The organism is Psychrosphaera sp. (genome assembly GCF_982872775.1).
In genome coordinates, this window is the sequence record NZ_CEYNSH010000028.1 from 1 (window position 1) to 41,133 (window position 41,133).

35 protein-coding genes are annotated in these 41,133 nt (G+C 40.8%); 17 read left to right on the forward strand and 18 right to left on the reverse strand.

Annotated features, from left to right (window positions below):
• Positions 1-211, reverse strand: a 211-nt coding sequence (locus AC4E96_RS09480) for a nitroreductase family protein (protein WP_490255643.1), incomplete at its 3' end; no start/stop codon positions are given.
• A gap of 183 nt (positions 212-394) precedes the next feature.
• The gene (locus AC4E96_RS09485) at positions 395-1,015 is read right to left on the reverse strand and encodes an HvfX family Cu-binding RiPP maturation protein (protein ID WP_488032265.1); all 621 of its coding nucleotides are present in this window, start codon (positions 1,013-1,015) and stop codon (positions 395-397) included.
• Positions 1,016-1,214: 199 nt separating this feature from the next.
• Here AC4E96_RS09485 and AC4E96_RS09490 point away from each other — a divergent pair, with 199 nt between their 5' ends.
• Entirely contained in the window at positions 1,215-2,399 is a 1,185-nt protein-coding gene (locus tag AC4E96_RS09490; protein WP_488032264.1) for a class I SAM-dependent methyltransferase, read from the forward strand.
• A gap of 143 nt (positions 2,400-2,542) precedes the next feature.
• On the opposite strand, the gene AC4E96_RS09495 is transcribed toward AC4E96_RS09490, so the two are convergent.
• Complete coding sequence (locus tag AC4E96_RS09495) at positions 2,543-4,531, reverse strand: metallophosphoesterase family protein (RefSeq protein WP_490255644.1); 1,989 nt, start codon at positions 4,529-4,531, stop codon at positions 2,543-2,545.
• Positions 4,532-4,628: 97 nt separating this feature from the next.
• Positions 4,629-5,651, reverse strand: coding sequence for a pirin family protein (locus tag AC4E96_RS09500; protein ID WP_490255645.1), 1,023 nt, complete (start codon positions 5,649-5,651; stop codon positions 4,629-4,631).
• 292 nt (positions 5,652-5,943) lie between these two features.
• Between AC4E96_RS09500 and AC4E96_RS09505 the strand changes: the two genes are divergently transcribed.
• Positions 5,944-6,921, forward strand: coding sequence for a pentapeptide repeat-containing protein (locus AC4E96_RS09505; RefSeq protein ID WP_490255646.1), 978 nt, complete (start codon positions 5,944-5,946; stop codon positions 6,919-6,921).
• 256 nt (positions 6,922-7,177) lie between these two features.
• On the opposite strand, the gene recD is transcribed toward AC4E96_RS09505, so the two are convergent.
• The 5 genes from recD to AC4E96_RS09530 all read right to left on the reverse strand — a co-directional run bounded on the left by recD (position 7,178) and on the right by AC4E96_RS09530 (position 18,059).
• Positions 7,178-9,322: an exodeoxyribonuclease V subunit alpha gene (recD, locus tag AC4E96_RS09510; RefSeq protein WP_490255647.1), complete on the reverse strand. Its 2,145-nt coding sequence runs from the start codon at positions 9,320-9,322 to the stop codon at positions 7,178-7,180.
• Positions 9,312-13,460: a UvrD-helicase domain-containing protein gene (locus AC4E96_RS09515; protein WP_490255648.1), complete on the reverse strand. Its 4,149-nt coding sequence runs from the start codon at positions 13,458-13,460 to the stop codon at positions 9,312-9,314. Before AC4E96_RS09515 ends, recD begins: the two co-directional genes overlap by 11 nt.
• On the reverse strand, positions 13,461-17,138 hold the full coding sequence (gene recC, locus AC4E96_RS09520; protein ID WP_490255649.1) for an exodeoxyribonuclease V subunit gamma: 3,678 nt from the start codon (positions 17,136-17,138) through the stop codon (positions 13,461-13,463).
• A 78-nt stretch (positions 17,139-17,216) separates the two neighbouring features.
• Complete coding sequence (locus tag AC4E96_RS09525) at positions 17,217-17,537, reverse strand: hypothetical protein (RefSeq protein WP_488032258.1); 321 nt, start codon at positions 17,535-17,537, stop codon at positions 17,217-17,219.
• A 192-nt stretch (positions 17,538-17,729) separates the two neighbouring features.
• A complete protein-coding gene (locus AC4E96_RS09530; RefSeq protein ID WP_490255650.1) occupies positions 17,730-18,059 on the reverse strand; it encodes a DUF6122 family protein in 330 nt (109 codons plus the stop codon).
• Between the two features lie 136 nt (positions 18,060-18,195).
• Between AC4E96_RS09530 and xthA the strand changes: the two genes are divergently transcribed.
• Positions 18,196-19,014 (forward strand): exodeoxyribonuclease III, encoded by an 819-nt coding sequence (xthA, locus tag AC4E96_RS09535; RefSeq protein WP_488032256.1) that lies wholly within the window; start codon positions 18,196-18,198, stop codon positions 19,012-19,014.
• A gap of 168 nt (positions 19,015-19,182) precedes the next feature.
• Here the strand turns inward: xthA and AC4E96_RS09540 are convergent, their stop codons facing one another.
• Entirely contained in the window at positions 19,183-19,680 is a 498-nt protein-coding gene (locus AC4E96_RS09540) for a DUF412 family protein (RefSeq protein WP_490255651.1), read from the reverse strand.
• Between the two features lie 108 nt (positions 19,681-19,788).
• On the opposite strand from AC4E96_RS09540, the gene AC4E96_RS09545 reads away from it, so the two are divergent.
• The 8 genes from AC4E96_RS09545 (at position 19,789) to AC4E96_RS09580 (ending at position 26,986) form a co-directional block, all read left to right on the forward strand.
• Positions 19,789-21,069, forward strand: coding sequence for an acetate kinase (locus tag AC4E96_RS09545; RefSeq protein WP_488032254.1), 1,281 nt, complete (start codon positions 19,789-19,791; stop codon positions 21,067-21,069).
• A 3-nt stretch (positions 21,070-21,072) separates the two neighbouring features.
• Positions 21,073-23,211, forward strand: coding sequence for a phosphate acetyltransferase (gene pta, locus AC4E96_RS09550; RefSeq protein ID WP_488032253.1), 2,139 nt, complete (start codon positions 21,073-21,075; stop codon positions 23,209-23,211).
• A 219-nt stretch (positions 23,212-23,430) separates the two neighbouring features.
• Positions 23,431-23,823, forward strand: a complete 393-nt coding sequence (locus AC4E96_RS09555; protein ID WP_488032252.1) for an ACT domain-containing protein — start codon at positions 23,431-23,433, stop codon at positions 23,821-23,823.
• Positions 23,824-23,851: 28 nt separating this feature from the next.
• Complete coding sequence (locus AC4E96_RS09560; protein ID WP_488032251.1) at positions 23,852-24,367, forward strand: PTS glucose transporter subunit IIA; 516 nt, start codon at positions 23,852-23,854, stop codon at positions 24,365-24,367.
• Between the two features lie 59 nt (positions 24,368-24,426).
• Positions 24,427-24,780 carry an ArsC family reductase gene (locus AC4E96_RS09565; RefSeq protein WP_490255652.1) on the forward strand — a complete coding sequence of 118 codons (354 nt, stop codon included), beginning with the start codon at positions 24,427-24,429 and terminating at the stop codon, positions 24,778-24,780.
• A gap of 1 nt (position 24,781) precedes the next feature.
• The gene (gene dapE, locus AC4E96_RS09570; protein ID WP_490255653.1) at positions 24,782-25,930 is read left to right on the forward strand and encodes a succinyl-diaminopimelate desuccinylase; all 1,149 of its coding nucleotides are present in this window, start codon (positions 24,782-24,784) and stop codon (positions 25,928-25,930) included.
• Between the two features lies 1 nt (position 25,931).
• Positions 25,932-26,777 carry a M15 family metallopeptidase gene (locus AC4E96_RS09575; protein ID WP_490255654.1) on the forward strand — a complete coding sequence of 282 codons (846 nt, stop codon included), beginning with the start codon at positions 25,932-25,934 and terminating at the stop codon, positions 26,775-26,777.
• 41 nt (positions 26,778-26,818) lie between these two features.
• Positions 26,819-26,986: a DUF2897 family protein gene (locus AC4E96_RS09580; RefSeq protein WP_488032247.1), complete on the forward strand. Its 168-nt coding sequence runs from the start codon at positions 26,819-26,821 to the stop codon at positions 26,984-26,986.
• Here AC4E96_RS09580 and AC4E96_RS09585 read toward each other — a convergent pair.
• From AC4E96_RS09585 to bioB, 5 genes are all read right to left on the reverse strand, one after another.
• The gene (locus tag AC4E96_RS09585; protein ID WP_490255655.1) at positions 26,983-27,642 is read right to left on the reverse strand and encodes an RraA family protein; all 660 of its coding nucleotides are present in this window, start codon (positions 27,640-27,642) and stop codon (positions 26,983-26,985) included. The two genes, AC4E96_RS09580 and AC4E96_RS09585, sit on opposite strands and share 4 nt — an antisense overlap.
• 36 nt (positions 27,643-27,678) lie before the next feature.
• On the reverse strand, positions 27,679-28,416 hold the full coding sequence (gene bioD, locus AC4E96_RS09590; protein WP_490255656.1) for a dethiobiotin synthase: 738 nt from the start codon (positions 28,414-28,416) through the stop codon (positions 27,679-27,681).
• Positions 28,417-28,481: 65 nt separating this feature from the next.
• Entirely contained in the window at positions 28,482-29,246 is a 765-nt protein-coding gene (bioC, locus tag AC4E96_RS09595; protein ID WP_490255657.1) for a malonyl-ACP O-methyltransferase BioC, read from the reverse strand.
• Positions 29,230-30,729: an aminotransferase class I/II-fold pyridoxal phosphate-dependent enzyme gene (locus AC4E96_RS09600; RefSeq protein ID WP_490255658.1), complete on the reverse strand. Its 1,500-nt coding sequence runs from the start codon at positions 30,727-30,729 to the stop codon at positions 29,230-29,232. Before AC4E96_RS09600 ends, bioC begins: the two co-directional genes overlap by 17 nt.
• Positions 30,719-31,765 (reverse strand): biotin synthase BioB, encoded by a 1,047-nt coding sequence (bioB, locus tag AC4E96_RS09605; protein WP_488032243.1) that lies wholly within the window; start codon positions 31,763-31,765, stop codon positions 30,719-30,721. Before bioB ends, AC4E96_RS09600 begins: the two co-directional genes overlap by 11 nt.
• 144 nt (positions 31,766-31,909) lie before the next feature.
• Here bioB and bioA point away from each other — a divergent pair, with 144 nt between their 5' ends.
• The gene (gene bioA / locus AC4E96_RS09610; protein ID WP_490255659.1) at positions 31,910-33,271 is read left to right on the forward strand and encodes an adenosylmethionine--8-amino-7-oxononanoate transaminase; all 1,362 of its coding nucleotides are present in this window, start codon (positions 31,910-31,912) and stop codon (positions 33,269-33,271) included.
• Here the strand turns inward: bioA and AC4E96_RS09615 are convergent.
• A complete protein-coding gene (locus tag AC4E96_RS09615) occupies positions 33,258-33,656 on the reverse strand; it encodes a hypothetical protein (RefSeq protein ID WP_490255660.1) in 399 nt (132 codons plus the stop codon). The two genes, bioA and AC4E96_RS09615, sit on opposite strands and share 14 nt — an antisense overlap.
• A 158-nt stretch (positions 33,657-33,814) precedes the next feature.
• Here AC4E96_RS09615 and asnS point away from each other — a divergent pair, with 158 nt between their 5' ends.
• From asnS to pssA, 5 genes are read left to right on the forward strand one after another with little or no spacing between them, the layout of a single operon-like run.
• A complete protein-coding gene (gene asnS, locus AC4E96_RS09620) occupies positions 33,815-35,212 on the forward strand; it encodes an asparagine--tRNA ligase (RefSeq protein ID WP_488032240.1) in 1,398 nt (465 codons plus the stop codon).
• 14 nt (positions 35,213-35,226) lie between these two features.
• Positions 35,227-35,655, forward strand: coding sequence for a DUF3010 family protein (locus AC4E96_RS09625; protein ID WP_488032239.1), 429 nt, complete (start codon positions 35,227-35,229; stop codon positions 35,653-35,655).
• 16 nt (positions 35,656-35,671) lie between these two features.
• Complete coding sequence (locus AC4E96_RS09630) at positions 35,672-36,040, forward strand: response regulator (protein WP_488032238.1); 369 nt, start codon at positions 35,672-35,674, stop codon at positions 36,038-36,040.
• The gene (pepE, locus tag AC4E96_RS09635; RefSeq protein WP_490255661.1) at positions 36,037-36,780 is read left to right on the forward strand and encodes a dipeptidase PepE; all 744 of its coding nucleotides are present in this window, start codon (positions 36,037-36,039) and stop codon (positions 36,778-36,780) included. The genes AC4E96_RS09630 and pepE overlap by 4 nt, the downstream gene beginning before the upstream one ends.
• Before the next feature lies 1 nt (position 36,781).
• Positions 36,782-38,131 carry a CDP-diacylglycerol--serine O-phosphatidyltransferase gene (pssA, locus tag AC4E96_RS09640; protein ID WP_490255662.1) on the forward strand — a complete coding sequence of 450 codons (1,350 nt, stop codon included), beginning with the start codon at positions 36,782-36,784 and terminating at the stop codon, positions 38,129-38,131.
• Here the strand turns inward: pssA and AC4E96_RS09645 are convergent.
• Together AC4E96_RS09645 and AC4E96_RS09650 are read right to left on the reverse strand one after the other, a co-directional pair.
• Entirely contained in the window at positions 38,128-38,634 is a 507-nt protein-coding gene (locus AC4E96_RS09645) for an RNA methyltransferase (protein ID WP_490255663.1), read from the reverse strand. The genes pssA and AC4E96_RS09645 overlap by 4 nt on opposite strands.
• A gap of 78 nt (positions 38,635-38,712) precedes the next feature.
• A complete protein-coding gene (locus tag AC4E96_RS09650; protein WP_490255664.1) occupies positions 38,713-40,728 on the reverse strand; it encodes an oxidoreductase in 2,016 nt (671 codons plus the stop codon).
• Between the last annotated feature and the right edge of the window lie 405 nt (positions 40,729-41,133).

The window sequence follows — 41,133 nt, forward strand, 5'->3', positions numbered from 1 at the left end:
AGTCATATTTTATTGCAGTTTCGACAAATAGTTTTTCTAAGGTTTGTAATCCATCACCTTGGTAAATAATAAATTCGTATGGACTTAAATGGGCGTGATCTGGGGCGCGCAGCCCTGCTTTAATTATGTTTTCTAGAACCTGTCCTTCCGGCGCGGGGGCTTTTAACTTGCTAAACGAAGAACGACTTAGCAATAATTCTAACGCGTCCATATATCCTCTAATGTGGTTGTATTCTCGCGAAATGGAGTAATAGTAAAAAGTTTCAATTATCTACGATTGATAGTATCACAGCCTTAAAGCCATTCTCTACAATGCATACGAATACAGAAAATAACTTCAACGACTGCTATTTTACCCACAGAGTAGTATTGAATATGTTGCCAAAAAGGAAGGTCAAGTACGTATGAGCTTTGAGGCCCAGCCATCGACACTGGTCCATTTGCCGCCTCCATAAACCAGTAATACTAATGTCATGATGAGGTAAGTTACGGCGAATTCGACCCCGTTATTTAAAATCGTAAAAGCGCCACTACTCGTCAGCCATTCATAATTACCATACTCTTGCAGTATCGATACTGCCATCTGTTTCTTTTCCGCCGAGGCCATCACGTTTTCATTAAAGAATATGGTGCCATCAGCTAACCAACTTGTACTATCTGCAATAGCCAACCAGCCATTTTTGGCATGAACAGACAATGCCGCAACGGCCATGGTAACGATAAGTGGTATCGCGGTAATTCGCGTAAGTAATCCGAATAATATGAACCAACCGCCAATAAACTCAGCCCCGGCTGCTAAACTCACCATTATTTCTGGTATTGGCAACCCTAGTCCCCACTCAGTATTTCCAAACCACTGCACCGTATCTTGAAAATTTACTAACTTTGTCCATCCAGCTTGGATAAACACTGGGGCAAGGTAGAGCCTTATTAACAACAATGGAATATCTTCCAATAAATTTAAATGTCCAACGATATAACGATACGTTTCCTGTATTTTTGTAAAACTACCCATGTTTTTGCCCTAACTTATTTATGACCACCAATACAAAAATAGACAGGTTGAGCTAATCTTTTATTTCACGTAGTCGACCTTAGTTCGCAGAAATATCAACAAATCTTCTCCATCGTTAGGTCGTATTCTCAAAATTAGGTGACGAAGCTAGGACATTAGACTAGAATTCGCCTCCCCCAAGCTAAAGAGTAATAAAACAATGCCAGCTATTATTTTACGCGGCGATCGCGTCAAAGCGATGAATCGCAAACACCCATGGATTTTTTCAAAAGCAATTAAAAAAGTCGTCGACAATCCTCAACTTGGTGAAACGATTGACGTCTTAGATCCAGATGGGAATTGGCTGGCGCGAGCGGCTTATTCTCCGCACTCTCAAATCAGAGCACGTGTTTGGACGTTTGACCAATCTCAAGACGTGGACCAGGCGTTTTTCGAAGCAAAAATTGAACGTGCGAATACAATACGTGACCGCATTATCAAAAACGGTAATCTAACCGGGTATCGACTGTTCGCAGCAGAGTCTGATGGACTACCTGGCGTAACCGTTGATGTATTTGACACTACGATTGTTATACAACTTGTGAGTGCAGGTGCAGAATATCAAAGAGACAACCTTATCGCTGCGCTAAGAGTTAAGTTTCCGTCGCACAACATCTATGAACGCTCTGATGCAGATGCACGTGGTAAAGAAGGGATTAAAAAGGCTCGTGGTATTATCCATGGAGAATTACCAAGCGAAGTTGTCATCGAAGAAAATGGGATCAAAGCTTATGTTGATGTAGAAAAAGGCCACAAAACAGGTTTTTACTTAGATCAACGTGACAACCGCCAAATTTTAGAACAGTTTGTAGCGGACAAGAAGGTTTTGAATTGCTTTAGCTATACGGGTACGTTTGGCCTTTACGCCCTTCGCGGTGGTGCAAGCCATGTCACAAATGTTGACATGTCTCAAGATGCATTAGACATTGCCAAGCGAAACGTAGAATTAAACGCGTTTGACATGAGCAAAGTCGACTTTGAGAAAAGCGATGTATTTAAGCTTTTACGTAAATATAAAGAAGATGGTGTTACTTTTGATGTTATCGTCATGGACCCACCTAAGTTTGCTGAATCAAAAGCACAGCTTACAGGGGCATGTCGCGGCTATAAGGACATCAACCGCATTGCTATGGAGCTATTAAACCCAGGTGGCTACTTATTGACGTTCTCTTGTAGTGGTTTGATGGAAAGTAATTTGTTCCAAAAAGTGGTTGCAGATGCGGCCCTTGATGCGAATCGTGACGCTGTCTTTGTACAAAAGTTACATCAAGCACAAGACCATGTTATTTCGAGTACTTACCCAGAAGGCTACTATTTGAAAGGGTTTGTTTGCCAAGTCTTCTAAGAACCTGTCTTGTATCGTTAGCGCCTGAACGGGCGCTAACTTTTTCGCTAATTTTAATACGTAATTAATACCTGCAAGTTTGTCTTTAATTTAGTGTTTAATACCAATTGATAAACCCTAAATAAAATCCCCCTAAAGTCGTCCTAACTCTCTTCTAAATCAAAATACAATTGTCGATTATCAGCTGTAATTAGACTAAAACCTGAAAGCATCCCTTTTTCATCGAGTTCCACTAATCCAGCGGATGATTGTGTGTGAAGATTTCGGTAGCGAAAGCGACTTTGTTTGGCCTTAAGTGGATGGTGTTCAATTTCCAATCTTCGACGCTTGGTAAAGATATTCAAAATACTATGAGGGGAATATAAAAACCTATCTACATAGTCAAAGAACTTTAATAGTTTAGGCGGGAACTGGTTTTTGAAACCACTGCACGTTAACTGCCAAATTCTATCGTCAACATCACTAAAGCGTCGTTCTGCAGAGAAGCAAAATGAATAATGAACGTCACCTGACATAATAATGACTTCATCTGGTGCATTTTCATGTCTCAACATATTCATTAATTTTTTCGCCGAACCTTGATGCGCCATCCAGTTTTCGACGTCGACTAACAACTCTTTACCAACCATCGAACATAGTTTTTGAACCACTTCGATAGACTTAACGCCAAAAACGGGTGCTGGTGATACGACTAAAATGGAGCCATCTGCTTTGAATAAATGGCGTTCAAATTCTTCTAAATGCGGAAAGTCCATTAGACCGCTTGGGTTTTTCGGATTAGTTTCACTTCTCCACCGGTGCGTTCGGGTATCGAGTACGACAATTTGTGGCGTTGAGTTGACTTCATAATTCCAATCAGAAAAATCAAATATTTGTTTTGCTAATGCTTTATTACTAAAGTCCGTTGCGCCGGATTGCATTTTAATGGCCTCTATCAACCCTTTGTTTTTCTCTGGCGCATTGCCCCAACTTTGAAATACTGCATAGGATAACAACGCATTTTTGATCATGTTACGCGTTAACTCATGCCCATAGATGTGCTCCTCCCAGTCGGCACTTAAATTCCAATCATCGGTCACATCGTGATCATCAAAGATCATTAACGTAGGAACGTTGGCCAATACCAATTCAAAATCAGGTAACGTTGCTATAAAGCCACGTAAGTTTTGCCAATCTTTATCAAACGCATACTGATTCTTTTGAGCAACAAAATCTTGAGCGTCATAGACAGCGTCTTCGACTAACTTCCAAGCTTTACTGGACCAGGTTAATAAATAACAGGCAAAAAACTCGTTTAGGCCGATTAGATGATTATCGTGATAACGCGCCGATATTATTTCGCTGCCATACCAAAAGTTTTTCCAGCGGCTTTGCATGTCTTTCTTTGGTAATAACGTGCTTCTTTCATTAATTGAATTAGTCCAACTTAACTCAGCCGGTGTCAAATCACCTAAGTCATCTAATGCCGTATAGAGCCCTAATCTTTTTGCCAGTGTCTGTACCGCAACCAACATAGGTGCAGCGACATCATCCGCATAAATTTGATCACCCGTCATTAAAAGGTAGTCGGCACGCTGACTAGGGTTGTCGTTAAACGACTCTGCAATGCCATTAAACGCATCTACGCTGGGGTGATCAGGTTTTCTGCACGAGCCTTGAATAACACTTCTAATTTGCGAACGGATATGGAATGAATAGCGACAAAAACCTGTAATCAAACTGTGGGGCTCAATAACCACATCATTGTCTATTGCAATATCGTAACCGTATTCTACATTGTTTTGCCAATTAATCGGTTTAGCTACGTCATATTCGTTTTCAGTACAGGCGGGTGATAACGGCTTAACCGTTACTAAATAAACAAAACAGTGTTTTCCTAACTCGACACAATCGACAGATTGTTGGACCAACAATTGAGCGGCGTCTTGGTCAGTGGGATTTTCATATACATTAACCGCTACTTCTAGCTGTTTTGTTGATACAAACCAAACATTTATCTGTGAGGAATCAACTAGCCTAAGAAAAGGCCCACAAATAACTGGGCCGTCTAAATCTTCCAAGCTTACACTGCTTGTCTCAGGACTATTAGTCTCCACCTTTGAAAATGTGGAGTCGTCTTTTTGCTCCTGCATTAGTCACTTCTTTTTTTGTAATTGACGTAATTAATGCTAATACTATCCCGTGTAATCTCTTAATATTCAAGATTATTGATGTAACAAATGGTTTGGATCAAACAAAATTTCCCGATTGATAATCCTTCAAAGCGACATCGATTTCTTTCATCGTATTCATAACAAAAGGTCCATATTGAACAATAGGTTCGTTGATTGGGTTGCCCATCAGAACTAAGAGCCCAACCTCATCATCAGCCTTAATTTTAGATAAGAGGACAGATTCCTTTACCTCATTCCCAACTGGATCCAAACCAGTTGTATCGCTTGGCCTTAAGCCGACTATTTGTTTTTCATTAATTACTTTGCCGTTTATTTCAACCGCTCCTTGATATACGTAGATAAATCCCTGACTCAATTTATCAAAAGATAGGGTTAGGGCTTCAGAGCCCACCAAAGAGACGTCATACATTTGCATATTAATGTCCTCTCTTTTCACTGGCCCTGCTTTGGAACTAAGCTTTCTCACATCACTAAGAGCATAATTCGTTGATGACTGACTAGACGCGAGGTTTTCTTTGATTCGACCTTCATCGTTCACGTCTGCAAAGGTTAACTGTTGGGCATCAAGTTGACCTGCAATGACTTTAACCCGTGCTCCCCTATCTTTCACAACTTCAATTTGTTCAGGCGGTATGTCTACGTAGTTAGGCTCTTGTAATTTATCTTTTGCCGCCAAATTTATCCACAACTGAAATCCAAACATCAATCCGCTATCTTGTTTGGGGGTTTCAGAATGAATAATGCCTTTACCAGCAGTCATATACTGCACACCACCTGAGCTAATAAGCCCACTTCCTCCTGTAGAGTCGTTGTGTTCCATACTTCCTTGGATCATATAGGTAAGCGTTTCAAAACCCTTATGTGGATGTGGCGGGAAACCTGCTATGTAATCATCGGCTACATCAGAGCGTATTTCATCTAACATTAAAAACGGGTCTATATTCTTTAGCCCGCCCTGACCTAATGCTCTCGTTAGTTTAACGCCTGCACCATCAGATGTTGGCATGCCAGGTAAAACCTTAAACACTTCTTTTAAGGGGCCGTTGACGTTTAATTTCTTGTTTTTAGTCGCGTTCATTGTAAAAGCGCCTTCTTTTTAATTAAGTTCTTACGAGTATACATTCTATAATGCTAATGAATATTGCTGTATTTAGACTATTACTTTCGAAATAATAGAACGAATAAAATCAACACAGCGCACTGCGCGTCATTCTGCAACCCTATTTCAAATCATGTTTGGCATGGCATTAATCGTTAACTATGCTTTAAAAATGTATACGAATTTAAACGCTACGTTTATTGATTATATGACCGTTTTTACTGAGTTTTACGATGCTGACTTGGTTTTCATTATTTGAGTATGAATTTTTATGGCAATAAAGAAGTGCAAATATAAGTCTTATGACGGACAGTGTTGCGAAGAAGAAGATCTGGGGTCTGGGTTTTGTTTTTGGCACGACCCAGATATTGACAAGTCTAATATGGATTTGTCTCAACGATTAGAAGAACACGCCAAATCCGGTGCACTTTTACAAGGCTTAAAATTAGCAAGGGCCAACCTTTCGAATGTGAACTTAGTCAAGCATGGCCACAAAACCGGTTATGATTTAAAACACAGCGACTTCTATCGCGCAAACATGTCGAATGCTCACCTTTTTAACGCCGATTTAGAAGGCGCATCTTTAATGAAGGCTAAGTTAAGTGAAGCTAACTTGCACTGTGCGAATTTACATAACTGTAATTTACTTGGCGTCAAGTTAACAAATGCGCGAATGGATAATGTAAAACTAGGCCAATATGTCCAACAAGAAGCCGTCGCCAAACGCGCTGAGCTTCGCGGTGAGCGTGAAAAAGCAGTCGATTTTTATGAACAATCTGAAGAGATCTATCGAGCATTGAGAAAAGCAGCAGATGACGATGGCTTAACAAAATTAGCAGGTAAACTCGCGTATAAAGAATTAACGATGCAACGAAAACAAAGGAAAAAGTTTTCCATGGAGCGGATCATGCTCAAATTGGTAGATTTGTTCTGTGGATATGGTGAAAAGCCAATGAATGTCATCATATTTTCGATGGGTCTCATATTGATATCAGCGTTAATGTTTTTCTTTTTAGGCGTCGACTCGGCAGATGGGATAATTAAATTCGATCCGAATCACAGTACTTTCAAAAATTTACAAGATTTGGGCAGTGCCATTTATTTTAGCGTCGTAACCTTCACCACATTGGGATATGGTGATATTCATCCACATGGTTTTGCACGGCTCGTTGCCACAATTGAAGCGTTTATTGGTAGCTTTGCTTTAGCACTGTATGTCGTTGTTTTTGTCAAAAAGTCCAGTCGTTAGTCCAGTTTTTTCCACATTTTGAGCAAAAAACAATCACTTGACAAAAAATAACTTTTTTTGAAACTTTTTTTCCTTTATAAGGTCTATTGTGTTGGATGGTATTGAACATCTTGAGACCGTGTTTAATATCATTTCTTCATTATTTAAGTTCCAGTATTTGGACGGGCCAGCACCCTGCTGGCCTTTTTTTGCACCTCAACCCTTTTGAAAAGCCATCTATAAAGGCTTATAGAGTGACGAACGCTTCTCGTCGTGGTTAGGTATTTTCCTGGGCGATTTCCTTTTCCATTAACATCCGGAGTCCAGAAACCCGACTGGTTTTCGTTGTGACCATTTGTTTTACCACATTTGAATGACCAAATAATGAAAATCGTGAACGAGCACGTGTAATGGCTGTGTACAGAAGCTCGCGAGATAAGAGGCGACTCCCTTTTCCTTCTTCAGGCAATACCAACAGCGTGTGATTAAACTCAGAGCCTTGGCTCTTATGGACGGTCATTGCATAAACACTTTCGTGCTGCGGAAGGCGTTGATTAAACATTTTCTTTACGTTGCCTTTAGCATCGATAAAGTAACTCACGACTTTATTCGTTTCGGGGTCAACCGCTTGAATACCAATATCACCATTAAATAGACCAAGGTGGTAAGCATTTTCTGTAATTAGAATAGGCCTTCCCGGAAAGTGTCTATCCCCTATAGAGCGTAATCCCCGATAGGCTAACATCGCTTCAAATTTAGCGTTGATTCCATCCACCCCTTGATCGCCATCTCTTACACAAGCCAATATTTGGAACAAACTCAGTTGTTTAAACAAACGCTTTATCGCCATGTGTTCTCGCATAACGGCATCGCTGCCATTATTGGTATTGTCATGGTTTAAGTCATGTAACGTGTTCTTATCCAAATCAATAGCTGTGGATGTTTTATTTTCTGTTTCATCGACAATAAGATTACTTGCCCGCTCACAAATGCCAGCAAAATGGTCAACAAGGCTACTTATCAATTGTTCAATAGAAATGGTTTTACTTGGCAGCATACTAAGGACGGGGTTTTCATCATCGCTAAAACTTTTTTCGAACGCTTCACGTGTTATTACCGCGTCGATCAGAATTTTTATCACATTGCTAATATCGCTATTTATTACCGCGTTAGATAACTGCCCGATGCCTCCATGAATATCAAAACGATAGCTTTTTTTAAGTTTCGTTAAGTTTAGGACTTGTGATTGTTGATGAAGAGTCAGATTCGTAAGTGGAGAACACAATTCTGCCAATATATTACCGGCTTCAACTGAGGCTAACTGTTGCTCATCACCAAGTAAAACCAGCTGCGTGGTTGGGGACAGCGCACTCACTAAATGGCTCATCATGGTGATATCGACCATAGAGGCTTCATCTAAAATCAATACATCTAGTGGTAGCGTATTCGTTTCATTAAAGAAGAACCCAGACCCTCTCGGCTTTAATAGACGATGAATCGTCGTTGCTTCCGTTGGTATCTTAGTTTTGATGTTAGAGTCCAAAGGTAGCCTTTCCAACCCATTGAGCAATGATTCGGTTAGCCTTAACGCGGCTTTACCTGTTGGCGCCGCTAACGCAATTTTTATTGGGTTTGCTGAGGTTACTGCTGGAGGTAGAGCTAAGTAATGTTCAATTATTTTGGCTAACAAATTGATAACAGTGGTTGTTTTACCCGTACCTGGCCCACCTGTAATGATGCTGAAACGATGTAGCAAGCTATTGTGAACCGCATGAAGTTGCCAATCAAAGTTGTCTGGGCTTTCGCACTCTTCAGTTAATGTATTCTGTAACGAGGCGTTCACAAGGTCTGCGTTTATAAAACCAAGTGCAGGACTAATTTGCCCTTGGCGCTTAAAGTATCTTGCTAGCTTTTCTTCATGACGGTAATTTCTGGTTAAAAATAATAATTGGCCATCTAGTAACAAAGGCCCTTGTGAATGACATGCAGTAAAGTTTAAAAGAAGCTTTTTCCATTCCGCCTGCAAAGGTAACTCTATACTTTTTGGATTTTCAAAACGTTCTGACCATTCCTTTAACAAGCTTGTTTCTGTAAGGTCCAAACAAGTACTTTGCTCGTTAATTCTTTTGATTAAAAGCGTTGCCAAGAAGCCAAGTAAGTTGAAGTTTTCCTCCTTAGGACTTGTCTTATCTTTTGTTGCTTTCGCCTCTTCGAAAATAACAAAACACGCAAACTGATATTCTAATTCGGTGATCATCCCAACCATTTTGTTGTGGTTTAGCCAACCGACTATGCCTTTTATTGGGGGCGTATATTCGGTACCTGAATATTTAACTAACTCTTCTTCTGCAGTGCTATCAGTGTCTATTTTACGTATAGCCTCTACTGATAAACTAAAGACTGATGGTGTTTCAAACTCCATTTTGTCCCTCCAATTCCTTATCATTTAGTAACGCGTTATCTAAATATTCTAACGCCTCTAATGGTACTCGATGATTAAAAATACCGTCATTTAGACCAGACCTATTGCTACCTGCACCGCGCAAGTACATATAAATGCCACCACCAAAATGAGCTTCATAATTATAATTTGGCATTTTGGCTAACAACCATTTATGTAATGCGTAACTGTAAATAAGTAACTGTAAATAGTAATTGTGATCGGACATGCTAATTTTTAATTGCTCGAGCTGATAGTCTTCTTGTTTTGACCCTAAGTAATTAGATTTATAGTCAAGAACATAAAACTTACCGTCGACGTAACAAGTTAAATCTATATACCCCTTAATCAAACCTCGCAAGCCATCACCGGACAACAACTCATTGTTATAATGTACATTTTCGAAACCGGATAATTGTAACGCGTTACTAATATCAACACTGGTTAATCGTTTTACCTCAAAATAAAACTCCATTTCATCGAGTCGCATCTCTTGGCTCAGGTCAGATAATGACCACGCACCACCTGCCGAATAATTGGGGTCAGGCGTCGCTGTTGTGTCTGCCAACATTGGGGTTTCTATTATTTTTTGCAGCCACGAACACAACGCATTTAGACTTGACCTAAACGCTAATTTATCGTCACCTGAGAGGCTTGATAAACGCTCGTTTATTTCATTGTCGATGTCGTTAAATTCAAATCCCTGTTCACTAGTTCCTGATGATTTAGCAATTTCTATAAGCGATTGGGCTAAGCCATATTTTGTTATGGCGTCTATTAATACCGTTGCTTGATTGAGTACGGGCTGTTGAAAATCCAAGTGCTCAAACATTTGGTGCAAGCAACTGCCTGCATTCGCTCCTTTTGGGAATAAGAACCTAAAAGACATCATAAAGTCTTCTCGCTTATCCTCTTCCATCACAGAGGCCGACGTCTTTAATAAAGACATCTCGCCATCGGCCAATGGTTCATCAGACACACCTGGAAGCCAATGCTCGGTGTTTTTGTTAGCTTGATCATTGTGGCTTGAATGATGATTTGACGTTTCTGAATGTGCGAGTGCTGAGAAGCTCAAAATCGACCATGTATTGTCTATCTTTCCATTAAACTCGCTTGTCGCTAATAAACTAGAATCATTATTAGCTCGACCGTCTAACTCAGTTGTATGGTTTGCCTGATTAAGTTGTTTGGCGTAATCATTATTTACATCAAACGAATTAAAAACATTAAACCGCGCGTGATCACTTTCAATCAACGGCTGAATATAATCAATCACGGCTTGTTGCCATTCAATGTCGGACAGCGAGTCTAGGTTATCGCCTAATACCAGACGCCCAAATGCGGAGAGGAAAACGCTGGATTTATTCATGCCTTTCTTGTCAATACGATTAAACAAGCCAAGGTGCAACTGATATTTAGCACGTGTCAACGCCACATACAGCAAGCGAATATCCTCTGCTAATCGTTCCTTTTCTGCCTTTTGGAGCTCTGAGTCCCGTTTGTCGACTCGATAGCAAAGTTTTTCATCCTCCGCAGAGTAATAAAGTGCATTCGCTTCTTTTTTAAACTCGGTCACAAAGGGTACGAACACAATGGGATATTCGAGGCCCTTTGAGCTATGCATAGTGACGATCTTTACCAAGTCGCTATCAGACTCAAGTCGCAGCGTTAGCGCTTCATTTTTGTCATTTTCGTTGATTGCGTTACGCGCCCAAATTAACAATTTTTCATGACCCGCCAATACTGCAGATTGCGCTTGTAGTAACTGTACGAGGTGACGGTAATCTGTAATGGTTCGTTCAAAATCGGCGTCGCTTTTTTGCCAGACCATCATAGAGTTAGCAAACCGTAAAATGCAGTCTAAAGCTGCGGTGACATTGCCTTCTTGCCAGTGTTCATTTGCGTTAAAGAACGCAACAATATGACGATACCAAATTTGCTCATTTGCTTGTATTGACAACAGTTCTTCAGGCGCATAACCAAAAAACAAGGTTGCAGTGGCCGCTTTTATCTTTTTATCGCTACTAGGTAAATTTATCGCTTCAAGGACCCTGACAAGATCTCTGGCCAATTCAGAGTCGAAAACATTGTCCTGACTTAAATAAACCGATTTAACATTTAACGCTGCTAAAGATTTTTTCACCATGGCAGCTTGATTACGGTTTCTTACTAAAACAGCAATATCTTTGCCTTGTATAGGCTTGATTTGGTTACCTGCTGATTTAAAAACATAACTAGATTGTTCTGCTGGTAACAACATTTTTTTGATGTCTAAGGCGGTTTGCCGAGCGAGTGTCAATACGGTTTCACTAAACGCCAACCCCACCAAATCGTCGCCTTCTTCTTGGTTTGGTGTTATGTGATTAACTAACAGTACGGGGGCGACTTGCTCAGGCTTATTCAAACAAACAAGTGTACGGTCAGATTCTCTGCCTGCATCAACCGGAATAAATGGGATTTGTTCGCTTTCGAACTCGTTTTTTGATTGACTAAATAAGTGATTAACCGAATGTATCAAACGTGGGTCTGAGCGATAATTCTTTGCCAATGTATAATGTTGGCTTTCATCAAGATTCGTTTTGGCCCTAATATAGGTATTGATGTCAGCGCCTCTAAACTTATAAATCGCTTGTTTGGGATCGCCAATCATTACCATAGTGGGAGAAAAGCTGACCATCGACGGTTGATCGTCCAAATGGCTTTCGTCAGCTTCTATTCGCTTGGTATTAGATGAAGATTCGTCATCTAGTGTATTGTCGTGCCCATAAATAGAATGAAAAATAGTATATTGAATCGGGTCTGTATCCTGAAATTCATCGATAAATGCCAACGGGTATTTTTGGCATATCGCTGATCGCAATACATTCGTGTCGTGTCTAAGAGCATCAGATAACTTAATCAATAAATCATCCGGTGTAAGTACTTGTTGCTCGTGTTTAATAGAACGTGCGCTCGCCTCAATGTATTGTTTTGCAAGTAAGAGCCAATAACCACGAACTTCTGGTGAAAAAGCTCTTTCCATCTGTTCAAAAGCACGATCAAACTTTAACGTAATAGGATGATCAATAGGCTTTCCCTTGGCAGAATATTTAGCGTTATCAATTAACTCATGAGTTGTATATAACTCGAGTGTCTCTTTAGACAATACGTACTCACCAAGTGGTGCTTGTGCAAACTGACTGATTTCATCAATATTTTTGAATGCTTTAACGCTTTTCTTTATGCCACTGTTTAGTACTACCTCTATAAAATCACTTGAGCGTAATGCTTCCCAAAGCCCTTTTATTGCGACTTTGTAATTTTTTAGGCGGGAGCGATATTCACGTTCGTCGATTACAGGGGTAATCGTCACTTGCTTGTCTAATAATGGCGCTAACTCTTTTTGCAATGTTGATGGGTTTTTCCAAAACGATTCGAACAATTGAAACTCTTCATCCACTAAACAAGTCGCATATCGTCGCCAGAAGTCATGCAGAGCTTGATTCACGAATTGGTTATTGTCCAAATCAAAAGACTGCTCAAAGCCCATTTGGGTTTCAAAGGCAAATTGGTTGAGTATGCGTTGACAAAAGCCATGGATGGTAAATATTGCTGCTTCATCAATCAGTGTAATGGCATTTTGAATCAAATGATAAACAGTCAAAACGGCATGTTCTGATATTTTTTGTACATGACTTGAAGAGGCATCAACATTGGAATATTTGATACACGCCTTTTCTACGACTTTTTGTACCATAGGGTCAATATTAGAAATACTTGGCAGCGGTAAAATGACGTCATTTTCGTCATCAAAGGCGTTTTGGTAGTGTTCCCACCACATCATAATTGTTTTTTGGGCTTCTTTTAGGCGATCGCGAATACGTTCTTTTAGTTCTTGGGTCGCAGCTTCCGTGAACGTTACAACGAGTATTTGATCGACACCTAACGTCTGAACATTGTCTCCATTTATAAGCCTACCATTACTGAGGCTGTCCTCACACATCGCGTTTGCGCCATCGATAAGGCCCAGGACCGCCCTTAAATATAGAGTGGTAATCGTGTAGGTCTTGCCAGTCCCTGCACTCGCTTCTATTAATGCGCTTTGATTTAATGGTAGCGCTAATGGGTCAAGTCTTTGCATTTACACACTCTCCTTAGCTTTTAACGAAACGGCTGCTAATACGGCGCGGTCCATGTAAGACGCTAGGTCTTTACGCTTTAACGTAATCAATGAATCGTTTAGAGGCATTACTAACGCTTTACTCGTCTCATAAAATTCGTCAGGTAACGCTTGGCTTGTCTGTTCAGTGTCAAAGGCATGAGTTACAAACTTTTCTTTGTACGGATCGACAGGAATACCATTGATTGGCTGCGTCATTTTTTGCAGTTCTAAGACCGTTTGTTGGCGACTAGCGTCTTCATCTGCCCCTTTATCCATAAACTTAAGATATTGTTTTGCCAGCGGTCCCGACCAATTAAAATAACGTTGTTTGGCGGTCAAGTTATACCATTTTCCAACCCAAAGACTGAGTTGTTCTAGCGCGTCGCTGAATTCGATAGGCTCAAACGCAACAAAGTTATTTGGCTTCAAAGAACAGATTACGGTCGCACCTGGCTGTTTATTTACGGTGCGGATCAGATGATAAATCCAACCTTCAACTTCATCTTCGTAGCGAATCTCTTTATGAAGCCTATTTATAATAAGTACACCGTCGTGTAGCTTGTATTGCCCGGAGAGTTCTAGCTCATGCCCTGCGTGTCTTTCTCGTTCTTTGTTGGGCACAGATAAACTAAATTTAAAAACTTGTTCCCCACTTTGATAGACGGATAAATTGTCAGAGCTAGAAAGTGCGACCTCACTTAGTAACTGATGCTTCTCAACTAGGCTATCTGCTTGATTTTGGTATTGGTTGAATAACGAACTTCCCCAACGACCTGAAGGAAATACACCAGAATGCAACGACTGCCATTGCATCGCCGCTCGTTCTGTTTCTTCTTGGGTTTTGACGAGTGATTCGACAAATTGATACTTAGTCAGCCCAGAATGTTCAAAAGGCTCTACATCATCATGGTTTTGTTCATCTAGTTGTAAGTTTATACCCAAAAGTTGGCGGTAGAAGTACTTAACAGGATTTTTGGCAAAACTTATCAGCTCTTGAACATCGACCGAAGTGCTTTCTAATGCTTGCTCTAACGTTGTAGTTGCATCGTTTGAGTTGACCTTTAACGCAGTACCCTTAGCATTTGATGTTGGGCTATTCGAGTCAGAATAGTTTAAGCGGTTCGCGACCTCAAGCCATTGCTTTTCAAATGTCCTATTAATTCCGTTTGGGTTTTCCTCAGCAAAGTAGACTTCATTATACGGTTGAAGCTTGTGTTTGACCACGAGCTTCTTTTTAACGCGTGCAGACTGGGCAAGGGAGTCCTCATCGTCTATTACATTTTCTGATTTGTCATCTAGCCATTTTTCATCAATAACAAAACTGTCACCTATATAATCTAACAGTTCGGCGAGTAACAATGACGGCGCTTGAGCTTGGTTATTTTTGTCGGATTGACCAACGTAACTAAGATGCAGTTTGTCTGAAGCGGAACATACCGCCTCTAAGAAAAGATATCTCTCATCAAGCTTTCTCGAGCGATCGCCCTTTCTTGGCTTGTTTTGATTAACGAGATCAAAGCTGAGTGGCTCGACATGACGAGGAAATTCACCATCATTTAAACCTAAGATATTTATTACTTTAAAGGGTACCGAGCGCATCGGCATTAATGTACAAAAGTTAATCCTACCTGCTAAAAACCTTTGTGATACACCGGTTTGATTAAGTGTTTGACCAATAACTTGTTGAACGACTACCGCATTAATAGGGTTAGTTTCATCTTTGTTTGTCTGATATTCGTTTAATGTTTTTACACTATCGCGTAACTGCTGCAAAACGTATGGTTGGATATCTTGATCAGCACTTTGATAATTATTTTGAATGCCATTAGACCGCTTTGCGGTTAAGCTGTGCCCCTCAAATAAGTCTTCAATGAGCTGTATCAATCGTTGCTGCCATTGACTGGCCGTCGCTTTTTGTTCAAAAACCGTCTTTAGATTTACCAAATAGCTCACGTAAGCCACTAACTTAGCCAACGTATTCGCCTTGAGCCCTTCAATCGCATCGAAACTAGGAATATTTTGCCAGTTAGATTGATTGCCACTGCTAACGCCCAACATCATACGTTTTAACCCAAATAACCAGGTATTGATATCGTCTGTTGGTAGGTTCCATTTTTCCTTTTGCTTACCGTCAATAGACCATTTGATATGAGTTTCATTGACCCATGCTTTAATTTCCTCTAACTCCACCATATCAATATCAAACGCACGCATAATCACCGGTACGGTAAGCCAATCCATTACGTCTGAAGATTTAAAGCGCGCAATAGGTAAACCAATTATTGAAACAAATGTATTTAGGATCGGATTTTCCTGCAGTCCAGAACGGTCCGATATCGCATAAGGCATAAATGTTTCAGCTGCTTGCAGGTTTTTACCAAATACAGAATCAATGAAGGGGGCATAATCATTGATGTCAGGAACCATTACCAACACATCTTTTGGCATTAGCTCTGGATCTTGTTCGAACGCATTAAGGAGCTCATCTTTTAGGACCTCTAACTCCCTCAATCTACTGTGGCAATTATGAATTTTAATAGAACCATCTTCTCTTAATAGGCGTTTTCCGGTATGTCGGTTCAATGCCTTAATATCTAGTGGTTCCTGTGACTGACGGTACTTTAGATCAAAAATATCCTGCTGTACGTGACTTAGTAACGTCTCCTCAGGTCTTGGATAAAACAAATCATTGAATGAAACATCTCGCTCTGACAAAGCGTCAAGATAGTCCCGGCCTATTTTTCCCCAGCTAGCCAATAGCGGGTTCCCTGAAACGAAATAAGACGCTTCGCCCTGTTCCATTAGTTCGAGCCTTTGTTTACTTATTCTTGCCTTGGTTTTTTCACTTAAAATATCGCCCCAATAATACTGGCAAGGATTGAGCCATAAAACATCTACACTGATGTGTCTAGAAAGCGCTTCAAAAACATCAAGTTGGTGTGTAGGGATACTAGAGATACCAAAAATAAAAAGCCTTGATGGCATTGCATTCAAAAACTCTGGTGGGATTGGCTGACTCAGCTTTTCCAATAGTGTTTGGTGTAGGGTGTGGCGGTTGTGAGAATTAATACCCAAGTCATTAATACGAGCATTAAGAGAACGCCACAATATTGCTTGCCACTGTTGGTGGCCAATATCATCGTTATTAGGTAAATCATTGGCACCTGTTTCCCAATGCTCTAACCACTCTGGTCGATACATTAAATAGTTGTCGTAGGCATCGGCGATTTTTTCACTTAGTTTAAACTTCTTTAGCTCAACAAAGTCCTGCCCTACCGCTTTCTCTGTATCGGTTACATTTAGGTATTCTTTGATACTGGCAAATTCTGGTTTGTCGACATGCTCGACAAGCACTCTATTAATGTGCCAACGCAATCGATCTTTATTAAAGACGGAAGATTCTGGTACATCAGGAATTAATGTTTTATATAAATTCCAAATAAAGCTACTTGGCAAAGGAAAGTTTAGATTGGCTGCTATTCCAAGCTTTTGAGCAATATTAATTTTGAGCCACTCTGACATACCGGGACTTTGTACCAATATGACTTCTTCTTTAAATGGATTACTATCAATAGGTAAACGTAGTTGCTCTGCTAAAACGGTTGCTAGTACATCTAAATGATTGGATTGAAAAACATTAAATTTAGTCGCGTCCATTAGAACCTTTAAAATTATTTTTGTTGTAGGTTATGACTGAATGTAAAATGAGGGTTTCGAAAATTTGAACAAAAAGACTTAGTACTGGTGTCCCAAATACTTGTCGATTAGTGTAGCGATATGTTCCATCACTTCTGCGTCCATTTGGTCGAAATCTTTGCCTATAACATCAAGCATCTTGCCAGCTTGATTCTCACTCAATAACCTGTCGCCATAAGAGTAGTCAATCTCTGCCAGAGTTTTGTCATAACGGGGAACGATATTCCAGTCGAGAAATTCGCTTTGGTGTTTGTCAAAATAACACTGAGCTAATTTACAATAAGACTCAATATGATCAGCCCCATCTGGTCCTAGCGACCCAGGTTCAACTCTTACTGTAACTAGCACTTTATTCGACATTTTTACCGTACCTATATGCCCTGCAAAAACCAGAAATCTCTATTTATTCTGATAGTTTCCAATTTAAAAGTCTTAATGAATAAAAACAACCAGTTTATTTTTGCTGTGTAGCTATTTTGTACACACGTTATGAACGCCAAGCCAAACATAAACAGGTGTTTATGTAGGTATAGCGCAATTTAGGCCAAATCGTTAGCTTGTATACCAAACACCAACATTTTGAAAACAATCAATGCTGTCTAAAGCCATGTGTATCAGCAACCCTATTCCTACTAACCTTGTTTTTGGCCAGAACAAAAGCACGATGTACAAAGCAATAAAAGGAAAAGTATGAAATGGATGAAAATTAATACTGCAACGCAAAGGGTCATAGATTGGTGTGGCTACCAAATGGTCGATGTCAACAATCATTGTTAATAGCATAACCACTAACGCTTTTAACCAAGTGTTACGATAAAACAAAAATGCGACACATAATGGTACTAGAAAATGTAAAAATAGATGAAAGATGACCAACTCCAAAACAACAAAGGCGAGAATAACAATGGCCTATATTCTAACTGACAACTTTTGAATGCCCAATAGATTTGTAATTGATCTAAAGTGAGTAAGCGTGCATGATCGCCACAACTTTAAATCTTAATGCGATGTATTATTCATGAAAGTCATTTCTTTTAATATAAACGGGCTTCGAGCTCGACTACACCAATTACAAGCGCTTATCGAAAAGCACAACCCGGATATTATTGGTCTTCAAGAGACGAAAGTACACGATGAAGCGTTCCCAGAAGAAGCCGTAAACGAGTTAGGTTATAAGGTTTTTTTCCACGGTCAAAAAGCACATTACGGCGTGGCAATGTTAGTACGTAATGATATAGCAGATAACGTCGTGAAAGTTCAAAAAGGGTTTCCAACCGACAATGATGAACATCAAAAGCGAATGGTCATGGTAACGGTTGATTACAACGGTGAATTGGTCACCGTCCTGAATGGCTATTTCCCGCAAGGTGAAAACATAGAACACGAAATCAAATTCCCATATAAACGCGCCTTCTACAAAGATTTAATGACCTATCTAAATGAATATGAGTCAGCGGATGGAAATGTCATCGTTATGGGTGATATTAATATTTCACCAGAAGATATCGACATCGGTATTGGTGAACCTAACCGCAAGCGTTGGTTAAAAACAGGCAAGTGTTCATTCCAGCCAGAAGAGCGTGAATGGTTAGCAACGTTAAAAGGCTGGGGATTCAAAGATACTTTCCGAACTCTTCACCCAACAAAAACTGAACAATATTCGTGGTTTGACTATCGCTCTCGAGGCTTTGATGATAACCGTGGGCTTAGAATCGATGTTGTTTTGGCGACGGAGTCACTCAATGAGCGTGTCATTGATGCTGGAATTGACTATGAACTACGTGGTATTGAAAAGCCTTCCGATCACGCGCCAATTTGGTCGACGTTTAAACTTTAAAAGTGATGTAATCAACTAGGTAATACCTAGTTAACAACAAAACAAAAGGCAGCTGAGAAGCTGCCTTTTGTTGTTAAGCGTTTAAAATCCTATGCGGTTATTACACTTCTTTCGATTGGTGCCACTCAAAAATCATTATTAACGGAACCACCTTAAAAATATCGTGCACTAATTACGTTTGTTGAAGATACGATTGAGCAGAAAAGCTAAGTCCATGTAGGTTAAATGGCGGTTGGCTTTTTTTGATCCAGGTAACGGGCCAGGCCTATCGACAACCTTATTTTTAGCCTCTTCCTTTCTCGAGTGAGTCGCTTCAACATATTCAAACTGGTCTTGAGATAAGCTTTTTTGTTCTAACTCGCGATACCAAGACTGTAACCCAATTGGTAAACGCAATTCTGCCTGTTTACCCAGTTGGTAGTAACCATGAAAAGGCATCGATAAAACGAGCAACGTCATCGCTAGTGAAACGTTTAAATAGTCGAACCCGAGTTGACTGACTTGGAGCCAAATCGTCAACACCGCGATCGCTGGCGAGACCGTCATCGCTAAATCGGTCAGTTTGATCACCTTTGTTTGGTCAAACATTTGTAAATATGGCTCTTTTTTGGGCCACGTTTGACTAAATTTATAACCTAATTTTACTAATTTATACAAAATCCACATCCACTAACTAAGTTATATGAGTATACTATTATAGATAATCTATCCGTTAAGTTTTAATTCGTTTATAAATCCGTTGTAAATCAATTTGCCCATCGGCGTAAGGAAGCTATGAAGTCAACATCCCAAGTTTCTCAAAGCAGTTCACCCTCTGTCCTCGTTCTTAATTGCGGCAGTTCATCGTTTAAGTTTGCCCTGCTCGACAGCCAAACTGGCGACGAACAATTATCCGGCTTAGCCGAGCGACTTGGAGATAAAGAAGCTTCTATAACCATAAAACGCAATGGTAACAAAAATAGATTACCTTTGAATAAAAACAATGAGCATTTGGGTGCCATCAATGTACTCGTTGAAAACCTTAAAGAATTAAATTTAGCTGAATCTGTCGTGGCTATTGGCCATCGTGTTGTGCATGGTGGAGAGACTTTCACCTCTAGTGTATTGATTGATAATGACACTATTTCATCTATCGAGGCCGTCTCCTCATTGGCACCATTACACAACCCGGCAAATATCACAGGTATAAAAGCCGCTCAGGTGGCTTTTCCTGATGTCCCGCAAGTGGCTGTTTTTGATACCGCTTTCCATCAAACTATGCCAGCAAAGGCGTTTTTGTACGCTATCGACAAGACTCTTTACCGAGAACACGGTATTCGACGATATGGTTTTCATGGAACCAGTCATTACTTCGTTGCGAACCAAGCCGCGATAGAATTAGAAAAAGCAATAGATCAAACAAGTGTCATCACTGTACATTTAGGCAATGGCTGCTCAGTATGTGCCATTAGCGAAGGCAAAAGTGTCGATACATCCATGGGTCTTACACCTATGGAAGGTCTAGTTATGGGCACTCGTAGCGGAGATCTAGACCCTGGTGCCATCATTTATTTAATGAGAAAACACGGATACGATGCAGACAAGCTAGATTCATTACTTAACAAAAAAAGCGGCTTGCTTGGTTTAAGTGAATTATCAAATGACTGTCGAACGCTTGAAGAAGCCATTGATGGCGACAATGAAGAGGATAAGCAAGCAGCAACACTAGCGCTCGACGTATTCAGCTACCGGGTTGCAAAATACATTGCCAGTTACACTTGTGCATTGTCATCGCTCGATGCGGTCGTATTTACAGGTGGCATAGGTGAAAACTCGAGTTACCTTCGAACTCAAATCATCGAAAATTTATCCGTCTTGGGATTACAAATCGACGAGAACAAAAATACTGCCGCGCGATTCGGTCAACAAGGGCCTATTCATAGTAACACTTCAACCGCTCAGATTTTTGTCATACCGACCAACGAAGAACTTGTCATTGCCCAAGATGCCCTGCGTTTAATCGGTGAGAGCAACAATAGTGATAACGCGTCCAAGCAATCAAAGGTGGAGGGATAATCGATGGCACACCGTATTATGTTGGTTCCGGTTGGCTCTGGTGTTGGTTTAACATCCGTTACGCTTGGTCTTTTTCGAGCGTTAGAGCGTAAAGCCGTCAAAGTTAACTTTTTCAAACCTATCTCACAACCACTAAGTGGCGATAAAGGTCCTGAAAAAACCACTCAAATACTAAAAAATGTTGCACATATAAACCCGCCAGAGCCATTTTCTCTCCAATATGCAGAAACACTCATTGGCGATGGTAACGTTGACATTCTATTAGAAGAAATCGTCGAACGATTTGAATCTACGATTAAAGATGACGAAGCGGTGATAATAGAAGGTTTAGTCCAAACCAAAGACCAAGCCTATGTAAATAAAATAAACCGTCAAATTGCGACAGCACTTGGCGCGGACGTCGTATTTGTTATTGCCCCAAGTAACTCATCCTTGAGTTCGATAGAAGATCAGTTAGAGATCACCGCCAATAACTATGGCGGTTTTGACAATGAACACGTTATCGGTGCAATCTTCAACAAAGTTAATGCCCCACGTGACCTAAAAGGTAACTTAGCTAACGATTTTTCTGAAGCCTTGACGGTGAGTGAAGAAGACGACCTAATTAATACCTACCAGAAGCTGTCAATTTTCTCTAAAAAATTCAAGTTACTTGGAGCGGTGCCGTGGAACCCTGATTTGATTGCGCCAAGAGTAAAAGACTTAGCTGAATACATGGACGCTAAAGTCATTAACGAAGGTGACATAGAGTTTAGACGACTCAGAAGTATTACCGTTTGTGCTCGTACTGTTGGCAATATTCTTGGACGTGTTCGACCTGGTGTGCTTTTAGTAACACCAGGTGACCGTTCTGATGTACTTGTAGCAGCTTCATTATCAGCCATGAACGGTACAAAGCTGGGTGCTATTTTATTGACTGGTGGTTTTCAGCCTGAACCGTCTATATTAGAATTGTGTAAACAAGCATTCGATACTGGCCTACCGGTTTTAAGTACGCAATCAGACACATGGGATACATCCCTGTTATTACAAAACTTCAATATGGAAGTCCCCGTTGATGATGAACAACGAATCGAACGAGTAAAAGATCATACTGCCCGTCATATTTCAGACGATTGGATTCAGAGCCTGACTGAAAATGTCGCGAAGGTACGTAAACTCTCGCCAGCGGCATTTCGTTATATTTTGACGGATAAAGCTCGCAAGGCAAACAAAACCATTGTATTGCCCGAAGGCAACGAACCTAGAACCATCAAAGCCGCTGCTATTTGCGGCCAACGTGGTATTGCTAAATGTATTTTACTTGGCGATCCTGAAGAGATTTTGCTTATCGCAAAGCAACAAGGCGTAGAGCTAGGCGACAATGTCTCGATTAAAAACCCATCAAAAGTCCGTCACCGTTACGTAGAACCGATGGTCGAGATCAGAGCTCATAAAGGGTTAAAAGCCGTTGTTGCAGAAGAACAATTAGAAGACAACGTAGTGTTAGGTTCTATGATGTTGGCATTAGACGAAGTTGACGGCTTGGTATCAGGTGCAGTCCATACCACTGCTAACACGATTCGACCACCGTTACAGTTAGTCAAAACGGCACCAGGTGCTTCATTGGTTTCTTCCGTTTTCTTTATGCTATTACCTGATCAAGTACTTGTTTATGGTGACTGTGCTATCAACCCAGATCCAAACGCTGAACAATTAGCAGATATCGCAATCCAATCTGCAGATTCAGCAGCTGCATTTGGTATCGAGCCTAAAGTAGCAATGATTAGTTACTCAACGGGTACGTCTGGTACCGGTGCTGACGTTGATAAAGTCAGACAAGCAACTGAAATCGCAAAACAAAAGCGTCCTGACTTGATCATTGACGGGCCCTTACAATATGACGCCGCTGTCATGGAGAATGTAGCTCGTAAAAAAGCACCGAACAGTCCCGTCGCGGGTCAAGCAACGGTGTTTGTATTCCCTGATTTGAATACAGGTAATACGACCTATAAAGCCGTGCAACGAAGTGCCGACGTAGTGAGTATAGGGCCAATGTTGCAAGGTATGCGTAAGCCTGTAAATGATTTATCGCGTGGTGCTTTAGTAGATGATATTGTTTATACCATCGCCTTAACTGCGATCCAAGCGAGTCAAATTTAAGATCAAACTGTTGATAAAAAGCTCGGTGTTGCTTTTTTAACCTTATTTATTAACGCCATAGGTGACAAGGGGTTGAGGTATTTACACCGAGTAACCAACATAGTTATCCACAGATATTGTGAGTAACAAAAGCTAAATAAATGATCTTATTGTGAATACATGTTCAAATAAAAAATTGAACGATAAAATTTTTAAAAGTGACAAAAACAAGGAACCGCAATGCCAAAGCAAACGCTTCAGCATTTAGAAGCGCCACTAACCATTCATAGTCAAGGGCCTGAAGTCGACATTCCTAGTCAGGTTCTTAAAGCTGAACTGTTTTTTATCGCAAAAACTGCAGATGAACTATCGATTGTATGTCCGTCTGACATTCAAATTGACAGCATTGAGAGTGAGTCTGGGTGGCAAGCGCTGGAAGTACTGGGCCCATTAGGATTTTCACTCACTGGTATTATGTCTAATATATCGGGTGTTTTGGCTGATGCTCAAATTAGTATTTTTGCCGTATCCACCTTTGACACAGACTATATCTTGGTAAAGAAAGACAGTATGAATGAAGCGATACAGGCCCTTCGAAAAAATGGCTATAAGGTATTGTCAGACAGTTATTAATAGCAATGTGATTTGACTAAGGATCAGTATGTCATTCTCTAGGTTTAATCCAATAATAAAAGAAACCACTCCAGATAAAGTTGCTGGCATTAAAATAATGGCACCCGCTTCCGGCGAAGTCACCATTATTGACAGTGAAGCGGCAAGTAACAGTCAAGAAGGCGTACAGATTAAACTGGCTGGTCATCATGTTCTAGCGCCATTTTCAGGCTTGGTAAGCCAAGTTGATTACAGTCACGGCCACATCATTCTTAAAGCTAAGAATAACATTCGCTTCGCCATACAATTACCTCCTTCCTACAGCAAGTTTTTAGGTGAAGGTGTAAAAATGTTGGTAAAAGAAGGTCAAACAATCGCAGCCGGACAAGACATCATGACACTTGACTTGTATAAAGTGCAGTTACACTTAAAACCGGCTGTATTACAAGTCATTTTGCTAGACAATAATCCCTTTAGTCGTGTGTTAGTACCATTAAAGAACGTAGAAGCAGGCAAAGATATTTTATTTAGCTTAATCCCTAAGCCGACAAAGCCAAATAGCTAGTTCATTAACGCATAGCAAAAGACTTAAATAGAGACATCTAACGTACAAGAGAAGTAATTATGAAAAACGTCACCATGTTCGGTATCAAAAACTGCGATACCATTAAAAAAGCCAAAAAGTGGCTAGAGCAGAATAACATTGAATATACCTTCCACGATTATCGTCAAGACGGAATAGACTCGCAGTGGTTAAAAACAGCGATGTCAGAATTAGGGTGGGAAGTTGTTTTGAACAAACGTGGAACAACCTACAGACAATTAGATCAAGACATTAAAGACAACATGGATGAAGCAACTGCACATGAAGTGATGCTAGCGCAACCAGCCATGATTAAGCGCCCTATTCTTGCCGTAAACGATTCACTGTTTATTGGTTTTAAAGCTGAGCAATATAGCGAGATTTTTGAATCATAATATGACTACTAATAATCTGTTTCATAAAGAAACCATTCAATTAACGAAAGCGCTCATTGAAAGGCAATCAGTTACACCAGAAGACGCAGGATGTCAGCAATTAATGGATGATTACCTTTCCCCATTAGGTTTTAACATCGAGTCCATGTATTTCGTTGACACGTTAAATATGTGGGCTAGAAAAGGTAACGAGGGCCCTGTCTTCTGTTTTGCCGGACACACAGACGTGGTTCCAGTTGGTGACCCAAGTCACTGGAAAACACCACCATTCACACCAACGGTTATCGATGGTCACATTCATGGGCGTGGCGCTGCTGACATGAAAGGCTCGCTTGCTGCAATGTTGGTCGCGACCAAACGTTTTGTGACTGACTATCCAGACCACAAAGGCAGTATTGCTTTTTTGATCACGAGTGATGAGGAAGGCCCTTTTATCAATGGCACGACTCGAGTTATTGATACATTAGAAGCACGTAATGAAAAAATAGATTATTGTATCGTCGGCGAGCCATCGAGCACCAACTACTGCGGAGATATCGTTAAAAATGGCCGTCGTGGTTCACTCACTGCTTATTTAAAAGTGAAAGGCGTGCAAGGACATGTGGCGTACCCTCATTTGGCTTCCAACCCAATTCATTTATCAGCACCGTTTTTAGCTGAACTCACACAAATGACGTGGGATGAGGGAAATGATTATTTTCCGCCAACTACGATGCAAATATCTAATATGAACGGCGGAACAGGTGCCGGAAATGTCATTCCAGCAGATGTCGATATCCAGTTTAACTTTAGATATTCAACGGAAGTCACCGCTGAGATTTTAAAAGCCAAAGTGGTAGAGCTATTAGAAAAGCGCAGTTTAACCTTTGAATTAGATTGGATTCACAATGGCCAGCCGTTTTTGACCGACAAAGGTACATTGTTAGAGTCGGTCAACGAAGCCATTACCAAAGTTGTGGGTAAACCGGCAGAGCTCAGTACGTCTGGAGGAACCTCTGACGGTCGCTTCATTGCGCCTACTGGCGCTCAAGTTATTGAACTTGGTCCATGTAATGCAACCATCCACAAAGTCGACGAAAACGTCAGTATTAAAGACTTAGAGGACTTAACAGATATGTATTACCACACCCTAATTGGATGTTTGACATAACATGTCCCCAACCTCTGATAAAGCAGCTAAAACAGATCGTATGCAAATTGACGCTAAGACTAAGAAACAAGAAGTTATCGATACTGACCATGTAGACAGTATGGTAATGGACTCTTCCCATGTCTCGCTTAACAGTTTGCACCAATTTTTATTTGGTTTGTCAGAGGCACATTTGGCAAATGTTCAAGGTGGTTCAGTTACACAAGAAAACCCAAACACCCAGTTATTAAATCAAAACGTAATAGCTGATTATTTAGCACTTCAAAAAGCCGCCAAGTCCGCTGGTTTTAATTTGCGAATAGCAAGCGGCTTTCGCAGTTTTGAACGTCAGGTCGCTATTTGGAATAAAAAGTATCAGGGTCTGTTACCTGTCTTTGATAAAGCCGGTCAACTCATTGATATGAATCAGTGCACCGAGGATGAAAAGGTTTTTGCTATTTTAACGTTTAGTGCATTACCGGGTTTGAGCCGTCATCATTGGGGCACAGACTTCGACTACTACGATCCCCAATTATTAGGTGACAGAAAACTTCAACTAATCGAAGAAGAATATGAGCCTAGTGGTATATTTGGTACTTTAAATCAATGGCTAGATGACAACTTAGCCGAATTTGGTTTTTTTAAGCCTTATCGGCATTACAACCAAGAAGTAAAAGGCATTTCGGCCGAACCTTGGCACCTTTCCCATATCAAAACGAGTCAGATACTTTTTAATGAATTGTCAAAGCTAGACAAAGGCGTATTATTGGCGGTACTCCAACAACATAACGTGTCCGGTTTGGAAGCAATAGCGGCAAATGTAGATGAAATTATTCATCGTTTTGCACTGACCATTTGCAAGCCGTAATTTTAAACCGTTAACTTGTATAAAATAAAAGTGAATAGAATATGTGGGTAGCCCTAATCGTTATAGCTTTAGTCCTTGGTGTTATTGTCAGTAACATCATGTTACTCAAACACACCGCGAATATGTCGATGAAAAACGTCAATCAAGATCCAATCGAAAAAGCGCGTAAATTGCACGAAGAACGCAAAAACAAAAACATCGACGATTAATCTTCTATCGCGGCCAACGCCTCCGCGATGCGTTTTTCATGGTTGGCTTGCCATTCCTCTAAGGTCATTTCCGCTTCTTTTTTGGCTTTGGTGTGTGCTTTTTCGAATATCATTTGAGCGTCTGCTTGAGGTAAGACGACAACGCCCTCTTCATCTGCCACAACGATATCCCCAGAGTTAATGGTAACATTTCCAACAGTTACAGGAACATTGAGTGGGCTTTTCACTTTCTTTTGGCCTGGGACCGGAAACACACCTTTGGCAAACACAGGAAAGTTCATGTCTCTCACTTCCTGAACATCTCTTATCACACCATCGACAACAAAACCTTTTATACCTCGCTTTTGCGCCACGGCGCAGACGTTTCCTCCAGCAACAGCAAAATTGGTATCGCCACCATCAACCACAATAATTGAACCAGAAGGCGCTTCATAGATTGCCTGATGCATCATGAGATGATCGCCAGGCACTAACTGAACAGTAAAAGCAGGACCGCTAATTCTGGGACTCGTTGCCAACAAAGGCCGAATAGCAAAATCCATGAACTTTGAACGCTCTACTATGTTTCCATAATCTGGCGTACCCAAAGAACCGTAATCTGGAGTTTGTTTATGTGATTGGCTTTGAGATTGATTTTGTGATGAGTCCGGTGACATGTTCGCATTCCTTCAGGCTAACGTGGAGTTACCTTACTATGCGTTTGGAACTTCCATAATGCAATCGATCTGATAATCACAAGTCAGTTTTTGTTTCAGATAATTAACATTTTCTCGGCCAATTTCGCTTTCAGGCTCAATAAAGTTAGCAACCCAGCCAACCAGTTTACAGCCACTTGCTTCTATCGCTTGGGCCGTTAATAACGCATGATTCAAACAACCAAGCCTTACTCCAACAACCATAACAACAGGAATAGATTGCTCAGCCACCCAGTCAGACAATAGCTCTTTGTTATTAAGTGGTAAATGCCACCCGCCTGCGCCTTCAATGAGCACTTTATAACCATCCGTTTTAGCCATTTTTTTGGCTGCTAACCATGCTTTAGTTACTTGTTTCGAGGATAACTCAAGACCAGCTCGGCTTGCGGCTATGTGTGGTGCAATCGCTTCGTCAAAAACGATAGGATTAATTTGGTCGATACCAAAACGCCCTTTTGATGCTTTGTACAATTCAACGGCATCTTCGTTTAGTCGAAGCGAATTATTAGCATCACTAGCTAATAACTCATCAAAGTCATTATTTGAGTTGAAATTGGTGATAGACTCGGTGCCCGCAGAGATTGGTTTAAATGGAAAAACGATGGTTTTTTGGCGAAGCATTTCCTGAATGATCAAGCTACTACTATAAGTTTTACCAACTTCGGTATCCGTTCCTGTCACAAAAATGTGAGGATGCGATTCAAACAGTTTTTGTAGCTTTGTATTTGTTGTCATGCTTAAGCTCTTTTTCTAGACTAAATTTATATTTTTTCGTTTCAAAATGGATTAAAAAATGATGACTAAAATGGCTTGGTTAGCTTAATGGTAAGTGTTTTATAGGTCGCGCTGATTTTATTACTGCTTTGACAACAGAACTGCGCTTGATATGCCGCTTCCATCTGCTGCCACTTAGCTTTAGTAACTAAGCCTTTTCTCTGACGACCCTTGACTAAATTTGCACCAAGCGATTTTAATTCACGAGCCAATTGTTTGGCATTGTCGTACCAATAAACTAAGTCCTCTTGGTATAGCTCTACAGCCTGCCAGTGTTGACCTTGAACTATCTCGTTTAGATCTTCGAGGGTTTCATAAGCATGGACATGCACATCGTCGTCAACACTCTGCCAAGACTGAGCCAGCTCAAATAAGCTACCTGGCAACAAGGTGCTAATGACAGCTTCTCCACCCGGCTTAAGAACTCGCAATATTTCACTTGTAACCTCAGCAAAGTCGCACCATTGGATCATTAAATTAGAAAACACCAAATCAATACTCTTATCCAAAAAAGATAACTGGTGACTATCTAAGTTGAGCTTTGAGTGATCACTTTTGTGTTCTTGCAGCATGCCAAGTGCCAAATCAGCACTGATTAAATACGAACCGTTGTGTTGCAACTGTTTGGTAAATAAACCTGGACCGCATCCCAAATCGAGCACAATACAGTCGTCGGCTAGTTGGCGTTTGTCGATTAACGAGTAAAGTCTATTACCTAAATCACGTTGTAAACTCGCGTGTTCGACATATGTGGGGGCAGAAGAACCAAAGTTTTTAGCTATCGCATTCATTTCTTGCCTCCTCGAACGACACACACAAACACTCAACTAAAAGCTTGATATCACTAGCTTTATGTTCGCTTGTAATGGTTACGCGTAACCGAGCCTGTCCTTTTGAAACGGTTGGGGTGCGCATTGCAGCAACGCAAAACCCCTTTTCCCTTAATTTTTTAGACATTAAAAGCGTTTGCTCTTCCGAGCCTATGAGAATTGGTTGAATCGCCGTCGAACTGTGTGGTTTTGTGTGCTCAGGTAGCTGGTCTTTCTCAACTGCAATGTCTACCAATTTTTTAAATTCACTAATATTACTTTGTAGTAATTGTTGGCGTTGGTTTTCGCTTTGAAGCTTATTCAAATTGAATAGAGTTGCGCGTGTTTGTAGTGGTGATAACGCAGTTGAGTAAATAAACTCTTTAGCAAAGTTTTCAATTAAACGCTTTAATGGCTTTTTAAGAATAAGTGCTGCACCTTGACTGCCCAACGCTTTTCCAAAGGCAATCAAGTAAGCATCAACATCTTGGAAATTCACGTTTTGAGCCGTAAGGCTGTTACCCACGAGATTCGGGGAGTCTGTCATCTCGTAATTTACCGATTTAGAGGTTGATGCCGATAGCGACGGTTGCGAAGATTGCGTTAAATCAAAACAACCAAATCCATGTGCATCATCGATAAATAACAGTCCGCACGCTTGTTTTTTGATTTCAACTAAATCAGCAATTGGTGCGGTATCACCGTCCATGCTAAACACGCCTTCGGTTATGATGACTGACGGAATTGGATTGTCTGTGTTAGTGGTGTTAGCTGTACTAGAAGTGACTTTTGCGTTGGTTTTTCCAGACGAGTCCACTTCCACGTTAACTTTGTTACGTAACTGAGCCTTTCCTATTAGCTCTACTAAATGGCTTGAGTCATTGTGCCTAAAACGTTTATGGACTATTCCTTTATTTGCAAGGCTCACATCAACGCCTGCTTTGATTAAAGAGGCATGATTGAGTTTGTCCTGATAAATGTGTGCGTCCGAAAACGCGGCAGCAAAAGCATTGATAAAAGCCTGGTTGGCCGCAAAACCGCTACTAAATAATAAACAGTCAAATTCATCTTCTGTGCCATTGGCACCAACAGCCTCTAATAACGCGTGTTGCAATTCTCGATGGCAAACTTGTGTGCCTGTTACTAATGGGCTGGCCATACTGCCACTTTTCACTGACTCATTGCGATGCTGATCCGAAAAATCAGTTAAATCAAAGTCCGAAGCTAATCCTAAATAATCGTTACTACTAAAGTTAAGCAACTCACTACCCGCCGTTAACACTTGATCCGCGCTGGCCCTTTCATAACAATGCGTCGAACGCAGTAATCGGTCCTGCTCGCGCTTTTGCATTAAAACGTCTATTTGATTAAAAAGCGCATGCGCTTGATAAGAAGTGCAGTTTGGTTGACCTTCCAAACCTGACTTCTTTCCTGGCGTAAGTTGCTGGTGCTGCTTAGGCTTCATAGAACAGTTCTTTGTCTTCACTTTTGTGTTGATCGTTTAGTTGCTCTATTAACGCAGCTTCTTTAGTTTCATCAGAGTAGTCTTTGGTTTGCTCTGAGTTTATTCCCAACTTCTTAAATAGCTTCTTATCAAAATGTTCATCTGGGTTTGCCGTCGTCAATAACTTACAGCCGTAGAAAATAGAGTTGGCACCAGCCATAAAGCACATCGCTTGCATTTGTTCATTCATGCCTTCACGACCCGCTGACAAACGAACATAAGACTTAGGCATCATGATACGAGCAACCGCAATGGTACGAATAAACTCGAATGCCTCTAAGTCATCAACTGAATCTAACGGCGTGCCTTCTACTTTAACTAACATGTTAATCGGTACACTTTCTGGGTGACGTGGTAAGTTCGCAAGCGCCATTAATAAGCCGTGGCGATCTTTAGCACTTTCACCAAGACCGACAATACCGCCAGAGCATACATTCATACCTGCTGAACGAACGTTCTCTAACGTACTCAAACGGTCTTCATAAGTACGTGTCGTGATAATGTCACCGTAGTATTCAGGAGACGTATCTAAGTTGTGGTTATAGTAGTCTAAACCCGCTTCTTTTAACGCAAGCGCTTGCTCTTTACTTAACATACCAAGCGTCATACACGTCTCGAGTCCAAGCTCTTTAACGCCTTTGATCATTTCAATCACATAAGGCATATCGCGGTCTTTCGGGTTACGCCACGCCGCGCCCATACAAAAACGAGTTGAACCAATTTCTTTGGCTTCTTTTGCTCGCTTTAATACTTTTTCAACTTCTAATAGTCGTTCTTTTTCCAGGCCAGTGGAATAACGCGCACTTTGTGGGCAGTATTTACAGTCTTCTGGACATGCACCTGTTTTGATTGAAAGCAGAGTACTAACTTGCACATGGTTTGGGTCAAAGTGTTCTCTGTGCACTAACTGTGCTTTAAACATTAAGTCATTAAATGGCAATTCAAATAGCGCTTTTACTTCTTCATGCTTCCAATCGTTTCTGATTTCAGCGGTCATGCCTGTCTCCAAAGTGATTTTGTTTTAGCGGGTGTCGATACATTGCCAACACCTCGGGGTTGTTTTTTAAAGTGGGTTTAGTCTATCCTCCGCCTAAACCTTGTCAAAGCCACAAAACAACACAAGTTTACAAAAGGTGAATAAATGAACAACAAAAACACAGGTCTTACCAACGAAACGCCGTTTTTATCAAAAAAACAGGCATTGAGCCCTGCGGAAGTTGGGTTAACAAGCTCTGTGGATTTATCGTTTGACCAAGATCATTTGTGGCATCCCTATACTTCGATGACACAACCGTTGCCCGTGTACCCAGTTACAAGTGCCGAAGGTGTTTGTATTCATTTAGAAACGGGTGAAAAGCTGATTGATGGTATGTCGTCTTGGTGGTCAGTTATTCACGGCTACAACAACCAAACTATTAATAACGCCATCACTCACCAGTTACAAAACATGAGTCATGTTATGTTTGGTGGTTTGACTCATACGCCTGCCGTTGAGCTTGCCAAAAAGCTTGTTGAATTGACTCCGCAAGGATTAGAAAAAGTATTTTTGGCGGACAGTGGTTCCGTCTCTGTTGAAGTCGCACTTAAGATGGCTATTCAGTATCAATTGGGTAAAGGTTTTCAAAATAGAAATAAATTTGTGACCTTGAGTCACGGCTATCACGGTGACACTTTTGGTGCGATGGCGGTGTGTGACCCCGTTAATTCAATGCATAGTCTTTACAAAGGCATGCTAGCTGAAAACTATTTTGTCGAAAGTCCTAAAAGCAAACCTTGTGATGAGTTTGATCCTGCTGATCTATTACCATTGGAGGAATGCCTAAAACAGAACAGTCACAAAATCGCGGCGTTAATATTAGAGCCGGTGGTGCAAGGTGCTGGTGGCATGCGTTTTTATCACCCAGAGTTTTTAAGCCGTGCTAAAACTCTTTGTGAAGATTATGGTGTGCTGTTAATCGCCGATGAAATTGCCACAGGTTTTGGTCGAACAGGTAAACTCTTCGCTTGCGAGCACGCCAATATAACGCCAGACATCATGTGTTTAGGCAAGGCAATAACCGGTGGCTATATGACATTAGCAGCCGCTCTGTGTACCAAAGAGGTTGCCAATGGTATTAGTGCCTGTGAAGCTGGCGTTTTGATGCACGGCCCTACATTTATGGGTAATCCTTTAGCTTGTGCCGCAGCAAATGCAAGTCTTGCTTTGTTAGAGCGAGGTGATTGGCAATCTCAAGTGAATTCTATTGAATCGGAGTTAATTGATGGGCTGACGCCTGCTAAAGCTCTACCGTCAGTCGCAGATGTACGTATCATGGGTGCTATTGGCGTTATCGAAATGAAAGAGTCCGTCGATGTTGCTTCAATACAAAAGGAGTTTATTAAAAAAGGTATTTGGGTTCGCCCTTTTGGCAAGCTTATTTATGTGATGCCGCCTTATGTCATTACTGAGTCAGAATTAGAGCACCTAACAACGGCACTTGTCAGCGTTGTTAAAGGCTTATAACCGCAATAAAAGCGACCACTACAACTAACAAAAACACCACATTGTATCTTTGGTGATCAGTTTTGCGTTTACTACGCAGCTGATTCACCACAATGGTTAACGCACTCAAAAAAACACTGACATAGAGAGTCACGTACAAATAACTTTTGTATTGCTGAACCCAGTGTTCTCTAATTGGAATATTGTGGAACTCAAGAATAATGTTGTTTAACTCTGGCCTTGCATAGTGAAAGATAGCCAGTGAAACAACAAAAATTCCCCAAGATGAAACATTACATATATTGACCAGTTTGCTCAGCCAATCAGGACCTTCACGGCGGTCTACACCATCCCAACTTTTTTTCGTTGGTTGGATAGAGTTTTCTTGGTTTTGTCCTGTCGACATTGCTTTACTTCCCTAATGTGACTAATAAATAGTCATAAACTACAAATTGCTCAATTTACTTTGGTGGATACTCTAATATCACTTGTATCTAAATGACAACTAAGTAAGATTACCACCTATTTATTTTAAAACAGATTTAATTAGCAGACTCAAAAATCATGGCACATCACTCAGTAAAATCATTACTAGCTGGCGATATTGACGCTGGCGAGATCGTAACAGTAAAAGGCTGGATCCGTACTAAGCGTGACTCTAAAGCCGGAATCTCATTTTTAGCCGTTCACGACGGTTCTTGTTTTGACCCTATTCAAGCTGTTGTTCCTAATGAATTACCGAATTACGAAGATGTGACCAAGCTTACTACAAGCTGTTCTGTAATCGTGACTGGTACCTTGGTTCAATCTGAAGGTAAAGGTCAATCTCTTGAAATACAAGCAGAAAACGTTGAGATCGTCGGTTGGGTAGAAAACCCTGATACGTATCCAATGGCTGCTAAGCGCCACTCAATTGAATACTTGCGAGAGCACGCTCATCTGCGTCCACGTACGAACATCATCGGTGCGGTTGCACGTGTTCGTAACTGCTTGTCACAAGCAATTCACCGTTTCTTCCACGAACAAGGTTACTACTGGGTTTCTACTCCTATTATCACTGCATCGGACTGTGAAGGTGCCGGTGAAATGTTCCGTGTTTCTACCCTAGACATGGTGAACACACCGCTAACAGACGAAGGCAAAGTTGACTACAGCCAAGATTTCTTTGGTAAAGAAGCTTACCTTACCGTTTCTGGTCAGCTTAATGGTGAAACCTATGCTTGTGCGTTAAGCAAAATTTATACTTTCGGCCCAACATTCCGTGCTGAGAACTCAAACACAAGTCGTCACTTAGCTGAATTCTGGATGATTGAACCAGAAGTCGCGTTTGCTGACTTGAATGACATCGCTCAATTGTCAGAAGACATGTTGAAGTACGTATTCAAAGCGGTACTGGAAGAATTACCAGATGACATGAAGTTCTTCGAACAACGTGTAGAAAAAGACGCAATCAAACGTTTAGAGCAAGTTATTAACTCTCCTTTTGTTCGTATGGACTACACTGACGCTATCGATATTCTATTGAAGTCAGGTAAGAAATTCGAATTCCCTGTTGAGTGGGGTATTGATTTATCGTCTGAGCACGAGCGTTACTTAGCAGAAGAACATGTAGGCGCGCCGATCATCATGCAAAACTATCCGCGTGATATCAAAGCCTTCTACATGCGTCAAAATGACGATGGCAAAACAGTGGCCGCGATGGACGTATTAGCACCGGGTATTGGTGAAATCATCGGTGGTTCACAACGTGAAGAACGTTTAGACGTATTTGATGCTCGTTTAGAAGAAATGGGCTTAGACAAAGAAGATTACAGCTGGTATCGCGATTTACGTCGTTACGGCACAGTACCACACTCAGGATTTGGTTTAGGATTCGAGCGTTTGGTTGCCTACGTAACTGGCATGCAAAACGTCCGTGACGTTATTGCTTTCCCTCGTGCTCCTGGCACAGCAAACTATTAATATTTAGGAAAGACATGAACTTAATTGGTGTAGAACTTAACAATAAAGAAGCCGTCATTGTTCTAATGAGTTTGAATGAAGGCTTATTTAACGTTAAAGAATGCCGTACCCGAGGGATTGAGTTACGTGATCCGGAAAATGCGGAAGGCATCCAAGCCTTCCAATTCCAGTTCAAAAAAGTAATCGAAGATTACAAGATTGACACGGTTGTCATCAAACAGCGCCCAATGAGAGGCAAGTTTTCAGGCAGTGCAAATAGTTTCAAAATGGAAGCGGCTATTCAGCTTATAGACGGCATAAATGTTGAAATGGTGAGTAACAAGGACATCAAAGAAACGTTAAAAGAAACGCCGCTTGGTTACACGATGAAAGACCTAGAGCTTCGTCAATTCCAAGAACAAGCGTTTAATGCAGCTTACACATTTGCACTTAACAAAAAATAATAAAAATTATAAGTAAATGAATAAACGGCTTTTAGTCATTGATGATGCCGAGGAAATTCTTCGGCTCTTCAAAACATTGTTAGCAGATTTTGGTTTGTATGACGTAACAACCGCTAATAATGGTAAAGACGCGGTTAATGAGCTTTTAACCAATCGTTACGACCTGGTAATTTTGGATATCGAATTACCCGACATCAATGGCAAACAAATTCTCGATACGATTAACGTAGAGAAATTAGACGTACCCGTTGTTATGTGTTCTGCACATAACTCAGTGGACAACGTTCAAGCGACGTGGGAAATGGGTGCTAAAGGATTTTTATCTAAGCCTGTAGACCGACACAAGTTACAAAATCTGTTAGAAAGAATTGGAATTATTTCATGACAAGTGCCCTTCTACTAAGTGCATCTCGTGCTGACAATACGGGTTATTTAGAGCACACTCTTCCTCTCATCTCTTCATTTTTAAATATTGACCAAAGTGCAGCGACTGCAGAAGTCAATAACGAAGAGCAAAATGTACTTTTTATTCCGTATGCTGGTGTGTCTATCTCTTTTGATGACTACACCCATCAAGTCGAACAAGCATTAGCATCTTTACCACTCAATATTAAAGGCATACATGAGTTTGACTCAAATGATGCGGCTTTTGATTATGCCGACGTAATCCTGGTGGGCGGTGGTAATACATTTGTATTGCTAGACAGACTTTACCAAAATGGCGTATATGAGCTTATTCAAAAAGCAGTAGCTTCTGGTACAAAATACATTGGCTGGAGTGCAGGTTCTAACATTGCTGGGCTGTCTATTAAAACAACCAATGACATGCCTATCGTTGAGCCTCAGTCATTCAAAGCTTTGAGTCTATTACCTATTCAGTTGAATCCACATTACACTGATTTTAAGCCACCTGGCCATCATGGTGAAACAAGGCAAATGAGAATTGAAGAGTTCATGGTCATGCAACCGCATACGCCAGTCATTGGTATTCAAGAAGGCACCGCCTTGGAATACCAAGATAATGTATTAAAATTAGTAGGTAATAAACCGGCTTATATTTTTAAAAATGGCGAAAAACAAACAGTCGAAACGGCACAGCAGCTAAATTCGCTGTTAGGTTTGTAATATGCAAAACACCATTATTGACTCTATCAATCATGTAAAACTCAGTGCGACAAACGTATCTATTTTGCATACTCCTCGTCAGTACAAAGAGCAGTTATTGCGCCTTATCAGCACCGCAAAACAGCGTATTTATATTACTGCACTTTATTTACAAGATGATGAGGCGGGACGAGAAATACTGGACGCCTTGTACGATGCCAAAGCCAACAACCCTGACTTAGAAATTAACGTTTTTGTTGACGCGCATCGTGCCCGTCGAGGTTTAATTGGCGAAAAAGAGCATGAGGGTAATCGTGCTTTATACCTTAAATATCGTGAAGAGCACGGTGACAACATCCACATCTATGGTGTTGCGGTAAAACCAAAAGAATTATTTGGCGTGTTACACCTAAAAGGCATGGTGTTTGACGATACCTTGTTTTATACAGGAGCATCGATTAATGACATTTACCTTCATCAAGGCGAACGATACCGTTCAGATCGCTACTACCTGTTTAATAGTAAGTCAATTGCAAATAGCTTTGTGGAATATTTAGAGCAAGTATTTGTACAGTCTGCATTGGCACCAAAGTTAAATACGCCCAAATTTCCTGATGTCGCCGAGCTAAAGAAAAAGATTGGTAAACTGCGCCGTTATTTAACCAATAGCCACTACAAAATTGAAAAGGCGAAAGAGCTTGAGTATCAAGAATCTGAAACGCCTCTACTTATCGAGCCTCTTGTCGGTTTTGGTCGAAGAAAAAATCAGCTCAACGGAAAAATAAGGCAGCTAGTCCAACAAAGTGAACAACACATCACCATGTTCACCCCTTATTTCAACTTACCTAAAGTACTGATCAGAGATGTTGCGAAAGCATTAAAACGCGGTGTAAAAGTTGAGATTACTGTTGGCGACAAAACAGCGAATGATTTTTATATTCACGACCAAGAAAAATTCAGCACCATCGGTATAGTCCCGTACATCTATGAGATCTTGTTGGTACGTTTTGCCAAGCGTTGGAAAAAATACATAGATAATGGTCAATTGGTTATTCGTTTGTGGAAACACGACTGTAATAGTTACCACCTAAAAGGCATCATTGTTGATCAACGATATCACTTGGTAACAGGTAGCAATATCAACCCGCGCGCTTGGGCACTGGACTTAGAAAATGGTCTTTTGATTGACGATAAAGAAAAGCAATTAATGGACAGTGTGACGAGAGAGTTAGAGTTAATCTACGAACACACAAGTGTTGTTCAAGATTATAATCAACTTGATAGTGTCAAAGACTACCCTACTAAGCCGCAAAAGTTACTTAATAAATTGCGCATGACGCAAATAGATAAAATCCTAAAACGCCTGCTTTAAGTAGGCGTTTTCAAACGATTGTTTACATCACGACTTTGTTTGATTAATTCATCATCGTGACCTTTAAAAGTCTTTGCTGCACGGTCATACAACACAACATTGACGGCTGCCGCCAAATTTAAACTTCCCTTAGTTGGCATATAAACAACCGCGTCCGCCACATCAACCACTTCTTGTTTTAATGAGCCGTCTTCAGGTCCAAAGACATAAAACGCGTTTTCTGGATGTTCAAACTCAGGTAGCGGCGTTGCCCCTTCCACAAAATCTATACAGATTAATTTTGTGCCTTCTGGCTTTTCAGCTATAAAGTCTTCAACGTGAGTCAGACCGATATTTTCAAGGTTGTTTTGCGTATCGGTGTAGTGCTTTTTGGCAATATTGTAACGATTACCCGTGTACAAAATTTGTGGCACTTCATAACAACCAGCGGCTCGAAGAATGGCACCGACGTTGGTTGGGCTTTTAGGATTGGTAAGACAAATGGATACGGCTTGATTGTCCATTGTGTTCCTTAGAAATTAAAAACTGGCCGACTATTTTAAATTTAATCAAAATAATTAGCCAGTTTAATCAACAAGGCATTAGATCTTCGCGGCTAATTCAGCACCTTGGCGAATAGCGCGTTTGGCATCAAGTTCAGCAGCAACTGAAGCACCGCCAATAATTTGTACTTTTTGACCTTTATCTTCTAATTCTTTCGCTAGAGAATTGTTCGATAGCTGACCAGCACAAACAACAACGTTATCAACTTCCAATAACTGTTCTTTGCCATCAATCGCGACTAATAAGCCTGCTTCGGAGTAGGATTTGTACTCAACTGAGTTAAGCATTTTAACCCCAGCGCGTTTAAGCTCGGTGCGGTGGACCCAACCACTGGTTTTACCAAGACCGCCACCCACTTTAGATGACTTACGTTGCATTAGGTACACTTCGCGATCGACTTTCTCATCTTGCATTGGTTTAATTGCGCCACGCTCTGAGTAGTCTTTGTCTACGCCCCAATAATCTAACCAAGCTTCCAAATCTAAAGTATGAGATTTTGGCTGAGTTAAAAATGCTGAAACATCAAAACCGATGCCGCCAGCACCAATGACTGCCACGCGTTTACCGACTTCTTTGCGGTCGCGCAACACGTCTAAGTAACTCATAACATTAGGGTGGTCAAAACCAGGTAACGTAAGCTCTCTTGGATTAATACCCGTCGCAACAATGACTTCATCAAAACCTTGTGAAACTAACGATTCGGCCGTTTGTTTTTCACCAAGGTGCAGATTAACACCCGTATCTTTTAGACGATTATTGAAGTACCGAATCGTTTCGTGGAACTCTTCTTTACCCGGAATCGTTTTGGCGATATTAAATTGGCCACCAACTTCATGGCTTTGGTCAAATAAGTGAACTTCATGACCACGCTCTGCGGCATAACACGAGAACGCCATGCCTGCTGGGCCTGCGCCTACAACAGCCAACTTCTTTTTGTTAACAACGGTTTTGAATACGAGCTCTGTTTCATAACCAGCACGCGGGTTTACTAAACAGGTCGCTTGTTGTTGTTTGAATACATGATCCAAACATGCCTGGTTACAAGCAATACAGGTATTGATTTTATCGGCTTGGCCATTGGCTGCTTTTTCTACAAACTTTTCATCGGCTAATAAAGGACGAGCCATTGAGACCATATCCGCCTGACCATCCGCTAATATTTGCTCAGCAATTTCAGGCGTATTGATACGGTTAGTTGTGATAACTGGAATATCAACTTCTTGACGAACGCGCTCACTAATCCAGGTAAAGGCTTTTCTTGGTACCGAAGTTACGATGGTAGGGATTCGCGCTTCGTGCCAACCGATGCCCGTATTAAGAAGTGTCACACCGGCCGCTTCTAATAGCTTGGCTAATTGAATGACTTCTTCAAATGTAGAGCCATTGTCAACCAAGTCCAGCATAGATAAACGGAAAATGATAATGAAGTCATCACCCACGGTTTCACGTATTTCTCTTACAATCTCAAGCGCGATACGCGTGCGGTTCTCAAAACTACCGCCATATTCATCAGTACGCTTATTGGTTTTAGGAGCAATAAACTGATTGATCAAATAGCCTTCTGAGCCCATTACTTCAACCCCATCGTAACCCGCCTTTTTCGCTAGTTTTGCGCAATTAGCAAAGTCTTTCACGGTTTTACGAATACCGCGTAACGATAGAGCTTTAGGTTTAAATGGTGAGATTGGTGCTTTAATCGCAGAAGCAGAAACGCTAAAAGGATGATACGCGTAACGACCTGTGTGTAAAATCTGTAAGCAGATTTTTCCGTCAGCTTCGTGAACGGCCTCAGTAATCTTGCGGTGTTTACCAACGTGCCAAAAGTGACTAAGTTGTGCACCTCTTGGTTCAACACGTCCAGCAAAATTAGGTGCAATTCCGCCTGTTACGATTAATCCAACTCCGCCTTTTGCACGTTCTTTATAGAAGGATGCTAAGCGGTTGAAGCCATTTTTTTGTTCTTCTAACCCAATGTGCATCGAGCCCATTAGCACTCGGTTTTTTAATGTGGTAAAACCAAGATCAAGTGGTTGTAATAAATGAGGATATGACATGTTGCAAACCCGTATAACCTGTTTAAACTGTCTGAGACTTTAACCGACTACTGGTCGGACTTCAATATATTAATTTTACTAGCGTTTCGGCCACAACGTTATACAAATAGCCTAAATTTAAGGCTGTTAACTCATTTTGTTACACCTGAACACTGGTAAAGCGCTTTATTCTATTCAACAATACAATTAGGCGAATTGCTCTTATTAACTATATTAGGACTTACGGATGTCTAACGAGATTTCAAAGAATAAGAATTGGTTTGTAGATATTTTAAAAGCGTGTTGGGGTGTGCTCAACTTCACCCGTAAAGCGGTGTTAAATATCATATTTATTATTCTAGCTGTGATTATCATTGGCGCCATTTCTTTTGATAATAAAGAAAAGCCAATTATCTTTGCCCAGAA

What these genes read in the sequence shown, in the direction of transcription:
- AC4E96_RS09560 (WP_488032251.1), top strand. Translation starts at nt 23,852, where the DNA reads ATGTCATTCTCTAGGTTTAATCCAATAATAAAAGAAACCACTCCAGAT.
- AC4E96_RS09650 (WP_490255664.1), bottom strand. Translation starts at nt 40,728, where the DNA reads ATGTCATATCCTCATTTATTACAACCACTTGATCTTGGTTTTACCACA.
- bioB (WP_488032243.1), bottom strand. Translation starts at nt 31,765, where the DNA reads ATGACCGCTGAAATCAGAAACGATTGGAAGCATGAAGAAGTAAAAGCG.
- AC4E96_RS09505 (WP_490255646.1), top strand. Translation starts at nt 5,944, where the DNA reads ATGGCAATAAAGAAGTGCAAATATAAGTCTTATGACGGACAGTGTTGC.
- AC4E96_RS09575 (WP_490255654.1), top strand. Translation starts at nt 25,932, where the DNA reads ATGTCCCCAACCTCTGATAAAGCAGCTAAAACAGATCGTATGCAAATT.
- AC4E96_RS09625 (WP_488032239.1), top strand. Translation starts at nt 35,227, where the DNA reads ATGAACTTAATTGGTGTAGAACTTAACAATAAAGAAGCCGTCATTGTT.
- AC4E96_RS09555 (WP_488032252.1), top strand. Translation starts at nt 23,431, where the DNA reads ATGCCAAAGCAAACGCTTCAGCATTTAGAAGCGCCACTAACCATTCAT.
- bioA (WP_490255659.1), top strand. Translation starts at nt 31,910, where the DNA reads ATGAACAACAAAAACACAGGTCTTACCAACGAAACGCCGTTTTTATCA.
- AC4E96_RS09585 (WP_490255655.1), bottom strand. Translation starts at nt 27,642, where the DNA reads ATGTCACCGGACTCATCACAAAATCAATCTCAAAGCCAATCACATAAA.
- recC (WP_490255649.1), bottom strand. Translation starts at nt 17,138, where the DNA reads ATGGACGCGACTAAATTTAATGTTTTTCAATCCAATCATTTAGATGTA.
- pta (WP_488032253.1), top strand. Translation starts at nt 21,073, where the DNA reads ATGGCACACCGTATTATGTTGGTTCCGGTTGGCTCTGGTGTTGGTTTA.
- AC4E96_RS09600 (WP_490255658.1), bottom strand. Translation starts at nt 30,729, where the DNA reads ATGAAGCCTAAGCAGCACCAGCAACTTACGCCAGGAAAGAAGTCAGGT.
- AC4E96_RS09495 (WP_490255644.1), bottom strand. Translation starts at nt 4,531, where the DNA reads ATGCAGGAGCAAAAAGACGACTCCACATTTTCAAAGGTGGAGACTAAT.
- pepE (WP_490255661.1), top strand. Translation starts at nt 36,037, where the DNA reads ATGACAAGTGCCCTTCTACTAAGTGCATCTCGTGCTGACAATACGGGT.
- AC4E96_RS09540 (WP_490255651.1), bottom strand. Translation starts at nt 19,680, where the DNA reads ATGTGGATTTTGTATAAATTAGTAAAATTAGGTTATAAATTTAGTCAA.
- AC4E96_RS09580 (WP_488032247.1), top strand. Translation starts at nt 26,819, where the DNA reads ATGTGGGTAGCCCTAATCGTTATAGCTTTAGTCCTTGGTGTTATTGTC.
- xthA (WP_488032256.1), top strand. Translation starts at nt 18,196, where the DNA reads ATGAAAGTCATTTCTTTTAATATAAACGGGCTTCGAGCTCGACTACAC.
- dapE (WP_490255653.1), top strand. Translation starts at nt 24,782, where the DNA reads ATGACTACTAATAATCTGTTTCATAAAGAAACCATTCAATTAACGAAA.
- AC4E96_RS09515 (WP_490255648.1), bottom strand. Translation starts at nt 13,460, where the DNA reads ATGCAAAGACTTGACCCATTAGCGCTACCATTAAATCAAAGCGCATTA.
- AC4E96_RS09545 (WP_488032254.1), top strand. Translation starts at nt 19,789, where the DNA reads ATGAAGTCAACATCCCAAGTTTCTCAAAGCAGTTCACCCTCTGTCCTC.
- AC4E96_RS09630 (WP_488032238.1), top strand. Translation starts at nt 35,672, where the DNA reads ATGAATAAACGGCTTTTAGTCATTGATGATGCCGAGGAAATTCTTCGG.
- AC4E96_RS09615 (WP_490255660.1), bottom strand. Translation starts at nt 33,656, where the DNA reads ATGTCGACAGGACAAAACCAAGAAAACTCTATCCAACCAACGAAAAAA.
- pssA (WP_490255662.1), top strand. Translation starts at nt 36,782, where the DNA reads ATGCAAAACACCATTATTGACTCTATCAATCATGTAAAACTCAGTGCG.
- AC4E96_RS09490 (WP_488032264.1), top strand. Translation starts at nt 1,215, where the DNA reads ATGCCAGCTATTATTTTACGCGGCGATCGCGTCAAAGCGATGAATCGC.
- recD (WP_490255647.1), bottom strand. Translation starts at nt 9,322, where the DNA reads ATGGAGTTTGAAACACCATCAGTCTTTAGTTTATCAGTAGAGGCTATA.
- AC4E96_RS09565 (WP_490255652.1), top strand. Translation starts at nt 24,427, where the DNA reads ATGAAAAACGTCACCATGTTCGGTATCAAAAACTGCGATACCATTAAA.
- AC4E96_RS09525 (WP_488032258.1), bottom strand. Translation starts at nt 17,537, where the DNA reads ATGTCGAATAAAGTGCTAGTTACAGTAAGAGTTGAACCTGGGTCGCTA.
- AC4E96_RS09485 (WP_488032265.1), bottom strand. Translation starts at nt 1,015, where the DNA reads ATGGGTAGTTTTACAAAAATACAGGAAACGTATCGTTATATCGTTGGA.
- bioC (WP_490255657.1), bottom strand. Translation starts at nt 29,246, where the DNA reads ATGAATGCGATAGCTAAAAACTTTGGTTCTTCTGCCCCCACATATGTC.
- bioD (WP_490255656.1), bottom strand. Translation starts at nt 28,416, where the DNA reads ATGACAACAAATACAAAGCTACAAAAACTGTTTGAATCGCATCCTCAC.
- AC4E96_RS09645 (WP_490255663.1), bottom strand. Translation starts at nt 38,634, where the DNA reads ATGGACAATCAAGCCGTATCCATTTGTCTTACCAATCCTAAAAGCCCA.
- AC4E96_RS09500 (WP_490255645.1), bottom strand. Translation starts at nt 5,651, where the DNA reads ATGAACGCGACTAAAAACAAGAAATTAAACGTCAACGGCCCCTTAAAA.
- asnS (WP_488032240.1), top strand. Translation starts at nt 33,815, where the DNA reads ATGGCACATCACTCAGTAAAATCATTACTAGCTGGCGATATTGACGCT.